This window comes from Pseudomonas kilonensis, from assembly GCF_001269885.1.
In the GTDB taxonomy this organism is placed as follows: domain Bacteria; phylum Pseudomonadota; class Gammaproteobacteria; order Pseudomonadales; family Pseudomonadaceae; genus Aquipseudomonas; species Aquipseudomonas kilonensis.
Map to the genome: position 1 here is coordinate 55,970 of NZ_LHVH01000013.1, position 50,041 is coordinate 106,010.

Sequence of the window (50,041 nt, forward strand, 5' to 3'; positions counted from 1 at the left end):
CATCAGCGACAACAATCGCAAGGAAGGCGCCCAGTCCTCCGGCGGGCAGATTCTCGATGCATTTGTCTACCACAACTACGCCATTGCCGATCAGCCAGGCTCGGTCCGCCTGGGCAAGCAGGTGGTCAGCTGGGGTGAAAGTACCTTCATCCAGGGCGGCATCAACTCCATCAACCCAGTTGACGTGTCCGCATTCCGTCGCCCGGGTGCCGAGGTCAAGGAAGGCTTGATCCCGGTCAACATGTTCTATGTGTCCCAGAGCCTGACCGATAATTTGTCGGCTGAAGCGTTCTATCAACTGGAATGGGACCAGACGGTTGTCGATAACTGCGGTACGTTCTTCTCCCAGCCGGATGTTATTGCCGATGGCTGTACGGATAATCTGCGGGTATTGAGTAAGCGTTCCAACTTTACAGCTGGACAACTAGCCGCATTGGGTTCATTGGGAGTCGACATAAACGATGAAGGCGTGCTCGTGCGTCGCGGCGCGGACCGCGATGCCCGAGATAGCGGCCAATGGGGCGCTTCCTTGAAATACATGTTCGAGCCGCTGGACACCGAATTTGGCGCTTACTTCATTAACTATCATAGTCGGGCGCCAATTTTCAGTGCAACTGGAGCTCCACAGTCTATCTACAACATAGCACCGGGCCTTGGCCAAGGGGCGCCGGTGCTTGTAGCGGGTAACTCGGAATACTTCGTCGAATATCCAGAAGATATCCGCCTCTATGGCCTGAGCTTCTCTACCACCTTGCCTACCGGTACTGCATGGAGCGGTGAACTGAGTTATCGGCCGAATGCACCGGTTCAACTAAGCACCACCGATATTTTGTTCGCGGGTGTTCGCCCGATCAATTTCGGCCCCGGAGGCCGTCCGTTCGACGATGCTTCGCTGCTTACAGGCGTACCAGGCCAGGATCTGCATGGCTACCGCCGCAAGGAAATCACCCAGTTCCAGACCACATTCACTCACTTCCTCGACCAGGTCATGGGCGCCAGCCGTCTAACCCTGGTGGGCGAAATTGGCGTGACGCATGTGGGCGGCTTGGAAAGCAAATCCGACGTTCGCTACGGTCGTGACCCGGTGTTCGGTCCGGGCGAGCTGCCCAATGGCTTCTGTGACACGCTCAATGCCTCGACCGCCGCAGGTGGCGGCCAGACCAGCAGCGATGTGAACAGCAACTGCAACAACGACGGCTTCACTACCTCCACTTCCTGGGGCTACCGCGCTCGCGCGATCTGGGAATACCCGGACGTCTTCGCTGGCGTGAACCTCAAGCCTAACGTGGCCTGGTCCCATGACGTCAAAGGCTACTCGCCAGGCCCTGGCGGCAACTTCGAAGAAGGCCGCAAAGCCGTCAGCCTCGGGCTGGATGCCGAGTACCAGAACACTTACAACGCCAGCCTGGCCTACACCAACTTCTTTGGTGGCGACTTCAGTACCGTGGACGATCGTGACTTCCTGGCGCTCAGCGTCGGCGTGACCTTCTAAGCACCGAATTTCAGGACGACACACTATGAAAATAACAAAGAATCTGTTGCAGGTCGGTGCTTTGGGGTTATCCCTGTTGGCGGCCAGTGTCATGGCGGCGGTGCCTGCCGCCGAGGCCGACAAACTGGGCAAGAGCCTGACGCCGATGGGCGCCGAAATGGCTGGCAATGCCGACGGCTCCATCTCGGCCTGGAAACCCATGGCCAAGAACGCCGGTGCCGTGGACAGCAAGGGTTTCCTTGCCGACCCATTCCCGACCGAAAAACCGCTGTTCACCATCACCGCGCAGAACGTCGAGCAGTACAAAGCCAAACTCGCCCCGGGCCAATACGCGATGTTCAAGCGTTACCCGGAAACCTTCAAGATGCCGGTCTATCCGACCCATCGCGGTGCCACCGTGCCTGACGAGGTGTTCGCCTCCATCAAGAAAAACGCGGTCAACACCAAGCTGGTCTCCGGCGGCAACGGCCTGGAGAACTTCGAGACGGCCGTGCCGTTCCCGATTCCCCAGAGCGGCGTGGAAGTCATCTGGAACCACATCACCCGCTATCGTGGCGGCAGCGTGACGCGCCTGGTCACCCAGGCCACCCCGCAGCCAAACGGTTCGTACAGCCTGGTGTATTTCCGCGACCAGTTCGTGTTCCGCGACAAGATGAAGGATTTCGATCCGGCCAACCCTGGCAACATCCTGTTCTACTTCAAGCAGCAAGTGACCGCTCCAGCGCGACTGGCCGGTGGCGTGCTGTTGGTGCACGAAACCCTCGACCAGGTGAAGGAACCGCGTTCGGCGTGGGTCTACAACGCCGGCCAGCGCCGTGTGCGCCGTGCCCCGCAAGTGTCCTATGACGGCCCGGGTACCGCTGCCGATGGTCTGCGTACTTCCGACAACCTGGACATGTACAACGGTGCGCCGGACCGCTACGACTGGAAGCTGGAAGGCAAGAAAGAGCTGTATATCGCCTCCAACAGCTACAAGATCGATTCGCCGCAACTCAAGTACGCCGACATCATCAAGGCCGGCCACATCAACCAGGACCTGGCCCGCTACGAGCTGCGTCGTGTCTGGCATGTGACCGCGACCCTGAAGGAAGGCCAACGCCATATCTACGCCAAGCGTGACTTCTACATCGACGAAGACACCTGGCAAGCCGCAGTGATCGACCACTACGATGGCCGTGGCCAACTGTGGCGCGTGGCCGAGGCCCATGCCGAGAACTACTATGACAAGCAAGTGCCGTGGTATGCCCTGGAAACTCTCTACGACCTGCAGTCCGGCCGCTACCTGGCACTGGGCATGAAGAACGAAGAGAAATCGGCCTACGACTTCGGCTTCACCGCCACCACCGCCGATTTCACCCCGAACGCACTGCGTCAGGAAGGCATCCGCTAAACTGCTTTACCCGAGGCCGCATCCTCGAAGAAACGCCCCGACTGGTTCGGGGCTTTTTTTGACCAACACAAAACCCCTGTGGCGAGGGGATTTATCCCCGCTGGGCTGCGAAGCAGCCCCAAAAAGCTTGAAGACAATCCGACTGATGCTCCGAAGTAGATGGCTGAGGGGTTGCTCCGCAACCCAGCGGGGATAAATCCCCTCGCCACAAAAGCGGCGCCTTCAAGGGCCATCGGCGTGTAGTCTTTTTGTAGCCATTTGTAGCACTCCCTTCAATACCTCCTCGTTTACCGCTAGTCTGCGGACATCTGCAACGCCGCCACCCGCATTCCAACAAGAGCCGGCCATGACTGATTTGTCTTCACTTCCGGATTCTGCCCGCGCTGCCATCGCGGTACAGGACGGGCGTTTCTACCGCCCGCCCTTGCCCGACGGCCATGTTGTGCGGCCGCGGTTGTGCGAGCGTTTGAGCGCCGGGCTTGGGGGCAGGTTGCTGTTGGTCAGTGCTCCGGCGGGGTTCGGTAAAAGCTCCCTGGCGGTGGAGTTCTGCCAGAGCCTGCCGGCCCATTGGCAAAGCCTGTGGCTGGGGCTCAGCGCCCGGGACAACGATCCGGGGCGCTTCCTGGAACGGCTGCTCGAAGGGCTCCAGGCGTTTTTCCCGCAATTGGGCGGCAGGGCACTGGGGCTGCTGAAAATGCGCCAGCGCCATCAACCCTTTGCCTTCGAAGAATGGCTCGACGGCCTGCTGGACGAATTGTCCACGCACTTATCGCCTCGCGCACCCTTGCTGCTGGTCCTTGACGATTACCACCTGGCCCAAAGCCCGGTGCTGGATCGCTGCCTGCAATTTTTCCTCAATCACCTGCCCGATGGGTTGCTGGTACTCGTCACCAGCCGCCAGCGCCCGGACTGGCATCTGGCGCGCTTGCGCCTGTCGCGGCAATTGCTCGAACTCAATGAGCAGGACCTGCGCCTGACCCATGACGAAGCCTTGACCCTGCTCCAGCATCACAGCAGTTCGTTGCGCGGTGAGGCGCTGGAAAACCTCATCCTGCGCAGCGAAGGTTGGGTGGCCGGGTTGCGTTTCTGGTTGCTGGCCGCCTCCGAAGCCGGTACCGAAGGCCTGCTGCCCCAGGCCCTGCACGGCGGCGAAGGGCTGATTCGCGATTACCTGCTCGAAGAAGTCATCGACTGCCTGCCCGCCGAGGTGCAGGCGTTCCTCTACGACACGGCCCCCCAGGAACGCTTTTGCAGCGAACTGTGCGACGCCGTGCGCGAAGCCCATGACAGCGCCGAGATCCTGGGTTACCTGGCGGCCCACCAGGTGTTCCTGGTGCCGCTGGACGAGCACGGCCATTGGTACCGCTACCACCACCTGTTTTCCGACCTGTTGCGCAGTCGCCCCAGCGCGCCGGCCATGGTCCCGGCCGCGACCCTGCACCTGCGGGCCTGTCGCTGGTTCAACGCCCAGGGGCTGATCGACGAAGCCGTGGAACAGGCCCTGCGGGCGGGGCACCTGGACGTGGCGGCGAATCTGGTGCAGAACCTCTCGGAGGAGCAACTGCTGGCCGAGCAGAACGTCGGCATGTTGCTGCGCTGGAAAATGGACTTGCCCGACAGTCTGCTCATCAGTACCCCGCGGCTGATCGTGCTCTACAGCTGGGCGTTGGGGCTGGCCTGCCAGCTGGACGCTGCCGAAGAGCTGGCGGCGCACTTGAGTCGTTTCCTGCCGGCCCCGTCGGCCACCGCGCAAAAATCCATGCTCGCCCAATGGCTGGCCCTGAGCGGGATCGTCGCCCGTGGCCGCGGGGATCGCGAGGCCACCGTGCGGTATTGCAGCGAAGCCTTGGAGAGCCTGCCGCAAAAGCGCTACGGCCAGCGCCTGATGTGCCTGTCCACGTTGTCTAACCTGGCGATTGCCGACGGCGACCTGTGGCGCGCCCGGAACCTGAACCGTGACTCCCTGGAGCTGGCGCAGCGGGTCGGCAATCCACTGTTCGAGGCCCTGGCCCATTACGATCGTGCCCGGGTCCTGCAGGCGCGGGGTGAGATCCTGCGGGCGCTGGATGAAGTGCACCAGGGCCTGCAACGTTTGCACAAACTGTCGCCCCAGCGGCTTTATGCGGTGCGGGCGCGGTTGATCATGTACGAAGGTTTTTTGCTGACCTTGCGCATGCAGCCCCAGGCCGGCGTCGCGCGGTTGCAGGCGGGCCTCACCGAGGCCCGCGCCTGCCGCGACATCAGCGTGCTGATCGGCCATTGCGTGATCGCGCGTATCGAAGGCTATCGCGGCGAATTCGCCCGGGCGTTCGCCGAACTGGCGGAAGCCGAACGCCTGATGCACATCTGGGACGTTCCGCCGATCTACTACCTGGCGATGATCACCCTGGTTAAATGCGAACTCTGGCTGGCCCAGGGCCGCACCGACCTGGCCGAAGCCTGGCTGGCCCGCTTGGGCCAGACCTACACCGGCGAACGGGCCGCCGCGCCGCCCGAGTTTCACCCGCAACTGCCACTGCATGTCGAACTGCAACAGGCGGTGCTGGAATCCATCCGGGGTCAACCGATGCTCGCCGAAGGTCGGCTCAATGCCTTGCTGGAACACGGTCAGCAAAGCGGCCGGCAGATGCTCAGCGTGATGGCGCTCAACCAGAAAGTCGCCTTGCTGCTGAGTGTCGGGCGCGAGCCCGAAGCCCGTCGCACCCTGGCCCAGGCTTTCGAAGCCGCCAGCGGCGGGGTTTTGCAGCCTTTCGAATGGTTGTTTGGTGAGCACCGTGAATGGTTGCGCGAACAGCTTCTGCACGCACCACCCAGCACCTTGCGTGAACATCTGCTCGAACGCCTGCCCTCGACGGTAGCCCAGCCTGCCGACCCAACGGCGCCCGTCGAAACCCTCAGCAGTCGCGAACGGGCGGTGTTGCAGTTGATTGCCCAAGGCTGCTCGAACCAGGAGATCAGCGAGCAATTGTTTATCTCGCTGCACACCGTCAAGACCCACGCCAGCCACATCAACAGCAAACTCGGCGTCGAGCGCCGCACCCAAGCGGTGGCGCGGGCGAAGGCGCTGGGGTTGTTGGGCTGAGCGGGGCTCACTTGTGTCGAGGCGCTTTTTGTGGCGAGGGGATTTATCCCCGCTGGGGTGCGAAGCGCCCCTGAAACCTGACACTAAGGTGTGTCAGGCTGATTATTGGGGGCTGCTGCGCAGCCCAGCGGGGATAAATCCCCTCGCCACAAAAAGCAGTCTGAGCCAGTAAAGGAATCCCTCGATGTTGCCTCTGTACAAAACCATCCAATCCCCCGTCGGCCAACTGATCCTCGTTGCCCGGAAGACACGGCTGGCGGCCATCCTTTGGGAAAACGAGCGGCTCAATCGGGTGCGCCTGGGGCCTTTGGAGGAGGACACCCAGCATCCGCTCCTCAAGGAAACCGAGCGTCAGTTGCTGGAATACTTCGCCGGCCAGCGCCGTCGTTTCGAGTTGGAGCTGGATTTCGCGGGCACTGATTTCCAGATACGGGTCTGGCACGCCCTGTTGACCATCCCCTTTGGAGAAACCCGCAGCTACCGCGACATCGCCGTCCAGATCGGCCAACCGACAGCGGTCCGGGCGGTCGGCGCCGCCAATGGCCGCAACCCCATCTCGATCATCGCCCCGTGCCACCGCGTCATCGGCAGCTCCGGCAGCCTCACCGGCTTCGCTGGCGGCCTGGCGGCGAAACAGTTGCTGCTCAGCCTTGAAGGTCAGCAGAGCCTGCAATTGGCGTTCTGAGCCTATTTCACGCCTCTATCCTTTGTGGGAGCGGGCTTGCTCGCGAAAGCGGAGTGTCAGGCAACTTATTTGGCGACTGATACACCGCTTTCGCGAGCAAGCCCGCTCCCACACTGTTTTCAGGCGGAGGGTGGTTTGGGAGGCAGCATCCGCGTCGGCGGTTGGCCGTTGGCGTTGTGCTGGAATATCTGCGCAGGCTGGCCCTGTTCATTGAAGAACACCTGGCCAATGCCCGCGCTGTTCCACAACCGCTCACCGGCCTCGGCGTGTTCCGGGGTGTGGGGGACGATGCGCATGCTGCGGCGCTTGGTGAACCAGTTCAGGGGCGAGCGCGGCGAGTAGAGCCAGCGGTTCAGGCGGTCGAACCATTCCAGCAGCGCGGGGGGAAACTCATTCTTGATGCCGCTGCTGGTGATCTGCCAGATGCGCGGGCCGCCCTTGCGGTGTGGGATCAATACTTCGTAAACGAAGGAATAATGCACATCCCCTGACAGCACCACGTAATTTCCCGGCGTACGCGAGTGGCGGAAAATGTTCAGGATTACCTGGGCAGCGCCGCGATGGGCCATCCAGTTTTCCGCATCCACCAGCAGCGGATAACCGCACCAACTGAACAGCCGCTGCACAGTCTCGATCAGCTTCACACCGAAGATCGGCGCCGGTGAGACGATGATCGCCGACGGGTGATCCAGCAACTCTTGCTGCAATTCGCTCAGGGCTTCCCAATCCAGCAGGCCGGAAGGCTGCTTGAGGGTCGTCTCGCTGCGCCAGCGCCGGGTGCGGGTGTCGAGTACCACCAGGGCCGGGGTGCTCGGCAGCACATAGTGCCAGCGCTGGAAAGCCAGCAGGGTGTCGATCAGTTTGTCCTGTGGCTCACTGTCGAGGTAGCGGTCTCGGGCGGTGTCGCTCAGGGCCAAGGTTTGCGCGAGCACGTCAGCAAAGGCATCCGGGTTGTTGCCCCAGCCCTGGCAGAGCATGTAGGCGATCAACGCGTTGCCGATGATGCGCTTGGAGAACGGATGACCGTAGGCCGTTTCCTCCCACTGCGCGGACAAATTCCAGTCATCGGTAATGTCGTGGTCATCGAAAATCATCAGGCACGACAAATGCGCAAACACCCGCGCCACGCCGCTCAGCCCGGTCTTGAACGCATCGATGCGCTGCTGTTCCAGGTCGTAGCGTTGGCGCCGTTCGACGGTCAGTTCGGGCGGCTGCACCGCGATCAGCGTCCAGGGCACCGGTGACCACACCAGCAGGTACATCGCCATGACCTCGGCGAAGGTCACCAAGTGATTGTCGGCGCTGCTGCTGGTGAAAATCGGCTTGCGGGCCCCGCCGAAAAAACGCTCGCGCAGGGTTTCGTTGCTCTCAAGTGCCGGTAACAAATCGGCACGATGGTAATAACTGGCCGGGTGTTGATAGAGCTTGGCGCTGTCCGCCACCACGGCACCGTCCAGGCATTCCTCGAACAGCCCCAAGCGTTCGATCAGCGCATGAATCGCCCGCAACATGGGGCCGGCGACGTCATCGGCATAGACCTGATCGCCGCTCATCATCAGTAATGCCGGGCGTTGCGTCGAGTTTTGCGCCAGCAGTCGGTCGACACAAAGCAGGCCGTCGTTGGCTGGGTAATGGGGTTTTCGGCAGGAGCCGTGGACCAGTTGCTCGATGCGCGAGTGCAACATGAAATTCGGGCACGGTACGCCGTCATACAACAGGTGCGGCGCCCAATCGGCAATGGGTGCGCCGTCCACCAGCAGGTCGTAGTCGATCGCCACGTCCTGGGGCAAGGGGGTGTCGAGCCGCACATCGATCAGATGCACAAACGCCCGCTGCCCCACCGGCACCACGGTGCAGTGCGACGCATCCAGCGCCAGATCGCCCACGCCGGCCACGCGCAGCGTCAACGCCAATGCTCGCGTACCCACCAGCCACATCACCAGTCGCGTGGGCTCCAGCCGCCGCAACAGCGGGCCGACCAGGACGGGGGGCAGGGTGGTGACATCGGGAGTGGACGGCAGCATTCGGGGATAAAAGCTCTGTTCAGGGAGAGGCGGGATCATAACGCAATGTGCCGGGTTGCTGGGGACGGTAGATTGACTGGCAAGGAAGCTTGCGCCCGCTGGGCCTGCGGACGCTGTGTAGGAGCTGTGTAGGAGCTGTCGAGTGCAACGAGGCTGCGATCTTTCCCCAAACACTTGAGTCTCAAGCGAAAGATCAAAAGATCAAAAGATCGCAGCCTTCGGCAGCTCCTACAGGCCCAGTGGGACCTTGTTGGGCCTGGTTACATTATTGGGCCTTGTTGGAAGCCTCAGCCGCCTTGATCAGATCCGGCCCGATCTCCTGTTCGAACTTCGCCCAGACCGGCTTCATTTTTTCGCGCCAGGCATTACGTTCCTCCGGTGTGAGGGTAACGATCTCGGTGGTCTTGGCGTCCAGCACAAGCTGTTTGTCCTGCTGGTTGAATCGCTCCGCTTCCTGGTTGGCATGGGCGGTGGATTCGACCACGATCTTGTCCAGTTCACTGCGGATATCCGGCGGCAGGCCGTTCCAGAAGTCCGATGTGGTGATCAACATGTAGTCGAGTATGCCGTGGTTGGACTCGGTGACGTATTTCTGCACCTCATTGAGCTTCTGGTTGTAGAAGTTCGAATAGGTGTTTTCCGTGCCGTGGACCAAGCCAGTGCGCAGCCCCTGGTACACCACCGAGAAAATCATCGGTTTGGCTTTGGCACCCACCGCCTTGAACTGTTCCTCCAGCACTGCGGAGTTCTGTATCCGGAACGTCAGGCCACGGGCATCTTCAGGCTGGCGCAGGGGCTTGTTGGCCGACAGATGCTTCATGCCGTTGTGCCAATAGGCCAGGCCCATGATGTTCTTGCTTTCCATGGACTTGAGCAGCTTCTGGCCCTCGGGGCTGCGCTGAAAACGGTCCACGGCGGCGATGTCGTTGAACAGGAAGGGCAAGTCGAACAACTGCACCGACTTGGTGTACTGATCGAACTTGGCCAGCGACCGCGCAATGATCTGCACTTCCCCGAGGAGCAAGGCTTCCAGCTCCTTGTCATCGCCATACAGCGTGGAGTTGGGGTACACCTCCACCTTCACCTTGCCCGGCAGCCGCTCTTCCGCCAGCTTCTTGAACATCAACGCGCCCTGGCCCTTGGGCGTTTGTTCGCCTACGACGTGGGAGAATTTGATGACGATCGGCTCAGCCGCCATGACCATGCCCCACGCCCCGAAAGCCAGGGTGCAGGCGAGCGCTTTCCATACAGTTTTTAGCATTGCAAGGCGTCCCTTTCAGTGTCCAAAGGCACAGGGCCGACAGGGCGGCCCCATCCCTCTGTGGCGGGCAAGTGGTCCTGCGCCCGTCACGGTGTGTGTTTGCCGGGTTTAACTCATCCCCAACCAGTTAGGCAGCACCAGCGAGATCCACGGCACATAGGTGATCAGCACCAGGAACGCCAACAGGATCATCAACCACGGCATGGCCGCGCGGATGGTGGCGGGCAGGGACATGCCGGTCACCGCCGAGGTGACGAACAGGTTCAACCCCACCGGTGGCGTGATCAGGCCGATCTCCAGGTTCACCACCATGATGATGCCCAGGTGGATCGGGTCGATGCCCAGCTTCATGGCGATGGGGAACAGGATCGGCGCCAGGATCAGGATGATCGCCGAAGGCTCCATGAACGCGCCAGCGATCAGCAGCACGATGTTCACCACCAGCAGGAAGGTCACCGGCGTCAACCCGGCATCGATCACCCATGCGGTGATTTGCTGCGGCAGTTGCTCGGTGGTCAGCACGTGGGCGAAGAGCATGGCGTTGGCGATGATGAACATCAGCATGATGCTCAGCTTGGCCGACTCCAGCAGCACCTTGGGCGTTTCACGGAACGTCAGGTCCTTGTAGACGAACAACGCAATGAACGCCGAATACACCGCCGCCACCGCCGCTGCTTCGGTAGGGGTGAACATCCCCGAATAAATCCCGCCGAGAATGATGATCATCAGCAGCAGGCCCCAGATGGCCTGGCGTGCCGTGCTCAACCATTCCTTCAGCGTCGCCCGTGGCATCGCTGGCAGGTTTTTCTTCACCGCGACGATGTAGATCGCCACCATCAGGAAAAAACCCAACAGCAAACCGGGAATCACACCGGCCATGAACAACTTGCCCACCGAGGTTTCGGTCGCTGCGGCGTACACCACCATCACGATCGAGGGCGGAATCAGGATACCCAGGGTGCCGGCATTACACACAATGCCTGCGCCAAACGCCTGTGGATAACCCGAGCGCACCATCCCGGCGATGGCAATGGAACCGACCGCCGCCACCGTCGCAGGACTTGAGCCCGACAACGCCGCAAACAACATGCAGGCCAGCACCGCCGCAATCGCCAGGCCGCCGCGGATGTGCCCGACGCAGGCGTTGGCAAAATCGATCAACCGTCGCGCCACGCCGCCGGTGGTCATGAACGCACCGGCCAGCAGGAAGAACGGAATCGCCAGCAACGTGTAGTGCTCGGAAGTCTCGAACAGCTTGATCGCCAGGGAACGCACCGAGTCGGGGCTGAAGAAAATGATGGTCAGCGAGCCGGCCAACCCCAGCGAAATGGCAATGGGCACGCCGATGAACATCAGCACGAACAGTGCAATGAACAGGAAGGCAATGGTCATGGCTTGTCTTCCTCGTGTTCAGTCAATTTGATGGCTTCGGCCGCTTCATCGGCCAGGCCCAGGCCGGTCTGGCGATTCATCAGGATGCGCACGAGAATTTCCGCGAAACGAATGAACACCAGCGCGAACCCCACCGGTACGATCAACCCGATATGCCACTGCATGATGCCGAAATGGCCGAGGTCCTCGGCGCCGATCTGGGCAATCATCAAGGTGTTGATCCATTCGAAACTCGCCACCGCCAGCAGCCCGGCATAGGCGAGGCAGCACAGGCAGGCGATGACACCGATCAAGCGCTGGACCGGTTTGCTCGCCAGCTTCACCAGCGCATCGACGCCGATGTGCCCGGCGGTGCGAACGCCGTACGACAGCCCAAAAAAGATCAGCCAGCCAAACAGGGCCTTGGTCAGCGAGCTACTCCAGGTCATCGCCTGGGCCATGCCCATGACAGAGTCGCCGATGGCGAACATCGACTCGCTGGCGGCGGGCCAATGGTCGCCAAGGCTGTAGAACACGCTGTAGAGGTTGTTGAGCACCACGTAGACGAATGTAACCAGCGTCATGGCGGCCAGAAGGAAGGCGATGAAACCTTCCTCGAAGTGTTCCCAAATGCGCCGAAGGGCGTTCATGGACGACATCTCCTGTAGGGGGAACGACTGGCCGGTGCTACCAGAACAACAGCACCGGCCAACCCATCACTGGGCCTTGTTGGAGGCTTCGGCGGCTTTGATCAGGTCAGTGCCGATATCACCTTCGAACTTACTCCAGACGGGCTTCATCTTGTCGCGCCACGCGTTACGCTCTTCAGGCGTGAGGGTCATGATCTCGGTGGTCTTGGCGTCGAGGATGCGTTGCTTGTCGTGCTGGTTCAGTTGCGCCGCTTCCTGGTTTACATGGGTGGTGACTTGCGCGACGATCTTTTCCAGTTCGCTGCGGATATCCGGCGGCAGGCCGTTCCAGAAGGTGGTGTTGGTGATCAGCATGTAGTCGAGTACACCGTGGTTGGATTCGGTGATGTACTTCTGCACTTCATGCAACTTCTGGCTGTAGATGTTCGAGTACGGGTTTTCCGCACCGTTGACCACGCCGGTCTGCAAACCTTGGTAAACCTCGGCGAAGCTCATCTTGCGCGGGTTGGCGTTCACTGCCTTGAATTGCTCTTCCAGTACCGCCGATGCCTGTACGCGGAACTTCAGGCCACGAGCATCCTTGGGTTCACGCAGCGGTTTGTTCGCCGACAGCTGCTTCATGCCGTTGTGCCAATAAGCCAGGCCGGTGATGTTCTTGCTTTCCATGGACTTGAGCAGTTTCTGGCCTTCAGGGCTCAACTGGAAACGGTCCACGGCGGAGATGTCATCAAACAGGAACGGCAAGTCAAACAACTGCACCGTCTTGGTGTATTGCTCGAACTTGGCCAGCGATGGCGCGATCATCTGTACATCGCCCAACAGCAAGGCTTCCATCTCCTTGCCGTCGCCGAACAGTGAAGAGTTGGGGTAGACCTCGACCTTCACTTTGCCTGGCAACCGTTCTTCCACCAGTTTCTTGAACAGCAGCGCGCCTTGGCCTTTTGGTGTTTGTTCGGCGACCACATGGGAGAACTTGATCACCACCGGATCTGCCGCCATGGCCGTGCTCATCGCACTCAGGGCCAATGTGCAAGCGAGCGCTTTCCAGATAGGTTTGAACATTACGGGCTTTCCTCTTGTTTTTAGTATTTTCGTGCGGGCTCATTCAAAACACAGCGCACGGCCGAACAATGATGAGTCTAGGCAGAAAAACAACTTGTCGAGTGCGGTTAACAGGAAAACCGTCCTTTGGCTGTACATCTCGACAGATTGCGCTAGAGCCCTCCTTGTATCGGGCTGAAACATCCCAAACGGCTCATTTCGAAAGGTTTCAGTCAATAACCGTGCTGGGGCGGGAAACTGTAAAGGGTCGGTGATGGCTACTGGCTTTCAGTCTCACGCCAAAGCTCGGTGAATCCATGGGGCGAGGGTGGGCATGGCTGTGGATTCTGCGTCCACCACCGACCCCCTGTGGGAGCGAGCCTGCTCGCGATGACGGCGTCACATCCAACATCACCGTCTCAGACAGACCGCATTCGCGAGCAGGCTCGCTCCCACAGTTTTGATCCCGGGTGCCCACGGACCCTGCGTCCACCACCGCCCCCCCCTGTGGGAGCGAGCTTGCTCGCGATGACTGTGGCCCATCCAGCATCACCGCCTCAGATAAACCGCCTTCGCGAGCAAGCTCGCTCCCACAGTTTTTGATTGCGGCTGTTCACAAATTCGGCGTCCGCCAGAGATCCCCTGTGGGAGCGGGCTTGCTCGCGATGACGGCGGCACAACCAACATCACCGCCTCAGACAGACCGCCTTCGCGAGCAAGCCCGCTCCCGCAATTGCCCATCTCCTGGCCCACGTCCTCAGCCTTCAAGGCACTACCTCGTCTGCGGCAAGTGGTATCACCTCATGCCTCGTGGTATGACGACTTATTAATATTTCGCCCGTGGAAATGATCACGTCTCTGCGAAAAATCTCGTGAGTACGCAAGTTTTATTGCGATGTAGGGGTTGACAGTCCGCCAGCAACGTCAGAATAATCCGTAACGTTGTATGACGACATACAAATAAACAATAACAACATTGGTGTTCCTCCCCATGAGAATCACAGGCGTTCACGTCGAAGTTTTTTCCACCCCTTCGCGCCGTGCCCAGGACAGCGCCGGCCATGCCCATCCAGGCGATGAGGTCATGATCAAGATGGCTTTGCTGCGAATCGGTTGCGACGATGGCTCCGAGGGCTATGCCTTCGGCCCGCCCGAGTTGATTCGTCCGCACATCATCGAATCCTTCGTGCGCAAAGTGCTGATCGGTCGCGACCCAATGGATCGCGAGAGCATCTGGCAGGACCTGGCGCACTGGCAACGCGGCAGTGCCGGGCAGTTCACTGATCGGGCGCTGGCGCTGGTGGAACAAGCGTTGTGGGACTTGGCCGGGCGTGCGCTCAAGTTGCCGGTGCACAAGTTGATTGGCGGTTATCGCGACAAGGTCCCTGCGTACGGCTCGACGATGTGCGGCGATGACCTGCCGGGTGGCCTGTCGACGCCGGACGAGTACGGCCAGTTCGCCGAAAAGCTGGTCCAGCGCGGCTACAAGGCCATCAAGCTGCACACCTGGATGCCACCGATTTCCTTCGCGCCGAACCCACAAATGGACATCCAGGCCTGCGCCGCGGTGCGTGAGGCGGTCGGTCCCAGCATCGCGTTAATGCTCGACGGCTATCACTGGTACAGCCGCATGGACGCGCTGACCATCGGCAAGGCCCTACAGGAACTGAACTTCGCCTGGTTCGAAGAGCCGATGATGGAAGACTCGGCAGAGTCCTATGCCTGGCTGGCGGCCAACCTGGACATTCCAGTGCTGGGCCCGGAAAGCATCGCCGGCAAGTTTCATAGCCGCGCCAGTTGGGTGACCCAGAAATCCTGTGACATCCTGCGTGCCGGCGTGGCCGGGGTCGGTGGCATCGGGCCGTGCCTGAAGGTGGCGCACTTGGCCGAATCGTTCGGCATGGACTGTGAAGTCCACGGCAATGGTGCGGCGAACCTGGCGGTGGTCGGTGCTATCAGCAATTGCCGCTGGTATGAGCGCGGGCTGCTGCACCCGTTCCTCGACTACGAAGAAGTCCCGGCGCACCTCAACAGCATCGTCGACCCGATGGATGCCGACGGTTTTGTGCACCTGTCCGACCGGCCGGGGTTGGGCGAGGACATCAATTTCGCGTATATCGAGGCCAACACCCTGTCCCGACATTGATCCTGTTCCACGCCTGAGGCCGATGGCTGCCCGGGCGACAAGTCTTTATAAATATAAGAAAGGACTGAACCATGAATCTCTGGCCCAAGCGCCTGACCAGGCTGCTGTGTGTCACCGTGGCCCTGTGCGCAGTGCAGGTGCCCGTCAGCCTGGCCCAAGGCGAAACGCCCCCCGACCAATTGGTGGTGGGCATGAGCATGATCAATCTGCTGTCCCTGGACCCTGCGGCGGCCACCGGCCTGGAGGTCGCCGAAGTCAACGCCAATGTCTATGACATGCTCCTGGAACAGGATGCGGCGCAACCGGACACGCTGATTCCGGCCTTGGCGAAAACCTGGGACGTCAGCCCCGACCGCATGCGCCTGACCTTCCAATTGCGCGACGACGTACGTTTTCACTCCGGTGCGCCACTGACCGCCCAAGACGTCGCCTGGTCGTTGCAGCGCGTGGTCACCCTCAACCGCGCCCTGGCGTCCACCTGGAAAGCCTACGGTTTCACCGCCGACAACGTCGTCAAACTGATGCGCGCCGAAGGGCCGCACACCTTTGTCATGGAGTTGCCGCGCGTCACCGACCCGATGCTGGTGCTCAACACCCTGGCGACTTCACCCAGCGCCTTCATCATCGATCGCAGCGTCGCCTTGCAACATCAGGTCGGCGACGACCAGGGCGCGGCGTGGCTGGCGACGCACACGGCCGGATCCGGCGCGTTCAAGCTCGACATCTGGCGCGCCAACGATGTGATCCTGATGAGTCGTCATGACGACTATTGGCGCGGCCCCGCGAAGTTACGCCGGGTGATCATGCGCAACATGACCGAGTCCCAGGCGCTGCGCCTGATGGTCGAGCGCGGTGACCTGGACGTCGCCCGCGGCATGGCCGCCACCGACATCAAGGCGCTGGGCAAGGTCGATGAGGTGCGCATCCAGAGCATCGCCCGCGGCACGCTGTACTACGTGGCGATGAGCATGCAGCAACCGTTGTTCCAGGACATCCGCGTGCGCCAGGCCATCCGCCTGCTGATCGACTACCAAGGCATCAATGACGTGGTCATGCCGCACTACGGTGTGATCAATCAGCGGCCCTTGCAGCTGGGGCTGCCGGCACGCCTGGACGATCCGGGTTATCGCCTGGACGTGGCCGAGGCCAAGCGTCTGTTGGCGGCGGCCGGACATGCCGAAGGCTTCAAGGTGACCATCCGTTCGCTGACCGATCCGCCGTTCATCAACATCGCCACCAGCCTGCAAGCGACACTGGCCCAGGCGGGGATCCAGGCGACGATCATCACCGGCACCGGCAACCAGATCTATGGGGCGATGCGCGACCGCCAGTTCGACATCCTCGTCGGTCGTGGCGGCGGCGGGGCGGAGCGTCATCCGCATTCGAGCCTGCGTGCCCTGGTGTACAACCCGGACAACCGCACCGAAGCCAAGCTGAGCAACTTCCAGGGCTGGCGTACCTCGTTCTTCAACCCGCAGCTCAATCAACTGATCGAGCAAGCCGAGCGCGAGCGTGACCCCGCGCGCCAGCGCGAAATCTATGCGCAGATCCAGACCCTCTACGACCAACAGGCCGGGGCGATCATGCCGGTCTCACAGATGGTGGACGAAGTGGTGATTCATGCGGATGTGCGCAACTACATCGGCCACACCGCCGCCACCACGCGTCTTCGGGACGTCTACAAGCAGCGCTGAAATCGACGGCCACAGGGCCAAGGCAGGAATGAACATGTCGACTGCATCCTTTTCAATCTGGACAACTCGGGCCGCTTCGGCGACCCGGCGCAGTGGCTCGGTGGCGGTGACGCTGCTGGGGTTGCTGCTGCTGACCTTTTTCATCGGGCGGGTGATGCCCCTGGACCCGGTGCTGGCCATCGTTGGCCCGGACGCCGACGCCTCGGCCTACGCCCAGGTGTACAAAGAGCTGGGCCTGGACAAGCCGTTGTGGACCCAATTCGCGATCTACCTTGGCGACCTGCTGCACGGTGACTTCGGCATGGCCTTGCTGACCGGCAACCCGGTCATCACCGACATCGCCCGGGTCTTCCCGGCCACCTTGGAGCTGGCCACCCTGGCCATTCTGTTCGGCGTGTTGGCGGGCTTGCCGCTGGGTGTCTACGCGGCGACGCATCAGGGGCGTGCCGGTGACCATGTCGCACGGCTGATCACGTTGTTCGGTTACTCCACGCCGATTTTCTGGATCGGCATGATGGCTTTCCTGGTGTTCTACGCCTGGCTGGGTTGGGCCGGTGGCGTCGGGCGCATCGGCCTGGCCTATGACGGGCTGATCCCGAAACACACCGGGCTGCTGTTGATCGACACTGCCTGGTCCGGCGAGTGGGAGGCCTTTCGCAGTGCGCTGCGCCACATCCTGTTGCCGGCGGTGATCCTCAGCTTCAACTCGGTCGCCTACATCAGCCGCATGACCCGCAGCTTCATGCTCGAGCAACTGTCCCAGGAGTACATCATCACCGCCCGGGTCAAGGGCTTGTCCCAGCGCCGCATCGTCTGGGGCCATGCTTTCGGCAACATCCGCGTGCAGCTGTTGACCATCGTCGCGCTGGCCTACGGCGGCCTGCTGGAGGGCGCGGTGCTGATCGAAACCGTGTTCGCCTGGCCGGGCTTCGGCCAGTACCTGACCAGCAGTTTGCTGCTCGGTGACATGAACGCGGTGATGGCCTGCGTGCTGTTGATCGGCCTCATCTTCGTGACGCTGAACCTGATCAGCGACGCGCTGTACAAGATCTTCGACCCGAGGACTCGCTAATGAACCTGCCCCTTGCTTCCAGCGCCCCCGGCAGCGCCACGTTGCCGGCTTCCAGTTCGGCGGCGATGGCCGCCAGCACCCTGCGCCTGCTGCGTTTTTTGCTGCGCAACCCGATGACCTTCGCCGGCCTGGTCGTCGTCGCTACCCTGATGCTGGTCGCGGCTTTCGCACCCTGGATCGCCGGCCACGATCCGCTGCTGCAGAACCTCGCCGGCGCGTTGCAGGCACCCAGCAGCGCGCACTGGTTCGGCACTGACGAATACGGTCGCGATGTCTTCGCCCGGCTGGTGTATGGCTCGCGCATCACCCTGTACATCGTCTTGCTGGTGACGGTGATTGTCGGCCCCATCGGCCTGCTGGTCGGGACGGTTTCCGGTTACTTCGGCGGCTGGGTCGACAGCCTGTTCATGCGCATCACCGACATCTTCATCTCGTTCCCCAGCCTGGTCCTGGCGCTGGCCTTCATCGCCGCCCTCGGCCCAGGCCTGGAGCACGCGGTGATCGCCATCGCGCTGACGGCCTGGCCGCCGATTGCCCGGCTTGCCCGCGCCGAAACACTGCCGCTGCGCAACGCCGACTTCGTCGTTGCGGTGCAACTTCAGGGCGCGTCCAGTACCCGGGTCATCCTGCGCCACATCATCCCGATGTGCCTGTCGTCGGTGATCATCCGCCTGACCATGAACATGGCGAGCATCATCCTCACCGCCGCCGCCCTGGGCTTTCTTGGCCTCGGCGCCCAGGCACCGTTGCCAGAGTGGGGCGCGATGATCTCTACCGGGCGGCGCTACATGCTCGAAAGCTGGTGGCTGGTGGCGGCGCCCGGTGCGGCGATCATGCTGGTCAGCCTGGCCTTCAACCTGTTGGGCGACGGCTTGCGCGATGTCCTCGACCCACGTAGCCAATCCTGAGGAACAGGCCATGACTGAGATAAAACTTGCGGTACAGGACTTGTGCGTGGAGTTTCGCAACGCCGGCAAAAACTCCCTGGCGGTGCGTGACGTGTCGTTCACCCTGGGCCGGGAAAAACTCGCCATCGTCGGTGAATCCGGCTCGGGCAAATCCACCGTCGGCCGCAGCCTTTTGCGTCTGCATCCGCCGACCGCGCGGGTCACCGCCAAGACGTTGCGCTTCGCCGACATCGACCTGTTGGCCGCCAGCGAAAAGCAGATCCAGGCGATTCGCGGCGCGCGCATGTCGATGATCATGCAAGACCCCAAGTACTCGCTGAACCCGGTGGTGCGGGTCGGCGAACAAATCGCCGAGGCCTACCTGGCCCATCACAAAGTGCCCCATCGCGAAGCCCGCGAACGCGCCTTGGACATGCTCGCCAAGGTGCACATTCGTGACCCTCGGCGGGTCTACGACCTGTACCCCCACGAGGTCTCGGGCGGCATGGGCCAGCGGATCATGATCGCCATGATGGTAATCACCGATCCCCAGGTGATCATCGCCGACGAACCGACTTCGGCGCTGGACGTGTCGGTGCGCCGACAGGTGCTCAACGTGCTGGAAGAGTTGGTCAGCGAGCGTGACCTGGGGCTGATCTTCATCAGTCACGACCTGAACCTGGTGCGGCATTTCTGTGATCGCGTGCTGGTGATGTACGCCGGTCGCGTGGTCGAGTCGATTGCCGCCGCCGATCTGGATAACGCCACCCATCCCTACACCCAGGGCCTGTTGGCCGCATTGCCGAGCCTGGACCATCCGCGCGCCACGTTGCCGGTACTGCAGCGCGACCCCCACTGGTTGAATGCTTGAGGAGCCTGTCATGAGCATGATTGAAATCGCCGGCCTGAACCTCAGTTTTGGCACGGGCGCGGCACTGAACGCGGTACTGCACGACGTCGATTTGAGTGTCGCCGAAGGTGAGGCATTCGGCCTGGTGGGGGAGTCCGGTTCGGGCAAGACCACCGTGCTGCGCTGCCTGGCCGGGCAGTACCAACACTGGAGCGGACAACTGCGGGTCGCCGGCCACGCCGTCACGCGCAACCTGCCGCTGAACCACTACCGCACCGTGCAGATGGTGTTCCAGGACCCGTATGCCTCGTTGCATCCGCGCTATACCGTCGATGCCGCGCTGCAAGAACCGTTGCGTATCCACGGCATCGACGGACGTGCGCAGAAAGTCAGCGAAATCCTGCGCAAGGTTGGCTTGAATGACAGCTTCCGCTTTCGTTATCCGCACCAGTTGTCCGGTGGTCAGCGCCAACGGGTGGCGATTGCCCGGGCGCTGATCCTGCGTCCCCGGGTGCTGTTGCTGGACGAGCCGACCTCGGCGCTGGATGTTTCGGTGCAGGCGGAGATCCTCAACCTGCTGGCCGACTTGCGCCGCCAGGAAGGGTTGACCTATCTGATGGTCACCCATGATCTGGCGGTGGTTGCGCACCTGTGTGACCGGCTGGCGGTGATGCAGCAAGGCAGGGTGGTGGAGACGCTCGACAGTCATCTGCTGGCGAGCGATGGCGCCACCCATGCGTACACCCGTTTGCTGGTGCAGGCCAGTCGGGACATACAGCGTGTACCTATCGCTGTCTGAGTTTTGTTTTAACTAAACAGTTGTACTTGTTTTAACCCGTAAAAGACGTTGAGCCCCAGGTATCAATGCCGCGCACGCGCTCGCCTGTGATTTGGCGTTTACCCCAACTTACTATTAAACCAACAAGAATAAAAACCATGAAAAAGACACTCGTAGTACTTTCTGTCGCTTCGTTGTTCACATCGGTTGTTGCCCAGGCCGATACCGGTTATATCAACGTACGCCATCAATATGCGGAAAAAACCCGCATGCACGCCGACCGTGCCAAGTTTGGTATTCGGCTGGACAACGGTGTGGGTCTGGAAGGTGAACTCAAATACAAGACCGCCGGTGATCGCGAAGACGTTGCCTTCGACAACACCGTCGGCAGCGGCCATGAATTCACCGTCAACTATCAGCACAAGATCGATGACCGCTGGACGCTGACGCCTTCGTTCGCCATGGAAAGCGATGAGGAATCCACCACCTACAAGATGGGCATGCGCCTGGGCTACAAGATCACCAAGGAGCTGAGCATCGCCGGACGCTACCGTTACGACTCCTCCAAGCTCGACCGTGACCAGGTTGATCATGATGTGCCGGACAACGGCCAGGACGACCAGAAGATCCATCGCTACGACGTGTACGTCAACTACGCCAACCAGGGCCCGTGGGCGTATGAATATCAACTGACGTACTTCGATGCCAACTACATCCGTTATAACGGTGGCACCGACGACTATGAACAGAATGCGGTGGTCAAGTACAAGTGGGACAAGCGCTGGGCACCGTTCTTTGAAGTGGGCGATATCAAAGTCAACTCGGTCGACAGTGATCGCCAACTGCGCCTGCGGGTCGGCATTCAATACAACTTTTTCTAAGTTGTGGTAGCACTGGTCGACACTGAGTCCACGAACACTAGGATCAAAACTGTGGGAGCGAGCTTGCTCGCGATAGCGATCTGCCTGTGCCGATGATGTTGGATGTGCCGCCGTCATCGCGAGCAAGCTCGGCTCCCACACTGGTTTTCGAGCGTTCACAGATCAGGCGCTCACCATAGATCCCCTGTGGGAGCTGAGCTTGCTCGCGATAGCGGCGTGCCTGTGCCGATGATGTTGGATGTACCGCCGTCATCGCGAGCAAGCTCGGCTCCCACACTGGTTTTCGAGCGTTCACAGATCAGGCGCTCACCATAGATCCCCTGTGGGAGCAGAGCTTGCTCGCGATGGCGGTGTGTCTGTGCCAATGATGTTGGATGTGCCGCCGTCATCGCGAGCAAGCTCGGCTCCCACACTGGTTTTCGAGCGTTCACAGATCAGGCGCTCACCATAGATCCCCTGTGGGAGCGAGCTTGCTCGCGATAGCGGTCTGCCTGTGCCGATGATGTTGGATGTATCGCCGTCATCGCGAGCAGGCTCGGCTCCCACACTGGTTTTCGAGCGTTCACAGATCAGGCGCTCACCATAGATCCCCTGTGGGAGCTGAGCTTGCTCGCGATAGCGGCGTGCCTGTGCCGATGATGTTGGATGTATCGCCGTCATCGCGAGCAAGCTCGGCTCCCACACTGGTTTTCGAGCGTTCACAGATCAGGCTCTCACCATAGATCCCCTGTGGGAGCTGAGCTTGCTCGCGATAGCGGCGTGCCTGTGCCGATGATGTTGGATGTGCCGCCGTCATCGCGAGCAAGCTCGCTCCCACAGGGGAGGCGGGGTTATTCGTTGTAGAACGCCTGGCGTTGTTGGGTTTCACACAGGCGCATGCGGCTGTTGCTCAGATGCAGGTACATGGCCGCCCGCGCCGCATCGACATTGCCGCTAGCGATGGCGTCGAAGATCTGCTGGTGTTCGGCGTTGATCCCCTGCAGGTACGCACTGCGATCACTTTGCCCGGAGTAGGCGGAGTTCATGCGCGTACGTGGGATCAGCTTCGTGCCCAGGTGCTTCATGATATCGATCAGGTAGTAATTGCCGGCGGCCTTGGCGATTTTCAGATGGAACTGGAAATCGGCATTGATGGTGGTGCCGGACTTTTCCGGGCCTTGCAGCAACGCCTCCAGCGCCTGGGCCAATTCGGCCAGCGCTTCAGGCGTTGCGCGCTCGGCGGCCATGCCGGCGGCCTGGACTTCCAGGCTCAGGCGAAATTCCAGCAGGTTGAGCACATCCGACAACGTGGCAATCGTCGCTGGCCCCAGGGTGAAACCCTCCGGTGCTGGCATGTCCAGGACAAAGGTGCCGACGCCATGCCGCGTCTCCACCAGCCCCGCTGCCTGCAAGCGCGACAGCGCCTCACGCACCACCGAACGACTGACGCCTTCGGCCTCCATGATATGCACTTCGGTGGGGAGCTTTTCGCCGCACTTGAGAATGCCGTCACGCATGCGCTGGGCAAAGCGGTCGACCAGGGTTTCGGCGAGGCGGCGCGGCTTGTTCAGTGGAGATAACGCTTGATCCGTCATCGGCGTGCTCTAGTGTGATCAGCGGGCATTATAGTGAGTTTTGGCGCAAGGTCGCGGCTATAATGCCGCGATCGTCTGGCTTTAATGGATAGGTGCAATGGACCGTGTCACACCCGATCGACGCCTGAGCATGACCCAGCAACTGGTGGTCGACCTGACGCAGCAGATACTGGCCGGCGAACTGCCAGCGGGCAGCAAATTACCGACCGAACAGGTCATCATCAAGGAACGCGGCGTCAGCCGGACAGTGGTTCGCGAAGCCATGTCGCGGCTCCAGGCCGAAGGCTTGGTGGAAACCCGTCACGGCATCGGCACCTTCGTGGTGGACACCGCCCGCCCGGGGGATTTCCAAGGTAGCAAACACGTCAAGGGCGGCGCCTACGATGCATTGGCCGTCATCGAACTGCGCCTGAGCCTGGAAGTGGAAGCGGCCGGCATTGCCGCGCAACGGGCCACGCCGGAGCAATTGCTGGCGATGCGTGAAGCGCTCGACACGGCGAATGCTTTTGACGCAACGGATGGCGAAAGCGCCCGGGTCGATTTCGAGTTTCATCTACAGATCGCCCAGTGCACGGGCAACAGTTTTTTCATCGACGCCATGGCCCATGTGGGCAATGCGTTGATCGCCGTCGTGCAACAGGCCGGGCCGACTGTGACGAGTGAAAATCGGGCGTTGGTGGTGCGTGAGCGCGAGCAGATCTACGCGGCGTTGGCGCGGCATGATGCGCAAGCGGCGCGGGCGTCGATGCGTTTGTATCTGATCAATATGCTGCAGCGGGTTCGGGGCGTGGTCGAGTCGACGGCGCAATAACCTCCCACCGCAGAACCCTGTGGGAGCGGGCTTGCTCGCGAAGACGGCGGCACAGCCAACATCACCACCCCAGACAGACCGCCTTCGCGAGCAAGCTCGCTCCCACAGTTTTGATCCCGGGTGCCCACGGATTCTGCATCCACCACCGACCACCCTGTGGGAGCGGGCTTGCTCGCGAAGACGCCGGCACATTCAACATCACCGGCCCAGTCAGACCGCCTTCGCGAGCAAGCCCGCTCCCACAGTTTTGATCTCGGATGCATTGCAAATGCGGCGTTCACCACCGCCCCCGGGGACGCCGCTGCAAGCGGGAAGGGCTCAAACCGCTGTCGGGTTCTGTTTCTCCGGGTCAATGCCATAAAGCACAATCGCCTCGGCGACTTTTTCCCGTGGTATCACCCCGTCATCGGCCAGCGCCTTCAAGGCCGCCAATACGATGAAATGGCGATCCACTTCGAAGAACCTGCGCAGCGATTCACGGGTGTCCGACTGGCCAAAGCCGTCGGTGCCCAAGGCCACGAAGCGGCGTTTGGGCACGAACGGGCGGATCTGGTCAGCGAATATCTTCATGTAGTCGGTCGCGACCACCACCGGCCCCTGTTTATCCAGCAGGCAGCTTTCAACATGGCCGATACGAGGTACCTGCTGTGGATGGAGCAGGTTCCAGCGTTCGACATCCTGGCCGTCCCGACGCAGTTCGGTCAGGCTGGTGACGCTCCACACTTCGCTGCTGACACCGAAGTCCTGCTCCAGCAACTGCGCGGCGGCGACGACTTCGCGCAGGATCGAACCGCAGCCCATGAGTTGCACATGCTTGCCTTCGTTGGGCTGCGCAGGGGCTGAGAGCCGGTACATGCCTTTCAGAATATCTTGCTCGACCCCTTCGGGCATGGGCGGATGGGCATAGTTTTCGTTGAGCAGGGTGATGTAGTAATAAATGTCCTCGTTGTCGACATACATTCGCCGCATGCCGTCCTGGATGATCACCGCCAGTTCATAGGCATAGGTCGGGTCGTAGGACACGCAGCAGGGGATGGTGGAGGACAGCACATGGCTGTGGCCGTCGTCATGTTGCAGGCCTTCCCCCATCAGCGTGGTCCGGCCGGAGGTGGCGCCGAGCAGGAACCCCCGGGCGCGGGCATCGCCAGCGGCCCAGGCGAGGTCGCCGACGCGCTGGAAGCCGAACATCGAGTAGAAAATGTAGAAGGGCACCGTCATCACGCCATGGGTGCTGTAGGAAGTGCTCGCGGCGATCCAGGAAGAAATCCCGCCGGATTCGTTCAGGCCTTCCTGCATGATCTGGCCGTCCCGGGCTTCCTTGTAATAGCTCAGTTGGCCGGCGTCTTGAGGCGTGTACAACTGACCGACATGGGAATGGATGCCGATCTGGCGGAACAGGCTTTCCATGCCGAAGGTGCGTGATTCGTCCGGCACGATCGGCACGATCAGCTTGCCGATGTTCGGGTCCTTGAGCAGCGTGCCGAGGATGCGCACGAAGGCCATGGTGGTGGAGATCGCCCGCTCGCCGGTGCCTTTGAGCTGGGTGTCCAAGGTCGATAATGGCGGGATCTGCAAAGGCTCCACCGCACTGAAGCGCGCAGGCACGTAGCCGCCCAACTGAGTGCGCCGGGCTTGCAGGTAAAGGGCTTCGACGCTGTCCGCCGCGGGCTTGAGATAGGGCATGTCGCCCAGTTGATCATCCGTAAGGTCCAGGCCGAAACGATCACGGAACGCCTTGACCGCGTCCTCGCCCATCTTCTTGAGTTGGTGGTTGATGTTCTGGCCTTCACCCGCTTCGCCCATGCCGAAGCCTTTCACGGTTTTCGCCAGGATGACCGTAGGCCCGCCGGTGTGGCGCATGGCGGCGGCGTAGGCGTTGTAGACCTTCTCCGGGTCATGGCCGCCGCGCGACAGCTTCCAGATGTCGTCATCGCTCAGGTCACTGACCAGCGCCTGCAGCTCGGGGTATTTGCCGAAGAAATGCTCTCGCACATAGGCGCCGTTCTGGGACTTGTAGTTCTGATAATCGCCATCGACGCACTCCATCATCCGCTGGCGTAGCAGGCCGGTCTTGTCCTTTTCCAACAGCGCATCCCAACCGCTGCCCCAGATCACCTTGATGACGTTCCAGCCGGCCGCGCGGTACAGGCTTTCGAATTCCTGGATCACCTTGCTGTTGCCGCGCACCGGTCCGTCGAGGCGCTGCAAGTTGCAGTTGACGACAAAAATGATGTTGTCGAGCTTCTCCCGGCCCGCGAGGGAAATTGCCGCCAGCGATTCCGGCTGGTCCATTTCACCGTCACCGAGGAACGCCCAGACTTTGCGCCCCTGATGTTCCTTCAGCCCGCGATCTTCCAGGTAACGCATGAACCGCGCCTGGTAGGCGGCGGTGATCGGCCCGAGCCCCATGGACACCGTGGGGAACTGCCAGAAATCCGGCATGAGCCTTGGGTGCGGATAGGACGAAACACCGTCGCGGTCGGTCTCGCGGCGGAAGTTGTCCAGCTGTGCTTCGTCCAGGCGACCTTCCAGATAAGCGCGCCCGTAGATGCCCGGCGAGGAGTGGCCCTGGATGTACACCATGTCGCCACCGAACTGCTCGGTGCGGCCACGGAAGAAGTGCTCGAAGCCCACATCGTAGAGAACGGCCGCCGAGGCATAGGAGGCGATGTGCCCACCCACGTTCGAATGCTTGCCGGCGCGCAGCACCATGGCCAACGCGTTCCAGCGGATGTAGGCGTTTATCCGGCGTTCTATGGCCAGGTCGCCGGGATAAGGCTGCTGACGGTCCAATGGAATGGTATTGACGTAGGGCGTGGTGACGCGCCCGTAAAAATCGCCATGGCGGTTGGCGTCGAAATCCAGCATCTGGTCAATCAGGTAGTGGGCGCGAGACCGCCCCTCGACGCTCGCCACCGATTCAATGGATTCGAGCCATTCGCGAGTTTCTTGTGGATCCTCGTCGAGGAACATGGGTTGTTGTGCCATCGTTGTCTTCTCCTGGACAGTGCTGCAGCACCGAGTCGTTTGGTGCCTGACTAAGGGGCGTGGGTCGACGCCAACCTTCAAGAATGTTTGTAGTTGCAATTGCAACTACGTGCGAGAACTTAGCCTGTCGCGCGCTACAATTGCAACTAAATCGATCTCATGAAAAAGGTGATGCATGTCTTCAAGCGAGCCGGATACCTGGTTCAGATTCGTCAGGGCGCACCGCTGCCTGATCCGCGAAATCGAACGTCGGCTGGCCGCCGCCGGGCTGCCGGCCTACGCCTGGTATGACGCGTTATGGGGCCTGGAAAGCGGCCCTGACGGCACCCGGCGCATGAACGAACTGGCCGACGTGATGGCCATCGAGCGCTACAACCTCACTCGCCTGGTGGACCGCCTGGAGGCCGAAGGCCTGGTCACACGCAGCCGCGCCAGCGATGACGGCCGGGGCGCATACGCCGCCATCACCGAGCGCGGGAAGGTATTGCGCAAAAAGATGTGGAACATTTACGAAGGGGCGGTGGACGAATTGTTCTTGTCGCAATTCGATGACGCACAGCAGCGCGTCTTCAGCGACGCGCTGGAGCGAGCGGCCAGTGCCGCGCGCAACAGCGGACGAACGCGCTGACGCCGGCCTGCTCATGCCAACTGATACCGCGCCATGGCCTGTTCGACATGCGCCTGGGTGATGGCGCCTTCCTGAACCAAGGCTTGCAGGGCCAGCACCACGATCCAGTGCTTATCCACCTTGCCCATGGCCGGGCCGGTCGAGTCAGCGCCGAGCGCCACGAACCGTGATCTGACATGTGCTCCGATCTGCTCGGCGACATGCTGGGCATACCCGGTCACGGCCACCACCGGCCAGTCTTCGGTGTCGAGGCAATCGAGCAAATGCGCCGACCGTCGCGGCATCCCCGGATGCAAGCGATTCCAGCGTTGTGCTTTGTCTGCGTCGCGGGCCAGGCGGGTGTAGCTGGGGCAACTCCACAACTCGCTGGCGACGCCCCAGTCGTCGCGCAACATGTGCGCCGCCGCTATCACCGACTGCAAGGCCAACCCCGCACCCAGCAAGCGCACCCGAGGAAGCGCTGAATCGGTATCGATCCCGGCGAGCCTGTACATGCCCTTGAGGGCCTGGCTCGCGCAGAGGGGGTCGGTGGGCGTGATGAAGTCATCGGGTTGGTCGTGAAGCGCCATGTAGTAAAAGCCGTCATTGCCTTCCACATACAAACTCTGCAAAGCCGCCAGGGCAATGGCGTGCGCCTCGGCACCACTGGCGGGGTCGAACGGCAGGCATTGCGGGTTGGCGACCAACCAGAGCGGTACCCAGGGATGGGCACCCTTGGACCAGTGCGAAGGCGAGGTCTCTATGTCATTGCACAAAATACCCCGGTTGGCCGATTCATTGGACAGTGCGCAAAGCTCGGCCGACGTCGCGGAACGGGTCAGGTACAGCAGTGGTTTTTCACTGGCGCGGGCCGTGGCGCTGAAGCGCAGGGGCCAGGCGCTGATACGCGATTGCTTTATGTCGTCCGACCGCGGATGGGTGCGTATGACCCAGATATTTTGGGCGGCACCCGAATCGCTTTCCAATCGGTTGGCAATATCGATCATGGTGCAGAGCGGAGATGCGCAAGCCGTGTACGTTCGGATTTTTTCGATGCAGACCTGAGCCGCTCGCCCTGTGTCAGGTGTTTTTTTGAAAGTGGAAAAACCGATCATGAACCAAGGCGCTCCGTGCATTGGGTAATGCCGGGACCATACTGCACTCTTCAATGTAATTGCAAATGCAATGGTTTTGCCTCGGTGCCAGTGTTCACAGCAAGCGCGAGCGGGCACCGAGCCTGTTGAACTCAGGGCTCCAACGCCGGCCCCTTCAACTCGATCTGGTTACCATCCGGATCGAAGCAGTAGATCGACCAGCCCTTGCCCTCCGCACCATAGCGCATCTGCGCTTTCTCAACGGACAGACCGGCCGAGGCCAAATGCGCGACGAGGGCTTGTTCATCAAACGGCTCGATACGCAGGCAGAGGTGATCGACGTTGTGCCCTTGCTTACCGGGCGCCGGTCCACCTTGGCGACCGAGAGGCCCGTCGACGGCCACCAGGTCAAGCATCGAAACACCAGTGCCCAGATGAAGCATGCCAAGATCGTCCCGGCGCTTCTTGAGCTCGCAACCAAGCACCGACGTGTAGAAAGCGAGGCTGCGCTCGAGGTCTTTTACGCGCAGGACGATGTGGTCGATACGTTGAATCGTGAAGTTCTTCATACGGGCCTCATGTGCTCAGTGCCGCATTGTTTATTGCCACAGGAATTCCACACGCTATCGGGGCTTCTGATACCGTGCAAAAAAACATGATCTGGAGAATGGCATAAGCATGAAGGCTCCACGAATTTTTATGATCCACGCAACCCCATTGGCGATCGAGCCCATCACGGCAGCCTTTGCCCGGCATTGGCCGCAGGCACGGATTATCAACCTGCTCGAGGATTCGCTGCCCCAGGACCGGGTGGAAGAGGGCGAGTTGACCACGAGCATGAAGGCGCGCTTCCTGACGCTGTCCCACTACGCCGTACAAAGCGCGGCGGATGCCATTCTGTTTACCTGCTCGGCGTTTGGCGATGCCATCGACCTGGTGAAACCCGAAGTGGCCATTCCCGTGCTCAAGCCGAACGAAGCCATGATCGATCAGGCGCTGAGCCAGGCATCGCGCATTGCTGTGCTGGCAACGTTTGAACCCACCATTACCTCGATGATGCCCGAGTTCAAGCAAGCGGTAGAGCGCAGTGGTCGCGCGGTGGAAGTGGTGCCTTATTTCGTTCCGGGGGCATTGCAGGCGTTGAAAGACGGCAACCCGCAAGCCCACGATGCCGCCATTGTGGAAATGGCCGCTCAGGTTAAGGATTGCGACTTGATCTGCTTCGCCCAGTTCTCGATGACCAGTGCTGCCGAACAGGCCCAGGCTCGCTCCGGACTACCGGTATTGACCACACCCGACAGTGCCGTGCTGGCGCTGCGCAAGTTGCTCTAAACGGACGATTTCGTTTCTTCCCAGGATGGATGATTTACCCCATGCCCAAGTTCAACGCTCACCTCGGTTTTCAATTCAATGAAGTGCCTTTTCTACAACGCATCGAAGCCGCCGCCGCTGCGGGCTTTCGCGCGGTGGAGTTCCCGTCGCCCTACGAGTTCGACGCCAGTCTCCTGGCCGATCACCTGACTCATCACAACCTGCCACTGATCCAGTTCGCCGCACCGGCTGGCGTGACCAAAGGCATCGCGGCCTTGCACGGCCAGGAAGAGGCGTTTCGCAGCGGCTTGCTCCAGGCTGCTCGTTATGCGAAGGCGCTGGCGTGTTCGGATGTCCACATCATGTCGGGCGTTACGACTCAGGAAGACGCCGCGCTTATCTATGGGCGCAACCTGGAGTACGCCGTCAAATACCTTGAGGACCAGGGGCTGCGGCCGCTGATTGAGGTCATCTGCGTGCAGGAAATGCCGGACTACTACATGTCCGACTTCAGCAAGGCGCAACAGGTGCTGGAGACGTTCCCGAGTGTCGGGCTGATCCTCGATCTTTACCATGCCCAGCGGCTGACCGGGGACGCGGCGGATGTCCTGGCTCGCTTCTATGACCGAACCGTCCATGTGCAAATTGCCGACTGCCCGGGGCGTCATGAACCGGGGACGGGGAATATGGATTTTGCGGCGTTGTTCGCAGACCTGGAGCGGCGTGGCTATCAAGGCTGGATCGGCTGTGAATACCGCCCCACCGGCTCTACCGTGGCAGGCCTTGATTGGCTCAAACAGTTCAGCGCCTGACAAACAGCCAAGCTTGCCTCCAACCCCCCTGTGGGAGCGAGCTTGCTCGCGATAGCGGATTCACAGTCAACCAATCTGCTGGCTGATACACCGCCATCGCGAGCAAGCTCGCTCCCACAAAAAAGCGGCCAGATCTGTGGGAAATCTGCCGCCCGTCTATCCTAGGTAGTCTTGAACCAGGCGCGGAATCGGCAACCGATCACCCAGGGACTCCCACACCATGAAAAAACAAGAACAAGACGACCTCATCCAAACCCTGAAAACCCGCTTCGAACAAAACCTGAACCGCCACCCAGACATCCTCTGGGCCGACGTCCAGGCCAAGCTCGAAACCAACCCCAACGCACTAAAATCCCTCCAGGCCATGGACGCCACCGGAGGCGAGCCAGACGTGATCGGCCTCGATCCGAAAACCGGTGCTGTCACCTTCTGCGATTGCGCCAAAGAAAGCCCAACCGGTCGCCGAAGCCTCTGCTACGACCGCGCCGCCCTGGACGCACGCAAGGAGAACAAGCCCAAAGGCAGTGCCGTCGAAATGGCCGAAGAGATGGGCATCGCCCTGCTGACGGAAGACCAGTATCGAGCTCTGCAAACGCTCGGCGAGTTTGATGCAAAAACGTCCAGTTGGCTGGCAACCCCTTCAGCGCTTCGCTCCCTCGATGGGGCGATTTTTGGCGACTATCGTTATGGTCGGGTGTTCATCTACCACAACGGTGTGCAGTCGTATTACGCGGCGCGTGGGTTTCGTGGGTTGCTGCAGGTTTAAAGGGCAACCCAAACCTGTGGCGAGGGGATTTATCCCCGCTCGGCTGCGCAGCAGCCCCAAAACCATTCACCTCGGCGTGTCAGGAACAATCAGTTGCAAGGTTTGCGACTGCTGCGCAGCCGAGCGGGGATAAATCCCCTCGCCACAAAGGATCTGTGTGTTCGAGCGGCCGCAGTACAACAAAAACGCCTCACTCAAAAACCAAAATCTCACACCCCTTGGCTTCAACCATCTGCGCAAACCCAGGCAACCGCGCCACAAACTCCGTCTCAAACGCCAGGTACCGATCCTGCGCCGGCACATAACGAACATCCGGCTTAATACGCGGGATGTCCTTGCTCGACAGCTTCACCACCTCATCACTGCCCTGATTCCAAAACCACGCCAGCGTGTGTGTGCCAAAGGTGTTGGCGCGATAATTCCACACCCACCACTCCCCATGCCCCCGGGACACATGAAGCTGCCCATGAAACGTGCGCAACGTAATGACCTGCTTGGGCTGCGTGACGAGCAGGCGCGTGTCCTGGCGCAGCTCACTGCCGAAACCATCCAATGTCGCCTTCGTCGTAGTACCAGTCATGAAGTTGAAGCGCCATGCCAACAACACCGTCTCCTGATAACCCGAATGCTCAACGTTCTGCCGCGCACCTTCGCTGAACAGCAGAACCTCGTCACCCCCCAGGTACGCGGTTGAGGGCCGCAGCTTATAGGCCTCAGCGGGCATCCGTTTGGCGACGATGGCCTGGTGCGGCGGGTCTTGATTCCAGACCCAGCACTTCGGGCCGTTGTGCTGCATGAACAGCAAGCGACCAGGGCCGATGGGCAGGATTGTCAGTTCATCCGCGTACTCGAAAATCACCTCGCTGCTGTCCGCCGTGATCCGCCAGATCCGCGTCACATGCTCGGGTTCGTAAATGCGCTGACGTTCGAATATCTCCGAGCCCACCACCACGCAAGGCTGTTCAAATTCCGGCCATTGCACCCCGGCAGGCCCGAACGCCGCGATCTCATCGCCTTGCCGAATCTCGTATTGATAACGGTCATCCGCACTGTAATCGCCGCGTATCACCCGACGTTTCCACAGGCTGCGCTGGGCATCGGCATCGATGAGCTGCAAGTCCGCGGCGTCCACGCCGTCGGTGCGGTGTTCGAGCATGTCCTGCTCGGTGGGCGGCCACTGGTTGTAATCGATCAGGAAGCACAACCACTGGTCTTCGTCCTGCTCGGTAATGGCGGCCCAGCCGTTGCGGTAGTTGTATTCATGCACATAGGTGGCGCCGGGATAGTCATGGACTTCCTGCAGCCACTTCACCTTGCTGCGCTTGGGTTTGGTCGGTTTGCGTTCGACGGCGGCAGGCTTCGGCGGTGCGATCAAACTCGCCGTGAACCTCGGCTCGCCGCGCTGGCCCTGCCAGTGCTGGGCAAACGCCTCGCGCTGATTGGCCGGGACAATCACCGGCCGATAATCGTCGCCACCGGCATCCAGGTTCCACAAGTCATAACCCTGAGCCGCCAACACCGGCGCCAGCGCCTCGAAGCAGACCTCGGGCATCTCGTTGGACAGCTCATCCAACAGCGCCTCGAACCCCGGGCCGGCAAACACACCGATGTCGGGGTAGTAATGCTGCAGCAGAGCCAGCAACTCGCCGCCGGGTGTTTTCCAATCGATGTGAACCAACGGATCAAAACGAGCTGCCATCACGCCTGCCTTCCCCTATGATTTTTACCTGCGCCATCTTAGCTGTTCCTCAGCCACATCACCCCGCCCAAGCAAACCACCCAGTGTGGCGAGGGGATTTAGCGAAACGTCGCACCGCCCCGCTGGGCCGCGTAGCAGCCCCAAAAAATCATCTAGCGCCGCGATCCACTGCCGATGCTCAAGCGCAGGCACTGAGACAGTGTGAGAGTCGTCTCATTAGACTCTTCCACCCACCCAGCCTGCGCTCTAAACTGCGCGGGCCCAGTTGGGCAAAGCAACGCCGGTTCGTTCCGGCCAATCAGGGAAGAGAGTGATGAGAGTTGTTTTTGTGGTGCTGTGGATGCTTAGCGGTTATGCCTTTGCTAGCTGCGGCAGCATAACCGACAGCGACCAGCGTTATTACTGTGATGCCAAGAACGGCAATGGCAGCTGCGGCTCGATCTCCAACAGCGACCTGCGTTACGCCTGCGAGGCCGAGACCGGCAACGGCAGTTGCGGCAGCATCCGCGACAGTGACCAACGTTATTACTGCGATGCCAAGACCGGCAACGGTAGCTGCGGTTCGATCTCCAACAGCAACCTGCGTTACGCCTGCGAGGCCGAGACCGGCAACGGCAGTTGCGGCGGCATCACCGACAGTGACCAGCGCTATCTCTGTGAAGCCAAGACCGGCAATGGCAGCTGCGGCTCGATCTCCAACAGCGACCTGCGCGCTCAATGTGATGCCTTGAAGCACTGACTGAACGACTCGCTGAATGAAGCTGCCCCCCCTTCAACAATGCTCAACAAAACCGTGGCGAGGGAGCTTGCTCCCGCTGGGCTGCGCAGCAGCCCCAAACCCTCCAACACAACACACCCGAAAAATGGCGCCCCGGTTGCCCCTCGTCTACCGTTGACGGGAACCGCCCCCCTGGAGAAAGCCCCCATGTTCACCTTCCCCCGATCACACCAGAACAGAAGATGGGAAGGCCAAGGCACTCTATTCGGCGGAGGGCTTCCCTGGTATGGCGGGGATAGCCTGGGCGTGTGCTTCGGTTTCAGTACACTCTGGGTCGATATCGGTGCGCCCTATGACTGTTTCGACGCGTTGCAGGCCAGAAAGGAGGCGATCGCCGATGCTCAGCAGGGGCTGACTGCCAATATGTTTCTCGGTGTGAGCATTGCACTGGAGGACACCGCCGAGTCGATCATCGGGCGCGCTCCGAGCAGAGTAGTGAGCTACGTCGGCGGAGTCGCCAGCCACATCATCCTCGACATCCTCCAGCGGCCCGGGGCCCATCACTTCATTATTTCGTTCTACTACGTCGATGGCCCGGAGGGCGGCGGTGGTCACGCCATCGCAGCGTCCTTTGACGACGGCCAGACGGGGCGACTCTTCGATCCCAACTACGGCGTCGGCGCCTATCAATCGCGAACCGACCTGTGCAACGACCTGCACGCACTGCTGGCGAGCTACGTCGTTCCCGGCGGGCACGTGACCGAGAGCTACCTGTTGGAGTTTGATCACGATGATGGATTCGGTGCGTTCCAAGGAGCCGCAGCACCGCACTGATCGGCGATGAATTCAGCTGACATCAATGGCCCGGAAACTCGGATCGATAGCAAACCGGTGAACTCGCGTCTGCCCGTTTCTCCACCTCATCCTCCAACCATTCAGCCAACACCACGGCATTGTTCTCGACCGTGGATTTGGCGGCATACACCAGGGTCAGGTGGCCGCCCTGTGCAACATCCACCAACCGCCACCAACACTGCGGCTGCGCGGCCAGTTCCTTGCGATAGGCGACTTTGAACTGCTCAAACGAAACAGCCCCCGCCTTGAACGCCTTGCGCAACTCATGGGAAGGCGCAACCTCCGGCAGCCACTCGGTTATGGCGAGCTCATCCTTGCGACAATTGCGCGGCCACAAGCGGTCCACCAAAACACGCACGCCATCCTCGGCGCTGGCTGTTTCGTAGGCTCGTTTGCACTGGATCATGGAGGCCTGCCTGTGGAAGAGGGGACCGCGTCAGAATAGGCCGACGTCCATTGCGGGACCAGGTCCTACGTCCACAGCGCTCAACCGACACTGCCTTGCGCCATTGCCTACAACTACGCCAGAATCCGCCGGCTTGTGCGCCCTGGGTTGCGTCGGTAGTTTGGGACCTGTCACTGCTCATCAGTGATCGGGTTTAGCAGCTCGTGGCGAAACAGGTTGTGCAAGGTGTCATCCAGTCAGGAATCCCCATCCTGCACTTGATGGTGGCTGTGCGCAGGGCGTCCCCGGACGCGCCGGTTTCTTGTTTCCCCGGTCTGCTAACCTGCGTTCAGCTGCCTCCCCTCGTTTAGCAGCGAGTGGGTGATGGCTCCAATGACAGGAAGCAAGACGATGGCAAAAGATACTCCGAATCCCCCCGATACGAACGAACACGTCTCTCGTGCTCAGTCTGCCTGCAACAAGAAAATCGACGACGCTGCCACGCGAGCGTTGGATTACTACCTGAAGCCTAAGCCTAAGAGCGAAACGTCTGACAAGTCGGACTCCATTTTTCGGATTGATCCGGGTGTGGACTCTGAGTGTTTGCTTGCGAATCTCAGTGAGAATCTGGCTTCGGCGAATGCCATGATCAATGATTTGGCGTTTGATCTGGATGGCTCAAGGCGGCATGTGGCGTTGGGGATTTTGCAGGTGATTGAGGTGAGTGAGTTGTTGGCGAATCGGGCGTTGGATATTGTTGAAGTGAGGTAGCCGAGGCGTTCGCTTCAATACAGGAAAGGTCTTGCACGGCTAGACCTTTCCTGCCGCCTTGGTGTGGGCGGCAAAGCACACCGCTGACCTGCAGTGAGTGTGGAATCGGTTGGCGCTGGAGCAAGCCGGTGAGGTGATGACTGGATAATGTTTTAAGGAGCGCTTATGCATAAAATCGCGCTACCTGCTAACACGAATGGAGCAGTGACCATGGAATACGACGACAGATTGATAGAAGAAGCTGTGCTTGCCTTGCTGGCAGCCTTCAGCTCCGACAAAGGTAATGCCTGGAAAGGTTTCGACTTCGAGGTCATGGACCGATTGCATGAACAAGGCCTCATCAGCGATCCGGTAAACAAGAACAAGTCGATCTGGTTGACGGAAGAAGGGTTGGAGCGAGGTCGGCAGATTGCCGAGCGGTTGTTCGGGAAGAAGAGTTGAGGGTGCGCGTCGCATTGTGATTGCTCGCCAAACGCCCTCTTCAGAGGCCTAGCCAACAGTCTCGCGCTGTGTACCATCACTGGCCATAGCCGCGGCGCTTAGTCATTGCCATTGCGAAAAACCCATCAGCTAAGACAAAATCCCTGCCTTCCCAGACTCGATAAGGATGCGAGCATTGAAGTTTGAAACGGGCCAATTTTCTGGCAACCATGGAATTGTCTTCAGCGTGTCGCGCTTCACCCTGTCAGCCGATGAACGGGGTAGCCTCAGAACACTGCACTTTGGTGAAGCGAAAGCCGCCCACTATGAAGTGAGCAGCCGGGTGGTGGAGCTTTACGACAAAATGCTCGCCAAGGATCTACCCTGCCAAATGATGGTCGGGATTTCAAAACCCTTGACCCGGCAACAGGGTGATTTACTCAACACCCAACGAATGAGTATCGCCAACCTCACCACTGGCGTTTTTGGCACGGCGGCCGGCAAGTTGATGCCCGGCGCAGCCCTCCCTGTGGGATGGGCTGTCCGCGAGTTCACATTGGGCAAATTGCCGACCTATCACGCTGGTGATGTCATCGTTAGCCTGGATGCACAAGTTAGCGGTGGCATAGGTCCGCAACGCTCCGGATCCTCCATGATCATCAAGGCTCTAGGAGGCTAGGACTATGAGCGAATATGGCCTGTACGCCTTGGCATACGCGGTGTTTCTGCTGTTGTTTTTCTATATGAAATCCTACGACCTCAGGAAATGGTTCGGCATAACCCTGCTTGCGCTGGGATTCGCGAGTATTTTTGCGCTGCCATCTTTCATCTCGGGTTTTGATGTGGGTATCGCTTCAACCAGTGCTATTGCTATCGGTGCGGCACTGTTTTTTAGCCGGGCACGGTATGTGGAGTGAGTCTGTATTCCTCTTTAATTGACCACTCACTCCGTGGCTACCAGCTGTCTCGATAGTCGAAAGCAATCTGATAGTCGTAGCGGCTCCAATCAATTGAGTGTTGAAAGTGAGGTTGGAGGGTTTTTACCCATTCTTGGGGGACATCAAACCCTCCGTTATTTACATTGTTTTCAACTGGAATCCCTAGGGCTTCAATGACAGAGCCGTCGTCACCCAAATCTTCGGAATACTCCTCCCCCTCGTAGGATTCGGTTTGCTTGCTATACCACTCAAGTCTTAGTTTGAGTCCCATTTGATCCTCACAAATATTTTTTGATATTACGGTTTTTCTTGGGGCCGTCTGTCTGCTCGCCCGTAATATGATCGAAAGCCCCTAGATGACTTCCATCGCTCGAACGATAGGCCTCCAATTCACCATGTGAAGAATCCCATTCGTAAATGGTTCTGCCCTTCGCATCAAACCAGCGATCCCGTAGGCCGCCCCCTCCTTGTACAGGTGTTTTTTTCTTGCCTCTTTTCAATCCAGGGAAGCCAACAATTTCATGGGTTTTCGGAGCAGGATGATAGTCGTGGCCGGTCTCGGCCATGCCCTTTCGACGAACACTCAAAACCACATAAACCGGCCGAACCCCCGAATCCACCGGAAACACCAGAATGAAATCCCTGTACTCCGGCGGATAGATCGGGTCGACGATGATGCTGTCGGCCATCGCCGTCGGCGGATAGATCCAAATAGACGGTGCCTGGGGCGCAGCTTCCAGGGCGGGAATGCCGAGGGTGTCAGCCGGATTGGTAGCCGGCGTCCAGATCAGTTCGATCCCATCACCTAGGTCGGCGATGAACTGATCGGCTCGCGACGTGAACTGAACAACATCAACCATTTCCCAATCGGGATGCTGGCCGGTATAGAAGCCATACCCCTTGAGACTGCCATCGGCCTGCTGCTCGACGCTCAGGCGCATGCGGCTGCGGGCCTGCTTGAGGTCGCGTAGCTGGTCTTCGCTATAAAGTGCGCTATCGCCCAGATTGGACGGCCAGAGCAGGGCAACGATACCTGTCAGCAGGGCAGCGCCGACGGTGCCGCCAGCAACTGCAGCCGAGGAAGTCGCCGAACCGCCCAGCGCGAGCCTGCCCAAGGTAACGGGAACCGTGCCAGCGCCGATCCGCTTGAGGGGGATCGTGCCGGATGGATCGGCGCTGCGACCGCCGAGCCACATGAGTTCGCCGTACTGCTTGACCAGATCCGCCGGGACGTAGCCGCTGGGGTTGCTGTAATCGATGATGCCGTTGGGGAGCTTGCAGCTCTTGGCAAACACACTTCCGGTCACGCTGAATACGGGCTTTTTATCCACCGTGGCCCAGCGCTCTCGTTCATAGGCTGCCTGCCGGGCAAGCATGGCTTCGTAAGCCAACTGCCGGGCTTCGCGCTCGGCCAGTTCGCTGGCAGTCATGTCCCGATAGGTAACGTGATGCCCGTCGCCGCCGGGCGGGTTTCGGACCTGGGGGATGTCTTTTTTGCGTGTCGCCACGTAGTGAGTCTCGTCCGCTAAATGCAGCGCAGACGCTAACGCGGGAAGAGAGGGGCGCGATGTAGGAGGTTTCTTGAAGTGGTTGTTCCGGTTTCCTCAAAGCAGGTAGGGCTGGCTATGAGGGGCCGGAACAATGTGAGGTGTCAGATGGGGCTGTCAGTCAGTGGGCAACCGCAACTCGCGAGCCGACGTCGCCTTGCGCCTTTGCCTACAACTACGCCAGAATCCGCCGGCTTGTCCGCCTTGGGTTGCGTCGGTAGTTTGGGACCTGTCACTGCTCATCAGTGATCGGGTTTAGTCGCCCAGGGTGAAACAGGTTGTGCAAGGCGTCATCCAGTCGGGATTCCCATCCTGCACTCGATGGTGGCTGTGCGCAGGGCGTCCTCGGACGCGCCGGTTTCTTGTTTCCCCGGTCGACTAACCTGCGTACAGCTGCCTCCCATCGTTTAGTCGCGAGTGGGTGATGGCTCCAACTACAGGAAACAAGATAATGGCAAAAGATACTCCGAATCCTCCCGATACAAACGAACACGTCTCCCGTGCTCAGTCTGCCCGCAACAAGAAAATCGACGACGCTGCCACGCGAGCGTTGGATTACTACCTGAAACCCAAGCCTAAGAGCGAAACGTCTGACAAGACCGACTCCATTTTTCGGATTGATCCGAGTGTGGATTCTGAGTGTTTGCTTGCGAATCTCAGTGAGAACCTGGCTTCGGCGAATGCCATGATCAGTGATTTGGCGTTTGATCTGGATGGATCGCGAAGGCGTGTTGCGATGGGGATCTTGCAGGTGATTGAGGTGAGTGAGCTGTTGGCGAATCGGGCGTTGGATATTGTTGAGGTGAGGTAGGGCGGTAGAGCTGCGTGCCGCCCGGATTGGAAAAAGGTCTTGCCTAGCAAGGCCTTTTTTGTGACCAAGGGAGACAGAAGGGGCCATGTAAATCGAGGCTTCGAGCGGGATTACATAGTCAGGGATACGAGTAAGGATACAAGTTGCAGGCCACTAGATTTCTATTGGCCAAATCCCTGGTCAGTGCTGGTTCCCATAGGCGCCATAGTGGTGCCCAGCGGATTTCAATCGCTTGATATCCAGTAAGGGATGACCGTAAAGAAAACTCGGTGTGACTTTATCCTTTGATTTATCAGGACGTGAGTGTTCATGCATAGGAAAAAAGGGAACCTCGGGGTGGTGCGGGGCCGAATCGGCGCGATAGCAGTGATCTTTCTTACCTGGCTCAAATAGCATATAGGCATAGTCCGCTAGCGATTTGATACGCAATAGCCAGTGCCACCCGGAGGGAAGCGCTACCCGGAGGTGCCATCCTTTTTTTCGTTTTTCGGCTGAAACCACTTTGCCCCCAAGCTCCTCCGCCGCCAGAGAGTGAATAACAGGAATTAACTCATCCGGAAGCGCCTCAAGCCTCTCCACTGATGGCCAATCCCAAGATAGATTGAATAGAGACGCGAGAAAGCTGAATGCAGATGGATGCGATTTGGCGGCAGCCAAGTGTTCAGGGCAAACAGGCAGCTGGATCATAATTGCGCCGGAGTAGGCCCCTATCGTGGTCGCGGCGTAGCAAGAGGCTTTTCCTCCGCAGACAACACACCCATCACCTTTGGTGAATAAAAAGGCCTTCTCAACGCTAGTGTTGCTCAGCCGGCCTGATATGAATTCCACCGGTAGGTCGGTGATCTGCTGCTTATGTTTGTACCAGTTATCAAAGATGTGTCGACCTGTGGGAGTGTCAAGAAGCTGGTAAAGGATCTCCTCGTCCTTCAGCTCAATCCAATCTAATTCGAGACGCGTCCTTGGATCCTGCAATGTCGAGTTTCGCAATCGATAGGTTCTGATGTAGCCGCAATCAAGGTTTGCATCGAACACTGCCACGCCTTCTTGAGTACCTTTGATCCAATAACGCTTACTCGGTAGCGTGATCAGTTTTTCCCAATGGGAGCTGCTACGGGTACTGAGTTCCAGTACGAAAGGTATCCGCTTCTCGATCTCGTCCAAGTTTTTAAAGGCGCGACTGCACACCATCGCGTCTATGACTCCCGCAGTAATTTCATCCTCGGTGAGTGGCTCGAGTGCGCTATCGATATTCAGCAGATTGGTCATTTTCGAGCTGTAACCCATTTTTCATTCCTGGAGAGTGCTAAAAAGGCGCAGAGGCGGACCCCGCGGGGTTTTGGTAGCCGCTCCAGCTTACTGAGTTTCAATGTTTAAATTGAAAGGATCGTGAAGAAAAAAGGGGCATCGTTCCCGTATCGGTAATGGTGACCTCGGTCGTTTCGTCGTAGGGTTTCCCTCTGTTTCTCATTTCCTATATGCTTGGTTTGATGAAGCATGTTGACAAAGGTTCGTATCCAGGTACGCTAAGGCCGTGGGCCGCTTGGCGGCCCACGGCCTTAGCGTACCTGGAGTGAACGAAAAGCTTCCCCAAGGCGAGCTCAACGTTTCTGTGACGAATGACCTTGACCTTAGGGAGGCGGAAGCGTAGTCTTCAAAACCAAGAGAGCACTGGTGCGCCGGCTGAGTTTCAAGTTATCCGGGCGAGTGTTTTCTTACGCTACACTCAGGCCGCTCATAGCGGCCTTTATTTTGCCTGTCGTTTGGGTTTGATTTTGTCGCCCTTGGGCACGATAGAATAAAGCTCCGCTTTGGGTTTGCGAGCTGTGAGCTCGAAAATAGCCTCGTCCAACACCTCATTGCCATATCCATCCTGACGCAATTGCGTGCTTTTCACCGCAGTCATCTTTGGAGACGCTACCGCAATAGCGGTTTCGGCTAAGGCAAAGCGAATCTGGGCCACCATGTCATCAATAGTGTAGCCATCGCGTACAACCCGACTTTCGTAAGCGTGCTTGCCGAGGAAAACGATTTCTGGATCTTCGAGCCGTGGTAACCCTTCGCTCTCCTTCTGTCTATTAATCGCCTCAAATTGAACATCTGTTAGGACTCCTATTGCAACAGCCCGCACTCGCCGTCCTTCTGCAATTTCGTTCAGATTCGCCCGGATGAGATACTCAGCATTATCATATAGGGGCATTTTTGGTCCTTATAATCGGCGTCGCGCGAACTCGGGTTGACATTGCCAGCAGTCCCCTCAAGCTTGGACGTTTCTCGTTAACCTGCGAGGGGGGAGGCAGCGTCCTTCCCTTTAGTCTCGAAAATCCGCGCAGCAGCTTCGATATCCCCTCGTGCTCCGATGTCCATGATGCGATCGCGAAATTTGAGGTACAGCTCTTCTTGGATGTTGTTGCTTTCTTCCCGCTTCATAAGCTCAATGACGATATTTGGGTTCATTAGCAAAATGTAATGAAACTCTCCTGATACGCCTTTTTTTGCTCGTATAAAGCCCAGCTCCTTGAGGCGTTTCATGCGTCGGCGCCAAGTATCAACGGCTCTCTCTCCGCTGAACCCGGCCTCGGATGCAAAGATAAGAGGGTTTTGAATAACCACTAGCGGGCTATCGGGGGCGCGGCACCAAAGTCCAAAATATGCGTGGCCTGCAGGTTGTCCCTTGGAAAGATTGTCAATCACCTCCATCGCTATCGGTAGGGTGCGAGGAATAGTGCTAAATCCTTTGTTTTTTTGCCGTATCCATAATCTTTCCGTTGGCACCTCCGGGAAATATGCCTTCAATTGCTCGGCTGCCCGTTCCGCCATTCCATTCTTCCTGGCGGTATTTTGCTTATCTGTGAGAGGTTTGCCCTCAGCCACCAGCTTTTTTTCATTCGTTTTGGCTGTCGGCTTGGCTTTCAAATTGGGGGCTCTTTTTCGAGGTGTTGTCGCCATTTTTTGCCTCGTCAGTCAGTTAGTGGCGTCATTCTGGCGTATGAATCTGAACCGAACAACGATTAAAGACGCGCTACCTCATGCAAACTCACGATTTATAGGGCGATATTCCACTAAGTCAAAGGAGCAAAACCGCGAAATTAAAATATTGGGTTGCGCGATATCATGCAAATAAAAATTAAAAAATCCTTTTATATCAAGTTATTATAATCAAGGAAGCGTACTCCATTCGTCCTCCCATGTACTCTGCGTGCTCCCGTGTACTCCGTGTGCTCCTTGAGATTGTTAAGAGGTACGCGGTGCCGGATCGCTTTTTGTAATCCTTATCGCATATAGGAAAAAGGGAGCAGATTTATTGTATGTGTCCTGCTCAAAGAACATCCCGCAGGTAATCCCTGACCTTGGTAGTCGGAGCATAAAGCCCCTCTATCGTCTGCATTGCGTTGAGGTCCGCCGCCAACCGCCCCAGCTCCCGCCCCAACACCGTATCCACCCCACCAATCGCTCCCAGCGCTAAATTCAGGCATCGACCGATTTCGTCCTGAATCCCAGCTACATCGCCCCGCCGTATCAACAACCCAAAAACCTCCCGATCACAACCCCCCATCAACGGATCATCCCGCAGAATCGGGCTGTGGCCCTCTGTCTCATAAGCCAGCTTGAGGGAGTAAAGAGCGACCGTTTCCAGCAGCAATTCCATGGGGTGAAATCCTTAGTGACTGGGTGAGGAGGGTGGGGTGATGGTTTATGTCTTGGATTTGGCTGCTCGGGGTATTGGTGAGGGTAGTGACTTTTTTGTGAGCGCTTCGCGCTCAAGCGGGAGCAAGCTCCCTCGCCACAGGTTCTTCTCCTACCACAGGTTTTTCCCTGCTACAGGTTCTTCTCTACCACCGGGGTGCTTCCTTGTTCCCAGGTTCTTCCTTACCACAGGTTCTTCCTCTCCATGGGGTTGGCTATGGGGGGCCGCTTCGCGGCCCAGCGGGGATAAATCCCCTCGCCACAAAGGGGGAATAAATCCCTTCACCACACAGGGGAGCGGGGATAAATCCCCCTCACCACAAAAGCGCGTAGGGGATTGGCTGAGCTCTGCATTAGCCGCGAAAAACCACTTTCCTGCAGACGAAAAAAAAGACCTTGAATTTCAAGGTCTTTCTTTAAGATGGTGCCCCGAGGGAGACTCGAACTCCCACTCCTTTCGAAAACGGATTTTGAATCCGCCGCGTCTACCAATTCCGCCATCAGGGCTCAATGGCGGCGAAGTATAGAGAGGTGACTACCGTTGGTCAATCACGTTTCATGGTGAATTTTTGATATTTCCGCTAGACTTTCCGGCCCTGCTAGACGAACCCCATCATGCGTGTTGCTGACTTTACCTTCGAACTCCCGGATTCGCTGATCGCTCGCCACCCTCTGGCCGAGCGTCGCGCCAGTCGACTGTTGACCCTGGACGGGGTCAGCGGTGCCATGGCTCACCGTCAATTCACTGATTTGCTTGAGCATTTGCGCCCGGGCGATTTGATGGTGTTCAACAATACCCGGGTGATTCCGGCGCGGTTGTTTGGCCAGAAGGCCTCCGGCGGCAAGCTGGAGATTCTGGTGGAGCGGGTGCTGGACAGCCATCGCGTGCTGGCCCATGTGCGGTCGAGCAAGTCGCCCAAGCCCGGTTCGTCGATCTTGATCGACGGCGGCGGTGAGGCGCGGATGGTGGCGCGGCATGATGCGTTGTTCGAGCTGGCGTTTGCCGAAGAGGTGTTGCCGCTGCTCGACCGTGTCGGGCACATGCCGTTGCCTCCTTATATAGACCGCCCGGACGAAGGTTCGGACCGCGAGCGGTATCAGACCGTGTACGCCGAGCGCCTGGGGGCGGTGGCGGCGCCGACGGCGGGGCTGCATTTTGATCAGCCGTTGCTGGAGGCGATTGCCGCCAAGGGCGTGGAGACGGCGTTCGTGACGCTGCACGTCGGCGCTGGCACGTTCCAGCCGGTGCGCGTGGAGCGTATCGAAGACCACCACATGCACAACGAATGGCTGGAAGTCAGCCAGGAAGTCGTCGATGCCGTGGCGGCCTGTCGCGCGCGCGGCGGGCGGGTGGTGGCAGTGGGGACCACCAGCGTGCGCTCCCTGGAAAGCGCCGCGCGCGATGGCGTGCTCAAGCCGTTCAGTGGCGACACCGATATCTTTATATACCCGGGCCGGCCGTTTCATGTGGTCGATGCCCTGGTCACCAACTTTCATTTGCCTGAATCCACGCTGTTGATGCTGGTTTCGGCGTTCGCCGGTTATCCCGAAGCCATGGCCGCCTACAAGGCCGCCGTCGAGCATGGATACCGCTTTTTCAGCTACGGTGATGCGATGTTCATCACCCGTAACCCCGCGCCACGCGGACCCGAGGAAACAGTATGAGTCGCACCTGTCGCATGTCCTTCGAGTTGCTCGCCACCGATGGCAAGGCTCGTCGCGGTCGTCTGACCTTCCCCCGCGGTACCGTGGAAACCCCCGCGTTCATGCCGGTGGGCACCTACGGCACGGTCAAGGGCATGCTGCCGCGTGACATCGAGGCGATTGGCGCGGAGATCATCCTCGGTAACACCTTCCACCTGTGGCTGCGCCCGGGCATGGAAGTGATCAAGGCCCACGGTGACCTGCACGATTTCATGCAGTGGAAAGGCCCGATCCTGACCGACTCCGGCGGTTTCCAGGTGTTCAGCCTGGGCGCGATGCGCAAGATCAAGGAGGAGGGCGTGACCTTCGCTTCTCCGGTGGACGGTTCCAAAGTGTTCATGGGGCCGGAAGAGTCGATGCAGGTGCAACGCGACCTGGGCTCGGACATCGTGATGATCTTCGACGAATGCACGCCGTACCCGGCCGATGAAGACGTGGCGCGGGTGTCCATGGAGCTGTCGTTGCGTTGGGCCCAGCGCTCGAAGAACGCCCATGGCGACAACACCGCGGCGCTGTTCGGCATCGTCCAGGGTGGCATGCACCGCGACCTGCGCATGCGCTCGCTCGAAGGCCTGGACAAGATCGGCTTCGACGGCCTGGCGATTGGCGGCCTGTCGGTGGGCGAGCCCAAGCACGAGATGATCAAGGTGCTCGATTACCTGCCGGGCGAAATGCCGGCTGACAAACCTCGTTACCTTATGGGCGTTGGCAAACCGGAAGATCTGGTTGAGGGTGTGCGCCGCGGTGTGGACATGTTCGATTGCGTGATGCCAACCCGTAATGCCCGCAATGGGCATCTGTTCATCGACACTGGTGTGCTGAAGATCCGTAACGCGTTTCATCGTCATGATAATTCGCCGCTGGATCCGACTTGCGATTGCTACACCTGCCAGAACTTCTCCCGCGCTTATCTGCATCATTTGGACAAGTGCGGCGAAATGCTCGGCAGTATGCTCAATACCATCCACAATTTGCGCCATTATCAGGTGCTTATGGCTGGTTTGCGCGAGGCTATCCAACAAGGTACATTGGCCGCCTTTGTCGAGGCCTTCTATGCCAAGCGCGGGTTGCCTGTTCCGCCTTTGGACTGAGTTTTCCGATCCCTAGATTCAATACTTGCAACTGGAGTGCTAAATGAGCTTTTTTATCTCTAATGCCATGGCTGACGCGGCTGCACCGGCTGCCGGCCCTATGGGCGGTGGTTTCGAGTGGATTTTCCTGGTCGGCTTCCTGGTCATTTTCTACCTGATGATCTGGCGTCCACAGGCCAAGCGCGCCAAAGAGCAGAAGAACCTGCTCAGCAGCCTGCAAAAGGGCGATGAAGTGGTCACCACCGGCGGCATCGCTGGCAAGATCACCAAAGTGGCCGATGACTTCGTGGTACTGGAAGTGTCCGACACTGTTGAAATGAAGTTCCAGAAGGGCGCCATCGCGGCCACGCTGCCAAAAGGCACGCTGAAAGCGATCTAAGTAACAACTTCTTTTCAATCGACGGGGCGCGCAAGGCGCCCCGCGTCATAAGCGGGCGGCGTGATGCTGAACAAATACCCTCTGTGGAAATATGTACTGATCCTGGCGGTGCTGGCGGTCGGTCTGATTTATTCCGCTCCCAATCTATACCCGGATGACCCGGCCATTCAGGTCAGTGGCGCAAGCACTGCGCTGCAGGTCACCCAGGCCGATCTGGACCGTGCGAGCGCTGCGCTCAAGGCGTCCAATATCGAGGTCAAGGCTGCGTCCATCGCCGAAAACGGCAAGGGCGGCCTGTTGCGCCTGGTCAAGTCTGAAGACCAACTGCCAGCCAAGGACGTGGTCCGCAAGGCGTTGGGCGACGATTACGTGGTGGCCCTGAACCTGGCCCAGACCACCCCGCAATGGCTGCGCAACCTCGGCGCGCATCCGATGAAGCTGGGTCTGGACTTGTCCGGTGGTGTGCACTTCCTGCTGGAAGTGGACATGGACAAAGCCCTCGACGCGCGGATGAAAGTCTACGAAGGCGACGTCAAGAGCCTGTTGCGCAAGGACCGCGTGCGTTATCGCAGCCTGCCGCCACTCGACGGTGCCATTCAGCTGGGCTTCAGCGATGAAGATACCCGCGAGCAGGCCCGTGCGCTGATCCGCAAGAATTTCAACGATTTCGACATTGTGCCGGCCGACCTCAATGGTCAGGCGGTGCTGCGTCTGGCGATGACCCCGGCCAAGCTGGCGGAAATCCGCGAATACTCCATCAAGCAGAACTTGACCACGGTGCGTAACCGCGTCAACGAGCTGGGTGTGGCCGAGCCGATCGTGCAGCGCCAGGGCGCCAACCGCATCGTGGTTGAGCTGCCAGGCGTGCAGGACACTGCCGAAGCCAAGCGTATCCTCGGCAAGACCGCCAACCTGGAATTCCGCCTGGCCGCTGAGCCGGGTGCTTCCAAGGCCACTTCCGAGAGCTTCGAGTTCCGCGAAGGCGGTCGTCCGGCGGCGCAGATCGAGCGTGGCCTGATCATCACCGGCGACCAGGTGACTGACGCCCAGGCGGGCTTCGACGAGCAGGGTCGTCCACAGGTGAACATTCGCCTGGACGGCCATGGCGGCGAACTGATGAGCCGCGCTACGCGCAGCAACGTCGGTCGCAGCATGGCGGTGATCTTCATCGAGCAGAAGCCGACCACCACCTACACCAAGCAAGTGGTCAACGGCGTCGAGAAAGACGTACCGGTGCAGACCTTCAAGGAAGAGAAGAAGATCATCAGCCTGGCGACCATCCAGTCGCCACTGGGCAGCCAGTTCCGCATCACCGGCCTGAACGGCCAGGGTGAATCCTCGGAACTGGCCCTGCTGCTGCGTGCTGGTGGCCTGGCCGCGCCGATGTACTTCGCGGAAGAGCGCACCATCGGCCCGAGCCTGGGTGCCGACAACATCACCAAGGGTGTCGATGCATCGCTGTGGGGCATGCTGTTCGTGTCGCTGTTCATCATCGCCATCTACCGCTTCTTCGGCATCATCGCCACCGTCGCGCTGGCGGTGAACATGGTGCTGCTGCTGGCCTTGATGTCGTTGCTGGGCGCTACGCTGACCCTGCCGGGTATCGCCGGTATCGTCTTGACCATGGGCATGGCGGTGGACGCCAACGTGCTGATCTTCTCGCGGATACGTGAAGAGATCGCTGCGGGCATGACGATCCAGCGGGCAATCAACGAAGGCTTCGGCCGGGCATTCACTGCGATTCTCGACTCCAACCTGACCACGTTGCTGGTCGGCGGGATTCTCTTTGCCATGGGCACCGGCCCGGTCAAGGGCTTCGCAGTGACCATGTCCCTCGGGATCTTTACCTCGATGTTCACAGCCATCATGGTGACCCGCGCAATGGTCAACCTGATCTTTGGCGGTCGTGACTTCAAGAAGTTGTGGATTTAAGGGGCTGCCATGTTACGTACAATCAACTTCATGGGCGTTCGCAACATTGCGTTCGGCGTCACATTGTTTCTCACGGTCCTGGCGTTGTTCAGCTGGGCCACCAAGGGCCTGAACTACGGCCTGGACTTCACCGGCGGTACGCTCATCGAGCTGACCTACGAGCGTCCGGCCGACGTCACCAAGGTACGTGAGCAACTGGCGACCTCGGGCTACAGCGATGCCATCGTGCAGAGCTTTGGCGCAACGACTGACCTGTTGGTGCGTATGCCCGGTGAAGACCCGCAATTGGGTCACCAGGTAGCCGAGGCCTTGCAGAAGGCCGGCGGCGACAACCCGGCCCAGGTCAAGCGCGTCGAGTTCGTCGGCCCGCAAGTGGGTGAAGAGCTGCGCGACCAGGGCGGCCTCGGCATGCTCTTGGCGCTGGGTGGCGTGATGCTCTACCTGGCCTTCCGCTTCCAGTGGAAGTTCGCAGTGGGCGCGATTGTCTCGCTGATCCACGACGTGATCGTGACCGTGGGCATCCTGTCGTTCTTCCAGATCACCTTCGACTTGACGGTGCTGGCGGCGGTGTTGGCGATCATCGGTTACTCGCTCAACGACACCATCGTGGTGTTCGACCGGGTGCGTGAAAACTTCCGAGTGCTGCGCAAGGCGTCCTTGATCGAGAACATCAACATCTCGACCACCCAGACCCTGTTGCGGACCATGGCGACGTCGATCTCCACCTTGCTGGCGATTGCCGCGCTGCTGTTCTTTGGCGGCGACAACCTGTTCGGTTTCTCCATTGCGCTGTTCATTGGTGTGATGGCGGGTACTTACTCGTCGATCTACATCGCCAACGTGGTGTTGATCTGGCTGAACCTGAGCACCGAGGATCTGATTCCTCCTGCGGTCACTGACACGGAAGTGGACGATCGCCCGTAAGGCTTCGGTTTCACCCGTCACAGCTGAAAAGGCGCGAGTTGAACTCGCGCCTTTTTTTGTGCTCCAAGGCTGGGAGAAGCGCGGATTAATCCGCTTGTGATGGTCAGGAGGTTCAAGTGAACAAATCGATGCTGGTTGGTGCGGTATTGGGTGCTGTCGGTGTAACTGCCGGTGGTGCGGTCGCCACCTACAGCTTGGTAAAAAGTGGCCCTGAGTATGCGCAAGTATTGGCCGTGGAGCCGGTCAAGACCCAAATCAAGACCCCGCGTGAAGTGTGCAAGGACGTCACCGTGACTCGGCAGAAGCCAGTCCAGGACCAGCACCAGATCGCCGGTACCGTGCTGGGTGCCGTAGCCGGTGGCCTGCTGGGTAACCAGATCGGCGGCGGCAACGGCAAGAAAATCGCCACCGTAGCGGGTGCGGCCGGTGGTGGTTATGCCGGTAACAAGATTCAGGAAGGCATGCAGGAACGCGACACCTACACCACCACCCAAACGCGCTGCAACACGGTCAATGACATCAGCGACAAGGTGGTAGGCTACGACGTTCGCTACATGCTCGACGGCAAAGAAGGCAAAGTCCGCATGGATCGCGACCCGGGCAACCAGATTCCGGTAAGCAAGGAAGGCCAACTGATCCTGGGCCAGAACGAACCGGCCCAATGATCCAGCCGCTATAAAAAAAGCACCCTTCGGGGTGCTTTTTTATGCTCGTATTTTATGCCTCATCCCAGCTCCCACACTGGATCTGCGGCAGACTCCGATTTCCCGGCTACCCAAACCTCCTCTGTGGGAGCAAAGCTTGCTCGCGATGACAGCGGCACATCCAACATTGATGCAAGCTGGCCCACTGCTATCGCGAGCAAGCTTTGCTCCCACAGGCTTTGCTCTTGAAAACTTGCAGATAATTGGAGGTA

General features: G+C 59.6%; 47 protein-coding genes and 1 tRNA gene (1 of these 48 only partly in view). 29 read left to right on the forward strand and 19 right to left on the reverse strand.

The window, feature by feature from the left end; all coding sequences use genetic code 11:
* From AD662_RS04565 to AD662_RS04580, 4 genes are all read left to right on the forward strand, one after another.
* Nucleotides 1-1,492 carry the 3' portion of a DUF1302 domain-containing protein gene (locus AD662_RS04565; RefSeq protein WP_053185726.1) on the forward strand. 380 nt of this gene lie to the left of the window's left edge, so 1,492 of the gene's 1,872 nt are visible here — the last part of the coding sequence; its start codon lies off the left edge, out of view; its stop codon occupies nt 1,490-1,492.
* A 25-nt stretch (nt 1,493-1,517) separates the two neighbouring features.
* Complete coding sequence (locus tag AD662_RS04570; protein ID WP_053185729.1) at nt 1,518-2,882, forward strand: DUF1329 domain-containing protein; 1,365 nt, start codon at nt 1,518-1,520, stop codon at nt 2,880-2,882.
* A 346-nt stretch (nt 2,883-3,228) separates the two neighbouring features.
* Complete coding sequence (locus tag AD662_RS04575) at nt 3,229-5,964, forward strand: winged helix-turn-helix domain-containing protein (RefSeq protein WP_053185730.1); 2,736 nt, start codon at nt 3,229-3,231, stop codon at nt 5,962-5,964.
* Nucleotides 5,965-6,148: 184 nt separating this feature from the next.
* Nucleotides 6,149-6,649, forward strand: a complete 501-nt coding sequence (locus tag AD662_RS04580) for a methylated-DNA--[protein]-cysteine S-methyltransferase (RefSeq protein ID WP_018614050.1) — start codon at nt 6,149-6,151, stop codon at nt 6,647-6,649.
* A 119-nt stretch (nt 6,650-6,768) separates the two neighbouring features.
* Here AD662_RS04580 and AD662_RS04585 read toward each other — a convergent pair whose 3' ends face one another.
* From AD662_RS04585 to AD662_RS04605, 5 genes are all read right to left on the reverse strand, one after another.
* The gene (locus tag AD662_RS04585; RefSeq protein ID WP_053185733.1) at nt 6,769-8,673 is read right to left on the reverse strand and encodes an alkaline phosphatase D family protein; all 1,905 of its coding nucleotides are present in this window, start codon (nt 8,671-8,673) and stop codon (nt 6,769-6,771) included.
* 265 nt (nt 8,674-8,938) lie between these two features.
* On the reverse strand, nt 8,939-9,934 hold the full coding sequence (locus tag AD662_RS04590; RefSeq protein ID WP_053185736.1) for a TRAP transporter substrate-binding protein: 996 nt from the start codon (nt 9,932-9,934) through the stop codon (nt 8,939-8,941).
* Nucleotides 9,935-10,042: 108 nt separating this feature from the next.
* Nucleotides 10,043-11,326, reverse strand: a complete 1,284-nt coding sequence (gene dctM / locus AD662_RS04595) for a C4-dicarboxylate TRAP transporter large permease protein DctM (protein WP_018614057.1) — start codon at nt 11,324-11,326, stop codon at nt 10,043-10,045.
* Nucleotides 11,323-11,955 carry a TRAP transporter small permease gene (locus AD662_RS04600; protein ID WP_053185739.1) on the reverse strand — a complete coding sequence of 211 codons (633 nt, stop codon included), beginning with the start codon at nt 11,953-11,955 and terminating at the stop codon, nt 11,323-11,325. The genes dctM and AD662_RS04600 overlap by 4 nt, the downstream gene beginning before the upstream one ends.
* A gap of 66 nt (nt 11,956-12,021) precedes the next feature.
* Entirely contained in the window at nt 12,022-13,017 is a 996-nt protein-coding gene (locus tag AD662_RS04605) for a TRAP transporter substrate-binding protein (protein WP_053185742.1), read from the reverse strand.
* A 970-nt stretch (nt 13,018-13,987) separates the two neighbouring features.
* On the opposite strand from AD662_RS04605, the gene AD662_RS04610 reads away from it, so the two are divergent.
* The 7 genes from AD662_RS04610 (at nt 13,988) to AD662_RS04640 (ending at nt 21,304) form a co-directional block, all read left to right on the forward strand.
* Nucleotides 13,988-15,142, forward strand: coding sequence for a mandelate racemase family protein (locus AD662_RS04610; RefSeq protein WP_053185745.1), 1,155 nt, complete (start codon nt 13,988-13,990; stop codon nt 15,140-15,142).
* A 71-nt stretch (nt 15,143-15,213) separates the two neighbouring features.
* A complete protein-coding gene (locus AD662_RS04615; RefSeq protein ID WP_024616253.1) occupies nt 15,214-16,836 on the forward strand; it encodes an ABC transporter substrate-binding protein in 1,623 nt (540 codons plus the stop codon).
* 34 nt (nt 16,837-16,870) lie between these two features.
* Entirely contained in the window at nt 16,871-17,908 is a 1,038-nt protein-coding gene (locus AD662_RS04620; protein WP_024616252.1) for an ABC transporter permease, read from the forward strand.
* Nucleotides 17,908-18,816 carry an ABC transporter permease gene (locus AD662_RS04625; protein WP_018614072.1) on the forward strand — a complete coding sequence of 303 codons (909 nt, stop codon included), beginning with the start codon at nt 17,908-17,910 and terminating at the stop codon, nt 18,814-18,816. The genes AD662_RS04620 and AD662_RS04625 overlap by 1 nt, the downstream gene beginning before the upstream one ends.
* Before the next feature lie 10 nt (nt 18,817-18,826).
* Complete coding sequence (locus AD662_RS04630) at nt 18,827-19,666, forward strand: ABC transporter ATP-binding protein (RefSeq protein ID WP_018614073.1); 840 nt, start codon at nt 18,827-18,829, stop codon at nt 19,664-19,666.
* Nucleotides 19,667-19,676: 10 nt separating this feature from the next.
* Nucleotides 19,677-20,444: an ABC transporter ATP-binding protein gene (locus AD662_RS04635; protein ID WP_053185748.1), complete on the forward strand. Its 768-nt coding sequence runs from the start codon at nt 19,677-19,679 to the stop codon at nt 20,442-20,444.
* A gap of 137 nt (nt 20,445-20,581) precedes the next feature.
* Nucleotides 20,582-21,304, forward strand: coding sequence for an oligogalacturonate-specific porin KdgM family protein (locus tag AD662_RS04640; RefSeq protein ID WP_053178237.1), 723 nt, complete (start codon nt 20,582-20,584; stop codon nt 21,302-21,304).
* Between the two features lie 830 nt (nt 21,305-22,134).
* Here the strand turns inward: AD662_RS04640 and AD662_RS04645 are convergent.
* Complete coding sequence (locus AD662_RS04645) at nt 22,135-22,878, reverse strand: FadR/GntR family transcriptional regulator (RefSeq protein WP_053178239.1); 744 nt, start codon at nt 22,876-22,878, stop codon at nt 22,135-22,137.
* 97 nt (nt 22,879-22,975) lie between these two features.
* On the opposite strand from AD662_RS04645, the gene AD662_RS04650 reads away from it, so the two are divergent.
* Nucleotides 22,976-23,689, forward strand: a complete 714-nt coding sequence (locus tag AD662_RS04650) for a FadR/GntR family transcriptional regulator (RefSeq protein ID WP_018614081.1) — start codon at nt 22,976-22,978, stop codon at nt 23,687-23,689.
* A gap of 318 nt (nt 23,690-24,007) precedes the next feature.
* Here AD662_RS04650 and aceE read toward each other — a convergent pair whose 3' ends face one another.
* The gene (gene aceE, locus AD662_RS04655; RefSeq protein WP_053185751.1) at nt 24,008-26,677 is read right to left on the reverse strand and encodes a pyruvate dehydrogenase (acetyl-transferring), homodimeric type; all 2,670 of its coding nucleotides are present in this window, start codon (nt 26,675-26,677) and stop codon (nt 24,008-24,010) included.
* 175 nt (nt 26,678-26,852) lie between these two features.
* Here aceE and AD662_RS04660 point away from each other — a divergent pair, with 175 nt between their 5' ends.
* Complete coding sequence (locus AD662_RS04660) at nt 26,853-27,305, forward strand: MarR family winged helix-turn-helix transcriptional regulator (protein WP_053185754.1); 453 nt, start codon at nt 26,853-26,855, stop codon at nt 27,303-27,305.
* Between the two features lie 11 nt (nt 27,306-27,316).
* Here the strand turns inward: AD662_RS04660 and AD662_RS04665 are convergent, their stop codons facing one another.
* Nucleotides 27,317-28,399 (reverse strand): transketolase-like TK C-terminal-containing protein, encoded by a 1,083-nt coding sequence (locus tag AD662_RS04665; protein ID WP_053185757.1) that lies wholly within the window; start codon nt 28,397-28,399, stop codon nt 27,317-27,319.
* A 131-nt stretch (nt 28,400-28,530) separates the two neighbouring features.
* Nucleotides 28,531-28,947, reverse strand: a complete 417-nt coding sequence (locus AD662_RS04670) for a VOC family protein (RefSeq protein ID WP_053185760.1) — start codon at nt 28,945-28,947, stop codon at nt 28,531-28,533.
* A gap of 109 nt (nt 28,948-29,056) precedes the next feature.
* On the opposite strand from AD662_RS04670, the gene AD662_RS04675 reads away from it, so the two are divergent.
* From AD662_RS04675 to AD662_RS04685, 3 genes are all read left to right on the forward strand, one after another.
* Nucleotides 29,057-29,710, forward strand: coding sequence for an aspartate/glutamate racemase family protein (locus AD662_RS04675; RefSeq protein ID WP_053185763.1), 654 nt, complete (start codon nt 29,057-29,059; stop codon nt 29,708-29,710).
* Nucleotides 29,711-29,751: 41 nt separating this feature from the next.
* Entirely contained in the window at nt 29,752-30,501 is a 750-nt protein-coding gene (locus AD662_RS04680; RefSeq protein WP_053185765.1) for a hydroxypyruvate isomerase family protein, read from the forward strand.
* Nucleotides 30,502-30,721: 220 nt separating this feature from the next.
* Complete coding sequence (locus AD662_RS04685; RefSeq protein ID WP_053185768.1) at nt 30,722-31,267, forward strand: DUF4256 domain-containing protein; 546 nt, start codon at nt 30,722-30,724, stop codon at nt 31,265-31,267.
* 190 nt (nt 31,268-31,457) lie between these two features.
* On the opposite strand, the gene AD662_RS04690 is transcribed toward AD662_RS04685, so the two are convergent.
* Entirely contained in the window at nt 31,458-32,966 is a 1,509-nt protein-coding gene (locus AD662_RS04690; protein ID WP_053185771.1) for a DUF6630 family protein, read from the reverse strand.
* 313 nt (nt 32,967-33,279) lie between these two features.
* On the opposite strand from AD662_RS04690, the gene AD662_RS04695 reads away from it, so the two are divergent.
* Nucleotides 33,280-33,705 (forward strand): hypothetical protein, encoded by a 426-nt coding sequence (locus AD662_RS04695; RefSeq protein ID WP_053185773.1) that lies wholly within the window; start codon nt 33,280-33,282, stop codon nt 33,703-33,705.
* Between the two features lie 186 nt (nt 33,706-33,891).
* Nucleotides 33,892-34,518, forward strand: a complete 627-nt coding sequence (locus AD662_RS04700; RefSeq protein ID WP_053185776.1) for a YopT-type cysteine protease domain-containing protein — start codon at nt 33,892-33,894, stop codon at nt 34,516-34,518.
* Nucleotides 34,519-34,540: 22 nt separating this feature from the next.
* Here the strand turns inward: AD662_RS04700 and AD662_RS04705 are convergent, their stop codons facing one another.
* Entirely contained in the window at nt 34,541-34,945 is a 405-nt protein-coding gene (locus tag AD662_RS04705) for a DUF488 domain-containing protein (protein ID WP_053185779.1), read from the reverse strand.
* A gap of 390 nt (nt 34,946-35,335) precedes the next feature.
* Between AD662_RS04705 and AD662_RS04710 the strand changes: the two genes are divergently transcribed.
* The 4 genes from AD662_RS04710 to AD662_RS04725 all read left to right on the forward strand — a co-directional run bounded on the left by AD662_RS04710 (nt 35,336) and on the right by AD662_RS04725 (nt 37,032).
* On the forward strand, nt 35,336-35,695 hold the full coding sequence (locus AD662_RS04710) for a DUF6124 family protein (RefSeq protein ID WP_053185782.1): 360 nt from the start codon (nt 35,336-35,338) through the stop codon (nt 35,693-35,695).
* A gap of 210 nt (nt 35,696-35,905) precedes the next feature.
* Nucleotides 35,906-36,136 carry a DUF6429 family protein gene (locus AD662_RS04715; protein WP_018607501.1) on the forward strand — a complete coding sequence of 77 codons (231 nt, stop codon included), beginning with the start codon at nt 35,906-35,908 and terminating at the stop codon, nt 36,134-36,136.
* Nucleotides 36,137-36,311: 175 nt separating this feature from the next.
* Nucleotides 36,312-36,794, forward strand: coding sequence for a hypothetical protein (locus AD662_RS04720; RefSeq protein ID WP_053185785.1), 483 nt, complete (start codon nt 36,312-36,314; stop codon nt 36,792-36,794).
* A 4-nt stretch (nt 36,795-36,798) separates the two neighbouring features.
* Complete coding sequence (locus AD662_RS04725) at nt 36,799-37,032, forward strand: hypothetical protein (protein ID WP_018607497.1); 234 nt, start codon at nt 36,799-36,801, stop codon at nt 37,030-37,032.
* A 37-nt stretch (nt 37,033-37,069) separates the two neighbouring features.
* Here AD662_RS04725 and AD662_RS04730 read toward each other — a convergent pair whose 3' ends face one another.
* On the reverse strand, nt 37,070-37,324 hold the full coding sequence (locus AD662_RS04730; protein ID WP_053185788.1) for a colicin E3-like toxin immunity protein: 255 nt from the start codon (nt 37,322-37,324) through the stop codon (nt 37,070-37,072).
* A gap of 7 nt (nt 37,325-37,331) precedes the next feature.
* Nucleotides 37,332-38,561 carry a colicin E3/pyocin S6 family cytotoxin gene (locus AD662_RS04735; RefSeq protein WP_053185791.1) on the reverse strand — a complete coding sequence of 410 codons (1,230 nt, stop codon included), beginning with the start codon at nt 38,559-38,561 and terminating at the stop codon, nt 37,332-37,334.
* 490 nt (nt 38,562-39,051) lie between these two features.
* On the opposite strand from AD662_RS04735, the gene AD662_RS04740 reads away from it, so the two are divergent.
* On the forward strand, nt 39,052-39,411 hold the full coding sequence (locus AD662_RS04740) for a DUF6124 family protein (protein WP_053185794.1): 360 nt from the start codon (nt 39,052-39,054) through the stop codon (nt 39,409-39,411).
* Nucleotides 39,412-39,591: 180 nt separating this feature from the next.
* On the opposite strand, the gene AD662_RS04745 is transcribed toward AD662_RS04740, so the two are convergent.
* The 5 genes from AD662_RS04745 to AD662_RS04765 form a co-directional block, all read right to left on the reverse strand.
* A complete protein-coding gene (locus AD662_RS04745; protein ID WP_053185796.1) occupies nt 39,592-40,695 on the reverse strand; it encodes a hypothetical protein in 1,104 nt (367 codons plus the stop codon).
* Between the two features lie 460 nt (nt 40,696-41,155).
* Nucleotides 41,156-41,608, reverse strand: coding sequence for a hypothetical protein (locus AD662_RS04750; protein WP_053185798.1), 453 nt, complete (start codon nt 41,606-41,608; stop codon nt 41,156-41,158).
* 77 nt (nt 41,609-41,685) lie between these two features.
* Nucleotides 41,686-42,324: a hypothetical protein gene (locus AD662_RS04755; protein ID WP_235862387.1), complete on the reverse strand. Its 639-nt coding sequence runs from the start codon at nt 42,322-42,324 to the stop codon at nt 41,686-41,688.
* 403 nt (nt 42,325-42,727) lie between these two features.
* On the reverse strand, nt 42,728-43,057 hold the full coding sequence (locus AD662_RS04760; RefSeq protein WP_053185804.1) for a hypothetical protein: 330 nt from the start codon (nt 43,055-43,057) through the stop codon (nt 42,728-42,730).
* Between the two features lie 460 nt (nt 43,058-43,517).
* Nucleotides 43,518-43,602 (reverse strand) — tRNA-Leu (locus AD662_RS04765).
* A 108-nt stretch (nt 43,603-43,710) separates the two neighbouring features.
* Between AD662_RS04765 and queA the strand changes: the two genes are divergently transcribed.
* The 6 genes from queA to AD662_RS04795 all read left to right on the forward strand — a co-directional run bounded on the left by queA (nt 43,711) and on the right by AD662_RS04795 (nt 49,790).
* A complete protein-coding gene (gene queA / locus AD662_RS04770) occupies nt 43,711-44,760 on the forward strand; it encodes a tRNA preQ1(34) S-adenosylmethionine ribosyltransferase-isomerase QueA (RefSeq protein ID WP_013692319.1) in 1,050 nt (349 codons plus the stop codon).
* Nucleotides 44,761-44,774: 14 nt separating this feature from the next.
* On the forward strand, nt 44,775-45,890 hold the full coding sequence (gene tgt, locus AD662_RS04775; RefSeq protein ID WP_161796642.1) for a tRNA guanosine(34) transglycosylase Tgt: 1,116 nt from the start codon (nt 44,775-44,777) through the stop codon (nt 45,888-45,890).
* A 43-nt stretch (nt 45,891-45,933) separates the two neighbouring features.
* Nucleotides 45,934-46,269: a preprotein translocase subunit YajC gene (gene yajC, locus AD662_RS04780; protein WP_007982729.1), complete on the forward strand. Its 336-nt coding sequence runs from the start codon at nt 45,934-45,936 to the stop codon at nt 46,267-46,269.
* Between the two features lie 63 nt (nt 46,270-46,332).
* Nucleotides 46,333-48,201, forward strand: a complete 1,869-nt coding sequence (gene secD, locus AD662_RS04785; protein ID WP_024616408.1) for a protein translocase subunit SecD — start codon at nt 46,333-46,335, stop codon at nt 48,199-48,201.
* A 9-nt stretch (nt 48,202-48,210) separates the two neighbouring features.
* Complete coding sequence (gene secF, locus AD662_RS04790) at nt 48,211-49,125, forward strand: protein translocase subunit SecF (RefSeq protein ID WP_018607451.1); 915 nt, start codon at nt 48,211-48,213, stop codon at nt 49,123-49,125.
* A gap of 116 nt (nt 49,126-49,241) precedes the next feature.
* The gene (locus AD662_RS04795; protein WP_018607449.1) at nt 49,242-49,790 is read left to right on the forward strand and encodes a glycine zipper 2TM domain-containing protein; all 549 of its coding nucleotides are present in this window, start codon (nt 49,242-49,244) and stop codon (nt 49,788-49,790) included.
* A gap of 59 nt (nt 49,791-49,849) precedes the next feature.
* Here AD662_RS04795 and AD662_RS29625 read toward each other — a convergent pair.
* Nucleotides 49,850-50,041: hypothetical protein (locus tag AD662_RS29625; RefSeq protein WP_211264943.1), on the reverse strand; the 192-nt coding region annotated here is incomplete at its 5' end.

What these genes read in the sequence shown, in the direction of transcription:
- AD662_RS04570 (WP_053185729.1), top strand. Translation starts at nt 1,518, where the DNA reads ATGAAAATAACAAAGAATCTGTTGCAGGTCGGTGCTTTGGGGTTATCC.
- AD662_RS04575 (WP_053185730.1), top strand. Translation starts at nt 3,229, where the DNA reads ATGACTGATTTGTCTTCACTTCCGGATTCTGCCCGCGCTGCCATCGCG.
- AD662_RS04580 (WP_018614050.1), top strand. Translation starts at nt 6,149, where the DNA reads ATGTTGCCTCTGTACAAAACCATCCAATCCCCCGTCGGCCAACTGATC.
- AD662_RS04585 (WP_053185733.1), bottom strand. Translation starts at nt 8,673, where the DNA reads ATGCTGCCGTCCACTCCCGATGTCACCACCCTGCCCCCCGTCCTGGTC.
- AD662_RS04590 (WP_053185736.1), bottom strand. Translation starts at nt 9,934, where the DNA reads ATGCTAAAAACTGTATGGAAAGCGCTCGCCTGCACCCTGGCTTTCGGG.
- dctM (WP_018614057.1), bottom strand. Translation starts at nt 11,326, where the DNA reads ATGACCATTGCCTTCCTGTTCATTGCACTGTTCGTGCTGATGTTCATC.
- AD662_RS04600 (WP_053185739.1), bottom strand. Translation starts at nt 11,955, where the DNA reads ATGAACGCCCTTCGGCGCATTTGGGAACACTTCGAGGAAGGTTTCATC.
- AD662_RS04605 (WP_053185742.1), bottom strand. Translation starts at nt 13,017, where the DNA reads ATGTTCAAACCTATCTGGAAAGCGCTCGCTTGCACATTGGCCCTGAGT.
- AD662_RS04610 (WP_053185745.1), top strand. Translation starts at nt 13,988, where the DNA reads ATGAGAATCACAGGCGTTCACGTCGAAGTTTTTTCCACCCCTTCGCGC.
- AD662_RS04615 (WP_024616253.1), top strand. Translation starts at nt 15,214, where the DNA reads ATGAATCTCTGGCCCAAGCGCCTGACCAGGCTGCTGTGTGTCACCGTG.
- AD662_RS04620 (WP_024616252.1), top strand. Translation starts at nt 16,871, where the DNA reads ATGTCGACTGCATCCTTTTCAATCTGGACAACTCGGGCCGCTTCGGCG.
- AD662_RS04625 (WP_018614072.1), top strand. Translation starts at nt 17,908, where the DNA reads ATGAACCTGCCCCTTGCTTCCAGCGCCCCCGGCAGCGCCACGTTGCCG.
- AD662_RS04630 (WP_018614073.1), top strand. Translation starts at nt 18,827, where the DNA reads ATGACTGAGATAAAACTTGCGGTACAGGACTTGTGCGTGGAGTTTCGC.
- AD662_RS04635 (WP_053185748.1), top strand. Translation starts at nt 19,677, where the DNA reads ATGAGCATGATTGAAATCGCCGGCCTGAACCTCAGTTTTGGCACGGGC.
- AD662_RS04640 (WP_053178237.1), top strand. Translation starts at nt 20,582, where the DNA reads ATGAAAAAGACACTCGTAGTACTTTCTGTCGCTTCGTTGTTCACATCG.
- AD662_RS04645 (WP_053178239.1), bottom strand. Translation starts at nt 22,878, where the DNA reads ATGACGGATCAAGCGTTATCTCCACTGAACAAGCCGCGCCGCCTCGCC.
- AD662_RS04650 (WP_018614081.1), top strand. Translation starts at nt 22,976, where the DNA reads ATGGACCGTGTCACACCCGATCGACGCCTGAGCATGACCCAGCAACTG.
- aceE (WP_053185751.1), bottom strand. Translation starts at nt 26,677, where the DNA reads ATGGCACAACAACCCATGTTCCTCGACGAGGATCCACAAGAAACTCGC.
- AD662_RS04660 (WP_053185754.1), top strand. Translation starts at nt 26,853, where the DNA reads ATGTCTTCAAGCGAGCCGGATACCTGGTTCAGATTCGTCAGGGCGCAC.
- AD662_RS04665 (WP_053185757.1), bottom strand. Translation starts at nt 28,399, where the DNA reads ATGATCGGTTTTTCCACTTTCAAAAAAACACCTGACACAGGGCGAGCG.
- AD662_RS04670 (WP_053185760.1), bottom strand. Translation starts at nt 28,947, where the DNA reads ATGAAGAACTTCACGATTCAACGTATCGACCACATCGTCCTGCGCGTA.
- AD662_RS04675 (WP_053185763.1), top strand. Translation starts at nt 29,057, where the DNA reads ATGAAGGCTCCACGAATTTTTATGATCCACGCAACCCCATTGGCGATC.
- AD662_RS04680 (WP_053185765.1), top strand. Translation starts at nt 29,752, where the DNA reads ATGCCCAAGTTCAACGCTCACCTCGGTTTTCAATTCAATGAAGTGCCT.
- AD662_RS04685 (WP_053185768.1), top strand. Translation starts at nt 30,722, where the DNA reads ATGAAAAAACAAGAACAAGACGACCTCATCCAAACCCTGAAAACCCGC.
- AD662_RS04690 (WP_053185771.1), bottom strand. Translation starts at nt 32,966, where the DNA reads ATGGCAGCTCGTTTTGATCCGTTGGTTCACATCGATTGGAAAACACCC.
- AD662_RS04695 (WP_053185773.1), top strand. Translation starts at nt 33,280, where the DNA reads ATGAGAGTTGTTTTTGTGGTGCTGTGGATGCTTAGCGGTTATGCCTTT.
- AD662_RS04700 (WP_053185776.1), top strand. Translation starts at nt 33,892, where the DNA reads ATGTTCACCTTCCCCCGATCACACCAGAACAGAAGATGGGAAGGCCAA.
- AD662_RS04705 (WP_053185779.1), bottom strand. Translation starts at nt 34,945, where the DNA reads ATGATCCAGTGCAAACGAGCCTACGAAACAGCCAGCGCCGAGGATGGC.
- AD662_RS04710 (WP_053185782.1), top strand. Translation starts at nt 35,336, where the DNA reads ATGGCAAAAGATACTCCGAATCCCCCCGATACGAACGAACACGTCTCT.
- AD662_RS04715 (WP_018607501.1), top strand. Translation starts at nt 35,906, where the DNA reads ATGGAATACGACGACAGATTGATAGAAGAAGCTGTGCTTGCCTTGCTG.
- AD662_RS04725 (WP_018607497.1), top strand. Translation starts at nt 36,799, where the DNA reads ATGAGCGAATATGGCCTGTACGCCTTGGCATACGCGGTGTTTCTGCTG.
- AD662_RS04730 (WP_053185788.1), bottom strand. Translation starts at nt 37,324, where the DNA reads ATGGGACTCAAACTAAGACTTGAGTGGTATAGCAAGCAAACCGAATCC.
- AD662_RS04740 (WP_053185794.1), top strand. Translation starts at nt 39,052, where the DNA reads ATGGCAAAAGATACTCCGAATCCTCCCGATACAAACGAACACGTCTCC.
- AD662_RS04745 (WP_053185796.1), bottom strand. Translation starts at nt 40,695, where the DNA reads ATGGGTTACAGCTCGAAAATGACCAATCTGCTGAATATCGATAGCGCA.
- AD662_RS04750 (WP_053185798.1), bottom strand. Translation starts at nt 41,608, where the DNA reads ATGCCCCTATATGATAATGCTGAGTATCTCATCCGGGCGAATCTGAAC.
- AD662_RS04760 (WP_053185804.1), bottom strand. Translation starts at nt 43,057, where the DNA reads ATGGAATTGCTGCTGGAAACGGTCGCTCTTTACTCCCTCAAGCTGGCT.
- queA (WP_013692319.1), top strand. Translation starts at nt 43,711, where the DNA reads ATGCGTGTTGCTGACTTTACCTTCGAACTCCCGGATTCGCTGATCGCT.
- tgt (WP_161796642.1), top strand. Translation starts at nt 44,775, where the DNA reads ATGTCCTTCGAGTTGCTCGCCACCGATGGCAAGGCTCGTCGCGGTCGT.
- yajC (WP_007982729.1), top strand. Translation starts at nt 45,934, where the DNA reads ATGAGCTTTTTTATCTCTAATGCCATGGCTGACGCGGCTGCACCGGCT.
- secD (WP_024616408.1), top strand. Translation starts at nt 46,333, where the DNA reads ATGCTGAACAAATACCCTCTGTGGAAATATGTACTGATCCTGGCGGTG.
- secF (WP_018607451.1), top strand. Translation starts at nt 48,211, where the DNA reads ATGTTACGTACAATCAACTTCATGGGCGTTCGCAACATTGCGTTCGGC.